Annotated in this window: 54 protein-coding genes and 1 riboswitch (1 of these 55 running past the window's edge); of the genes, 49 read left to right on the top strand and 5 right to left on the bottom strand. The window is 55.7% G+C overall.

From position 1 onward, the window contains the following. From BN3795_RS24570 to BN3795_RS24530, 9 genes are all read left to right on the top strand, one after another. Window positions 1-389, top strand: partial view of a sensor histidine kinase gene (locus tag BN3795_RS24570; protein ID WP_068787309.1) — the final stretch only. 1,366 nt of this gene lie to the left of the window's left edge; the window shows 389 of its 1,755 coding nt (coding positions 1,367-1,755); its start codon lies beyond the left edge, outside the window; the stop codon is at window positions 387-389. Then, on the top strand, window positions 386-1,882 hold the full coding sequence (locus tag BN3795_RS24565; protein WP_068787308.1) for a response regulator transcription factor: 1,497 nt from the start codon (window positions 386-388) through the stop codon (window positions 1,880-1,882). The genes BN3795_RS24570 and BN3795_RS24565 overlap by 4 nt, the downstream gene beginning before the upstream one ends. 97 nt (window positions 1,883-1,979) lie before the next feature. Next, the gene (locus tag BN3795_RS24560) at window positions 1,980-3,299 is read left to right on the top strand and encodes an extracellular solute-binding protein (protein WP_068787307.1); all 1,320 of its coding nucleotides are present in this window, start codon (window positions 1,980-1,982) and stop codon (window positions 3,297-3,299) included. 92 nt (window positions 3,300-3,391) lie between these two features. After that, complete coding sequence (locus BN3795_RS24555; RefSeq protein ID WP_068787306.1) at window positions 3,392-4,267, top strand: carbohydrate ABC transporter permease; 876 nt, start codon at window positions 3,392-3,394, stop codon at window positions 4,265-4,267. Between the two features lie 14 nt (window positions 4,268-4,281). Then, complete coding sequence (locus BN3795_RS24550) at window positions 4,282-5,175, top strand: carbohydrate ABC transporter permease (RefSeq protein ID WP_408635067.1); 894 nt, start codon at window positions 4,282-4,284, stop codon at window positions 5,173-5,175. Window positions 5,176-5,234: 59 nt separating this feature from the next. Continuing rightward, a complete protein-coding gene (locus BN3795_RS24545; protein WP_068787305.1) occupies window positions 5,235-8,339 on the top strand; it encodes a beta-galactosidase in 3,105 nt (1,034 codons plus the stop codon). A 17-nt stretch (window positions 8,340-8,356) separates the two neighbouring features. Further along, on the top strand, window positions 8,357-9,448 hold the full coding sequence (locus BN3795_RS24540; RefSeq protein WP_068787304.1) for an alanine racemase: 1,092 nt from the start codon (window positions 8,357-8,359) through the stop codon (window positions 9,446-9,448). A 21-nt stretch (window positions 9,449-9,469) separates the two neighbouring features. After that, window positions 9,470-10,687 (top strand): M20 family metallopeptidase, encoded by a 1,218-nt coding sequence (locus BN3795_RS24535; protein WP_232730038.1) that lies wholly within the window; start codon window positions 9,470-9,472, stop codon window positions 10,685-10,687. Window positions 10,688-10,727: 40 nt separating this feature from the next. After that, a complete protein-coding gene (locus BN3795_RS24530) occupies window positions 10,728-11,189 on the top strand; it encodes a RidA family protein (protein WP_068787303.1) in 462 nt (153 codons plus the stop codon). 47 nt (window positions 11,190-11,236) lie between these two features. Here BN3795_RS24530 and BN3795_RS24525 read toward each other — a convergent pair whose 3' ends face one another. Then, the gene (locus BN3795_RS24525; protein ID WP_068787302.1) at window positions 11,237-11,452 is read right to left on the bottom strand and encodes a hypothetical protein; all 216 of its coding nucleotides are present in this window, start codon (window positions 11,450-11,452) and stop codon (window positions 11,237-11,239) included. A 449-nt stretch (window positions 11,453-11,901) separates the two neighbouring features. Next, the gene (locus BN3795_RS24520; RefSeq protein WP_068787357.1) at window positions 11,902-12,906 is read right to left on the bottom strand and encodes a ketoacyl-ACP synthase III; all 1,005 of its coding nucleotides are present in this window, start codon (window positions 12,904-12,906) and stop codon (window positions 11,902-11,904) included. A gap of 262 nt (window positions 12,907-13,168) precedes the next feature. Between BN3795_RS24520 and BN3795_RS24515 the strand changes: the two genes are divergently transcribed. From BN3795_RS24515 to BN3795_RS24380, 29 genes are all read left to right on the top strand, one after another. Continuing rightward, window positions 13,169-15,301, top strand: a complete 2,133-nt coding sequence (locus tag BN3795_RS24515; RefSeq protein ID WP_068787301.1) for a DNA topoisomerase III — start codon at window positions 13,169-13,171, stop codon at window positions 15,299-15,301. Between the two features lie 88 nt (window positions 15,302-15,389). Further along, on the top strand, window positions 15,390-15,527 hold the full coding sequence (locus tag BN3795_RS25760; RefSeq protein ID WP_198524831.1) for a hypothetical protein: 138 nt from the start codon (window positions 15,390-15,392) through the stop codon (window positions 15,525-15,527). Between the two features lie 104 nt (window positions 15,528-15,631). Beyond that, window positions 15,632-15,949 carry a DUF1294 domain-containing protein gene (locus tag BN3795_RS24510; protein WP_110945378.1) on the top strand — a complete coding sequence of 106 codons (318 nt, stop codon included), beginning with the start codon at window positions 15,632-15,634 and terminating at the stop codon, window positions 15,947-15,949. Between the two features lie 31 nt (window positions 15,950-15,980). Then, on the top strand, window positions 15,981-16,415 hold the full coding sequence (locus BN3795_RS24505; protein WP_068787300.1) for a universal stress protein: 435 nt from the start codon (window positions 15,981-15,983) through the stop codon (window positions 16,413-16,415). A 1,083-nt stretch (window positions 16,416-17,498) separates the two neighbouring features. Then, a complete protein-coding gene (locus BN3795_RS24500; RefSeq protein WP_068787299.1) occupies window positions 17,499-18,227 on the top strand; it encodes an amino acid ABC transporter ATP-binding protein in 729 nt (242 codons plus the stop codon). A 31-nt stretch (window positions 18,228-18,258) separates the two neighbouring features. After that, window positions 18,259-19,119 (top strand): glutamate ABC transporter substrate-binding protein, encoded by an 861-nt coding sequence (locus tag BN3795_RS24495; RefSeq protein ID WP_068787298.1) that lies wholly within the window; start codon window positions 18,259-18,261, stop codon window positions 19,117-19,119. A gap of 144 nt (window positions 19,120-19,263) precedes the next feature. Beyond that, complete coding sequence (locus tag BN3795_RS24490) at window positions 19,264-19,914, top strand: amino acid ABC transporter permease (protein WP_068787297.1); 651 nt, start codon at window positions 19,264-19,266, stop codon at window positions 19,912-19,914. A gap of 36 nt (window positions 19,915-19,950) precedes the next feature. Continuing rightward, window positions 19,951-20,601 (top strand): amino acid ABC transporter permease, encoded by a 651-nt coding sequence (locus tag BN3795_RS24485; RefSeq protein ID WP_068787296.1) that lies wholly within the window; start codon window positions 19,951-19,953, stop codon window positions 20,599-20,601. A gap of 110 nt (window positions 20,602-20,711) precedes the next feature. Continuing rightward, a complete protein-coding gene (locus tag BN3795_RS24480) occupies window positions 20,712-22,049 on the top strand; it encodes a sensor histidine kinase (RefSeq protein ID WP_068787355.1) in 1,338 nt (445 codons plus the stop codon). Between the two features lie 34 nt (window positions 22,050-22,083). Next, window positions 22,084-22,995: a response regulator gene (locus BN3795_RS24475; protein WP_068787295.1), complete on the top strand. Its 912-nt coding sequence runs from the start codon at window positions 22,084-22,086 to the stop codon at window positions 22,993-22,995. Window positions 22,996-23,183: 188 nt separating this feature from the next. Then, a riboswitch (purine riboswitch) is annotated at window positions 23,184-23,285 on the top strand. Between the two features lie 231 nt (window positions 23,286-23,516). Further along, complete coding sequence (purE, locus tag BN3795_RS24470; RefSeq protein WP_068787294.1) at window positions 23,517-24,014, top strand: 5-(carboxyamino)imidazole ribonucleotide mutase; 498 nt, start codon at window positions 23,517-23,519, stop codon at window positions 24,012-24,014. Continuing rightward, complete coding sequence (purK, locus tag BN3795_RS24465; RefSeq protein ID WP_068787293.1) at window positions 24,011-25,225, top strand: 5-(carboxyamino)imidazole ribonucleotide synthase; 1,215 nt, start codon at window positions 24,011-24,013, stop codon at window positions 25,223-25,225. Before purE ends, purK begins: the two co-directional genes overlap by 4 nt. Next, window positions 25,222-26,520: an adenylosuccinate lyase gene (purB, locus tag BN3795_RS24460; protein ID WP_068787292.1), complete on the top strand. Its 1,299-nt coding sequence runs from the start codon at window positions 25,222-25,224 to the stop codon at window positions 26,518-26,520. Before purK ends, purB begins: the two co-directional genes overlap by 4 nt. Window positions 26,521-26,546: 26 nt before the next feature. Next, window positions 26,547-27,449, top strand: coding sequence for a phosphoribosylaminoimidazolesuccinocarboxamide synthase (locus tag BN3795_RS24455; RefSeq protein ID WP_068787291.1), 903 nt, complete (start codon window positions 26,547-26,549; stop codon window positions 27,447-27,449). Window positions 27,450-28,085: 636 nt separating this feature from the next. Beyond that, entirely contained in the window at window positions 28,086-28,331 is a 246-nt protein-coding gene (purS, locus tag BN3795_RS24450; protein ID WP_068787290.1) for a phosphoribosylformylglycinamidine synthase subunit PurS, read from the top strand. Window positions 28,332-28,333: 2 nt separating this feature from the next. Next, entirely contained in the window at window positions 28,334-29,023 is a 690-nt protein-coding gene (purQ, locus tag BN3795_RS24445) for a phosphoribosylformylglycinamidine synthase subunit PurQ (RefSeq protein WP_068787289.1), read from the top strand. Beyond that, entirely contained in the window at window positions 29,001-31,244 is a 2,244-nt protein-coding gene (gene purL / locus BN3795_RS24440) for a phosphoribosylformylglycinamidine synthase subunit PurL (RefSeq protein WP_068787288.1), read from the top strand. The genes purQ and purL overlap by 23 nt, the downstream gene beginning before the upstream one ends. Then, entirely contained in the window at window positions 31,229-32,710 is a 1,482-nt protein-coding gene (purF, locus tag BN3795_RS24435) for an amidophosphoribosyltransferase (RefSeq protein ID WP_068787287.1), read from the top strand. Before purL ends, purF begins: the two co-directional genes overlap by 16 nt. Before the next feature lie 278 nt (window positions 32,711-32,988). Further along, window positions 32,989-34,032: a phosphoribosylformylglycinamidine cyclo-ligase gene (gene purM / locus BN3795_RS24430; RefSeq protein WP_068787286.1), complete on the top strand. Its 1,044-nt coding sequence runs from the start codon at window positions 32,989-32,991 to the stop codon at window positions 34,030-34,032. After that, the gene (purN, locus tag BN3795_RS24425) at window positions 34,032-34,652 is read left to right on the top strand and encodes a phosphoribosylglycinamide formyltransferase (RefSeq protein WP_068787285.1); all 621 of its coding nucleotides are present in this window, start codon (window positions 34,032-34,034) and stop codon (window positions 34,650-34,652) included. Before purM ends, purN begins: the two co-directional genes overlap by 1 nt. Window positions 34,653-34,783: 131 nt before the next feature. Beyond that, window positions 34,784-36,331 (top strand): bifunctional phosphoribosylaminoimidazolecarboxamide formyltransferase/IMP cyclohydrolase, encoded by a 1,548-nt coding sequence (gene purH / locus BN3795_RS24420; RefSeq protein ID WP_068787284.1) that lies wholly within the window; start codon window positions 34,784-34,786, stop codon window positions 36,329-36,331. Between the two features lie 120 nt (window positions 36,332-36,451). Beyond that, a complete protein-coding gene (purD, locus tag BN3795_RS24415; RefSeq protein WP_068787283.1) occupies window positions 36,452-37,723 on the top strand; it encodes a phosphoribosylamine--glycine ligase in 1,272 nt (423 codons plus the stop codon). A gap of 117 nt (window positions 37,724-37,840) precedes the next feature. Then, window positions 37,841-38,059 (top strand): hypothetical protein, encoded by a 219-nt coding sequence (locus BN3795_RS24410; RefSeq protein ID WP_068787282.1) that lies wholly within the window; start codon window positions 37,841-37,843, stop codon window positions 38,057-38,059. Window positions 38,060-38,205: 146 nt separating this feature from the next. After that, on the top strand, window positions 38,206-39,468 hold the full coding sequence (gene ilvA, locus BN3795_RS24405; RefSeq protein ID WP_068787281.1) for a threonine ammonia-lyase IlvA: 1,263 nt from the start codon (window positions 38,206-38,208) through the stop codon (window positions 39,466-39,468). A gap of 796 nt (window positions 39,469-40,264) precedes the next feature. Then, window positions 40,265-41,254 carry an ABC transporter ATP-binding protein gene (locus tag BN3795_RS24400; protein WP_198524834.1) on the top strand — a complete coding sequence of 330 codons (990 nt, stop codon included), beginning with the start codon at window positions 40,265-40,267 and terminating at the stop codon, window positions 41,252-41,254. Next, window positions 41,247-42,005, top strand: a complete 759-nt coding sequence (locus BN3795_RS24395) for an ABC transporter permease (RefSeq protein ID WP_068787280.1) — start codon at window positions 41,247-41,249, stop codon at window positions 42,003-42,005. Before BN3795_RS24400 ends, BN3795_RS24395 begins: the two co-directional genes overlap by 8 nt. A gap of 48 nt (window positions 42,006-42,053) precedes the next feature. After that, on the top strand, window positions 42,054-42,428 hold the full coding sequence (locus tag BN3795_RS24390) for a GntR family transcriptional regulator (RefSeq protein WP_068787279.1): 375 nt from the start codon (window positions 42,054-42,056) through the stop codon (window positions 42,426-42,428). Window positions 42,429-42,445: 17 nt separating this feature from the next. Further along, complete coding sequence (locus tag BN3795_RS24385; protein ID WP_068787278.1) at window positions 42,446-43,144, top strand: ABC transporter ATP-binding protein; 699 nt, start codon at window positions 42,446-42,448, stop codon at window positions 43,142-43,144. Beyond that, window positions 43,141-43,899 carry a hypothetical protein gene (locus BN3795_RS24380; RefSeq protein WP_068787277.1) on the top strand — a complete coding sequence of 253 codons (759 nt, stop codon included), beginning with the start codon at window positions 43,141-43,143 and terminating at the stop codon, window positions 43,897-43,899. Before BN3795_RS24385 ends, BN3795_RS24380 begins: the two co-directional genes overlap by 4 nt. An 84-nt stretch (window positions 43,900-43,983) precedes the next feature. On the opposite strand, the gene BN3795_RS24375 is transcribed toward BN3795_RS24380, so the two are convergent. After that, the gene (locus tag BN3795_RS24375) at window positions 43,984-44,706 is read right to left on the bottom strand and encodes a DUF1129 family protein (RefSeq protein WP_068787276.1); all 723 of its coding nucleotides are present in this window, start codon (window positions 44,704-44,706) and stop codon (window positions 43,984-43,986) included. Between the two features lie 250 nt (window positions 44,707-44,956). Here BN3795_RS24375 and BN3795_RS25755 point away from each other — a divergent pair, with 250 nt between their 5' ends. The 3 genes from BN3795_RS25755 to BN3795_RS24360 all read left to right on the top strand — a co-directional run bounded on the left by BN3795_RS25755 (window position 44,957) and on the right by BN3795_RS24360 (window position 47,049). Then, a complete protein-coding gene (locus BN3795_RS25755) occupies window positions 44,957-45,178 on the top strand; it encodes a hypothetical protein (protein ID WP_068787275.1) in 222 nt (73 codons plus the stop codon). Window positions 45,179-45,326: 148 nt separating this feature from the next. Next, window positions 45,327-46,151, top strand: coding sequence for an alpha/beta hydrolase (locus BN3795_RS24365; protein ID WP_068787274.1), 825 nt, complete (start codon window positions 45,327-45,329; stop codon window positions 46,149-46,151). Window positions 46,152-46,263: 112 nt separating this feature from the next. Further along, window positions 46,264-47,049 carry a DODA-type extradiol aromatic ring-opening family dioxygenase gene (locus BN3795_RS24360; protein WP_068787273.1) on the top strand — a complete coding sequence of 262 codons (786 nt, stop codon included), beginning with the start codon at window positions 46,264-46,266 and terminating at the stop codon, window positions 47,047-47,049. Between the two features lie 827 nt (window positions 47,050-47,876). Here BN3795_RS24360 and BN3795_RS24350 read toward each other — a convergent pair. Continuing rightward, on the bottom strand, window positions 47,877-48,359 hold the full coding sequence (locus tag BN3795_RS24350; RefSeq protein WP_068787271.1) for a DoxX family protein: 483 nt from the start codon (window positions 48,357-48,359) through the stop codon (window positions 47,877-47,879). Window positions 48,360-48,570: 211 nt separating this feature from the next. Between BN3795_RS24350 and BN3795_RS24345 the strand changes: the two genes are divergently transcribed. The 4 genes from BN3795_RS24345 to corA all read left to right on the top strand — a co-directional run bounded on the left by BN3795_RS24345 (window position 48,571) and on the right by corA (window position 52,709). Further along, complete coding sequence (locus BN3795_RS24345) at window positions 48,571-49,644, top strand: DUF3048 domain-containing protein (protein ID WP_068787353.1); 1,074 nt, start codon at window positions 48,571-48,573, stop codon at window positions 49,642-49,644. Between the two features lie 184 nt (window positions 49,645-49,828). Beyond that, a complete protein-coding gene (locus BN3795_RS24340; RefSeq protein ID WP_068787270.1) occupies window positions 49,829-50,443 on the top strand; it encodes a DUF47 domain-containing protein in 615 nt (204 codons plus the stop codon). Between the two features lie 82 nt (window positions 50,444-50,525). Next, complete coding sequence (locus BN3795_RS24335) at window positions 50,526-51,515, top strand: inorganic phosphate transporter (RefSeq protein ID WP_068787352.1); 990 nt, start codon at window positions 50,526-50,528, stop codon at window positions 51,513-51,515. A 234-nt stretch (window positions 51,516-51,749) separates the two neighbouring features. After that, window positions 51,750-52,709 (top strand): magnesium/cobalt transporter CorA, encoded by a 960-nt coding sequence (corA, locus tag BN3795_RS24330; RefSeq protein WP_068787269.1) that lies wholly within the window; start codon window positions 51,750-51,752, stop codon window positions 52,707-52,709. A gap of 13 nt (window positions 52,710-52,722) precedes the next feature. Here corA and BN3795_RS24325 read toward each other — a convergent pair whose 3' ends face one another. Beyond that, window positions 52,723-53,232 (bottom strand): hypothetical protein, encoded by a 510-nt coding sequence (locus BN3795_RS24325; RefSeq protein WP_068787268.1) that lies wholly within the window; start codon window positions 53,230-53,232, stop codon window positions 52,723-52,725. Window positions 53,233-53,576: 344 nt separating this feature from the next. Here BN3795_RS24325 and BN3795_RS24320 point away from each other — a divergent pair, with 344 nt between their 5' ends. The 4 genes from BN3795_RS24320 to BN3795_RS24305 form a co-directional block, all read left to right on the top strand. Further along, window positions 53,577-53,867: a YerC/YecD family TrpR-related protein gene (locus BN3795_RS24320; protein WP_068787267.1), complete on the top strand. Its 291-nt coding sequence runs from the start codon at window positions 53,577-53,579 to the stop codon at window positions 53,865-53,867. Between the two features lie 34 nt (window positions 53,868-53,901). Then, entirely contained in the window at window positions 53,902-54,720 is an 819-nt protein-coding gene (locus BN3795_RS24315) for a sirohydrochlorin chelatase (RefSeq protein ID WP_110945381.1), read from the top strand. Between the two features lie 28 nt (window positions 54,721-54,748). Continuing rightward, a complete protein-coding gene (locus tag BN3795_RS24310; RefSeq protein ID WP_068787266.1) occupies window positions 54,749-55,630 on the top strand; it encodes a diacylglycerol kinase in 882 nt (293 codons plus the stop codon). 1,476 nt (window positions 55,631-57,106) lie between these two features. Next, the coding region (locus BN3795_RS24305) for a TRAM domain-containing protein (RefSeq protein ID WP_232730037.1) at window positions 57,107-57,671 on the top strand (565 nt) is incomplete at its 3' end.

Below are 57,671 nucleotides of genomic sequence, written 5' to 3'. Positions count from 1 at the left end.
TAGACCCGGTTTTAATGGATCAAACGATGCTTAAGTTACTGCTGCAACCATTGATTGAAAACGCCATATTGCATGGCGTGCTGAAGAAAGAAGGGCCGGGACGAATTGATGTTCAGGTCGAGAAATTCGAGACCGGCATCCGGTTTACGGTGTCCGACGACGGTGCCGGGATGGATGAAAGCAAACTATCCGAACTGAGGCGGCTGCTGTTGGAATCTAATTTGGAACGTGAGATTGTCATCAATCAGGGAAGCTATGGGCTGCGCAACGTCCACCAACGTTTAATGCTGCATTACGGAATCGGGTGCGGGTTGGAGCTAAACAGCCGCGCCGGTGTGGGGACAAAGGTATCCTTTGTCATCCCGAACCCAAAGGAGGCGGAATCATGAAAGTGCTAATCGTTGACGACGAATTGATCATCCGGGAGGGCATCAGATTAGCCGTCGATTGGCAGGACAAGGGTTTTGAGTTGCTGATGCCGGCAGAATCGGCAGAGGAAGCGCTGGGACGTATTCCGACGGAACGCCCGGACATTATTTTCACCGATATTCGGATGAACGGTAAAAGCGGGCTGGAGCTAGCCAAAGAAGCTAAAGCATCGTATCCGGAAATGCAGGTTGTCATATTGTCGGGTTACGACGAGTTTCAGTATGCCCAGCAAGCATTGCGGGACGGAGTGAGCGACTATTTGTTAAAGACATGCCAGCCGGAAGATATTCTCGAAGTGGCCAACCGAATGCGGCAGGTTATTTTGGACAAGCAGAATCGACGAGGGGCCTCCAAGCTGTTGGAGAAAGCCCTGCTGACCAGGGCGGTGCTTAAGCCGGAGGAAAAGAGGACCCTGCTGCAATGTTACCCTTTCTTGCAGGAAGTTGCCGCTGGAGGAGCCGCCTTGCGGGTATTGATCGTATCCGTAGACGATTCCTTCGAAATCAGCTCCGCCGAAATCGGTGAACGGCTCAAACACACCTTTGGAAATATAATGATCGAGGACGCGTATCAGTGGGTGATGGTTGTGCTGGCTTTGCCCGGAGAGGAACTTCCGGGAAGCAAGCTGGCCGAGCTGGAACGAGCGCTGCATGTCCGCTTGATTTCAGGTTCGGGCGGTGTCGCCTATGACCTGGAAGCCTTAAATCGCTCTTGGAGCGAAGCGGCCGCCGCTCTGGAGTTCAGATGGATTTTGAAAGGGGAACGACATATCGCTTTTGAACAAATCGAGGGGCGCAAGGGGGGCAGGACGCTTTGCAGCCAACAGGAAGAAGCCGGGCTCATCGCGGTGCTGAAAGGTAGAAACCCGCAGGAAGTTGGGCGATGGGCGAAAGAACTGTTGGAGAACCTTCGAAGCGATGCGCAGCTTACGCCCGCTTCGTTGCAAACCTATCTCCAATCGGTGGTCATTGCTGGTTACCGCTGGCTGGAACGGGTGGCCGATTCCTTGGGCAAGTCTGGACAGGTCGGTGTGAGCAAAGACGAGTCCGAAACGACAAACCGTCCATTTACGGGAGAGACCTTTACCGGACAATTAGTCCGGATTATGGAATTGTACATGGCGCTATTTTCCGGGAAAACCTCCCATATTCAAAAGGCGATCACGTACGTACGGGATCATTTGGATGGAAATCTTTCCCTTGGCGAAGTATCCGGTCATGTGCATATCCATCCCAACTATTTGAGTGAAATGTTCAAGCGGGAGACCGGCGAGAACTTTAGCGAATTCGTGGTCCGCGAGAGAATGGAAAAGGCCATGGCCATCCTTCGGGAAACTCCTGCCAAGATTGGCGATGTTGCTAATCAGGTCGGCTACAGCGATCTGAAACATTTCAAACGGCTGTTCAGGAGGCATACCGGACAAACACCGTCAGGTTTCCGGGAACAAAGCTGAAAGATGCCCCCCCTTGATCTTGACATCCGCCCCTTACCCTGGCTCTTTGCCCATCTTAAAATAATCATTGTAAAGACATTCAAAAGGAGGGCAAGAAATGAGAAAAACGATGTTCATTTGTCTGACCGCGATGATGGTTGTCTTATTGGCCGCTTGCGGAGGGAAGAACGCAGAGAATGGCTCAAGCAACTCCTCAGCTTCGGGCAGCGGCAACGAGCAAGTCTCTCTTTCCATCTGGCACAACTTTTCGGGCGACGACCAACGTGCTAAAACGATGAGAGGCTTGATTGATCAATACGTTGCGGCACATCCTGAAGTGAAGTTGGATATCCAGGCCATTCCAGCCGACGGCTACAAGCAAAGGCTGAAGACGGTAGCGGCGGCTGGGGAATTGCCAGACGTGTTCCTGACCAATCCCGGAAGCATGATTGCCGAGTTCTATAACGGTGGCTTGATTCAGCCGATTGACGATCTTTTCGCCGCGCATCAAGCGGAGTGGACCGACCATTTCCTTCCCGGCGCGTTCGACGCACTTACATTCGAAGGCAAAGCTTATGCTGCGCCGGTCAACTTGTCTCCTTCTTCCATTCTTTATTACAACATCGAGTTGTTCGAAAAGTATAACGTGAGGGTTCCTGAAACCTGGGATGAACTAATGGCGGCGATCCAAACGTTTAACGACAATGATATTATCCCGTTTGCGCTAGGCAACAAAGCGAATTGGGTGGCCAACTCCACGATCTTGTCGACCTTGGGCGACCGGGTGACCGGTTCGGAGTGGTTCCTGAACGCGGTTAAGGGGGAAGGAGCATCCTTTACGGATCCCGATTTCGTCCAAGCCCTGACGTATTTTAAACAGCTTGTGGATGCCGCTGCCTTCCAGGATGGAGCCAACTCCATCGATAACGCCCAAGCCGAGCAGTTGTTCTCGCAAGAGCAAGCGGCGATGACTATGGGCGGAAACTGGACATTGACGAACCTCGCTTCGACCGCTTCCGAATCGTTCCTGGATAAAATCGGCGTTACGGTATTCCCAGCCATTCCGAACGGCAAGGGCGAAGCGAAGTCGCTATCCGCATCGACGGGTACCGGTTTCGCCTTGAACAAAAACGTTGAAGGGGCAGCGCGGGATGCTGCGCTTGATTTGATCTACGCGATCAGTGGGCCTGAGGCGCAAAAAGCCATCGCCGAAAGCAACATTTTGGTTAACTATAAAGTGGATATCGACGCTTCCAAAGTAACGCCGTTGTTTACGAAAGCATATGACTTGGTTTCCAGTGTTCCGTTTAGTCCGGTATATGACGCCTACATGTCCTCCGCCACGACGGAAGCCCTGAACAACGGGTTGCAGGAGCTAATGATGGGGGGCGATCCGGCCGCGATTGCCGATAGTGTGCAGGATGCGCAAAAGTATTAAGCTGGGACTTTAGTTAATCTGTAAAACCGCAATGGAAGTTATGAAATTAGACTAGACTACCGTTTGTCCCAATATGTTAGAGGGGGATTCCCATGATATCGACCATGCATTTCAAACGCTTTGTGACCCTGGCGCTTCTCCCCTCCCTTCTTCTTTACGCTTTTTTCGTGATCATCCCCGTGTTTTGGTCCATGTACTACGGTTTCTTCGATTGGAGAGGGATTGGCCCGCTTAGTTATGTCGGGTTGGAAAATTACCGCGAGGCGTTAAGCGATCCCGTGTTTTGGAGAGCCCTTAAAAATAATCTGATCATCGTTGCGGCTTCCATTCTCGGCCAGGTGCCCATCGCGCTGGTACTGGCATTGCTTCTGCGCAAGAACACCACGCTCCACCGCTTCATCCGCAGCGCCGTATTTATGCCGATGGTGCTCTCCACTGTAGTTGTCGGTTTAATTTGGGGCTATATCTACCATCCGCAATTTGGACTGGTCAACACTGTATTGGAGAATATCGGGCTAGGTTCCTGGACGCGGCCTTGGTTGTCCGACCGGTCAGTGAACATGCTCGCCGTATCCGTTCCGATCATTTGGAACTTCATAGGTCCGTACCTCATTATGTTCATCGCCGCGATTCAGAATATTCCGTCCGAGATCGAGGATGCTTGCCAAATCGATGGCACGAAGCCGTACCAGAAGTTGTTCTATGTGACTTTGCCGATGATCCGCGGCACCGTCAACGTGGTGATCGTCATGTGCATCGCGGGCAGCCTAAAGGCGTTCGACCAAGTCTTTATCATGACCGGCGGCGGACCCGCCCAGTCTACGGAGTTACTTGCGACCTATATGTATAACAACACCTTTAACGTGTACCGGTATGGCTACGGTTCGGCAGTGTCCACCGCCATCGTGGTGATCAGCGGGGGCTTGATCGTCGTAAGCCAGTTGTTGTTCAGAAACAAGGAAGCTTAGAAAGGAGAAAGGGAATGCCGGATTCCATGTTGTCCGAACCCAAGCCAGGTCTGCTTGGACCCCGAAGCTTAGAGGAGAAGTCTTTCCTGGCTAAAGGATTGGAATACCTCATCAACCTGTTGATGGTCGCTTATGCGCTGGTCACGTTATATCCACTTTATTGGCTGTTTATCAGCGCGTTTAAGACGAATCAGGAATTTTATGAGCACCCATTTGCTCTGCCGAAGGCGATTAATTTCGAGAATTTTTCCCGGGCCTGGGAATTGGCCGGGATGGGAAGAGCCGCTATTAACTCGAGTATCGTAACGGTCTCGGCGATTCTGCTCACCCTGTTTTTGGGAGCTTTGACGGCTTTCGTCTTGTGCAGATTTTCGTTCCGCCTTCGAGGATTGATCAGCGGATTATTCGTGGTCGGAATGCTGATCCCGATACACAGCACCCTCGTTCCTTTGTTTATCATGATGAAAAACGTCGGGATTCTCAATACTTACTGGGCCTTGATTTTGCCTTATACCTGTTTTGAACTGCCGATCGCCATATTTGTCATTTCGGCTTATATGTCCACGATCCCGAAAGAAATTGAGGAAGCCGCCATCATGGATGGCGTCGGCTATTGGGGCATTTTCGTCCGCATGATGCTGCCTCTTACGCTTCCGGCTTTATCCACAGTGGCCATACTTGGATTTTTACGTTATTGGAACGACTTTGCTTTCGCTCTTGTGTTCATCAACAAGCAGTCCCTAAAAACGATTCCGCTCGGTTTGTCGATCTTTTCGGACGGATTCGGCACAGATTACGCCTTAACGATGGCGGCCATGGCCACTTCCGTGTTGCCGACGATCGTGGTTTTCCTGATTTTTCAGGAGCAAATCATGAAGGGCATGGTGGCTGGTGCCGTTAAGGGTTAGGCTTGGCCTGAACCCCATGATGGATGTAAGGCGGAAAAGCACAAATTTAAGGAGGACGCATGAAACACCTCATTTTTTATGATCCGCAATTTCCTTATCCCGGAGAACGCCCGCAGCCGGGAATCGTCCGCCAATGGTCCCAAGGAATGACGCCGGTGGATGCGGCGGGATTAAGCGAGGCGCTGGAGGATAAGCGGACGGCCAGCCTTGTTTATCTGCATGGCCCATATTTTCCGAAGGCGGCTTGGCCAGCGTTGCTTGGCTTTTTACGCAGAGGCGGCGGCCTGGTAAGCTTGGGCGGGGCTCCCTTTAAAAATCCGGTGGAGGACCGGGAAGGAAGTTGGACTGAACTCGGGGAGATGACGGCCTACCACCAGCAATTGCTGATCCACGAAGCGCTTGCTGTAGACTCCGCGCCGATTGATCGGCTGGTAGGGACGGAGGAACTGCCGCTGTTTGTCGGCAAAGAGCGACTTTTTAAAGTGTCGGCCACTTACGGCCTGGTCCTGCACGTCTCTAAGAGCCGAGACATCCCGGCGGAGAGTGGCTCCAACGGCCCGATGGACGCGCGCATTTACCCGCTACTGAAAGGGGTTTCCGCCGCAGATCGTGAGGTCGCGGCTCCCGCAGTTTTGCTGGAGCATACGAACGGCAACTTTGCCGGCGGCCGCTGGATCATGATCAATCAGCAGGTGGATGATGCTTTCTGGAAGGAAGAAGGCGTTGCGGCGCTCGGCGAATGGGCGGAGTTTTGCGCGGCGGGCGTGACCGAGATGTGGCTGAAACCGACCTATGCCTCCTATCAACCAGGGGAACGCGCCGGGTTGCGGCTGCAATTGCAGCGCATCCGGCAAAAGGGCTGGGAAGACGTCGACCGATCGGTCGCTTGGCGCTTCAGCATTGATCTGAAGAGAGAAGGCGATCATACGGCGGTGTGGTCCACAGAGCTGGTGTTAGAAGCCAATGTTGACGTATCTTTCAAGGTTTTGACACTTCCTTTCGACGTGGAGCCCGGAATGTATCGGATTACGACGGAGGCCGTTTCTTCCTGCGGCGAACGCCGCGTCTTGCGCCAGGGTTTTTGGGGCTGGGACGCGAAATTACTGCGGGAAGGTGCGCCGCTTGTCAGGGACAGAGATTATTTCCGAAAAAACGGCCGTCCATTTCCGGTGGTCGGGATGACGTATATGACTTCCGATGTTTCCCGTAAGTTTGTGTTTTTGCCGAATCCGGACGTTTGGCATCGGGACATGGCTGCCATGAAGCGGGCGGGCATCAACTGGATACGTACGGGGCTATGGACGGCTTGGCGCAACGTGATGTTTGCGGACGGGCATGTGTCCGAAGAGGTGCTGCGCGCAATCGATGCGTTTATTTTGACCGCCAAACGGTGGGATTTGGAAGTGACGTTTACGTTTTTCGCGTTTACGCCGGAGGCTTGGGAAGGCGAAAATCCATACCTCGATCCCCGCAGTATCGAAGCGCAAAAACGTTTTTTACTGACTATCGTATCCAGACACCGGTTAAGCACGAACGTCAATTGGGATCTCATCAATGAACCTTCTCTGTTTGATCCGCGTCGGATTTTTGCCGGGCCACGTCGCATCGGTGATCGGTTTGAACGTGCCGCCTTCCGGGAGTGGCTGGAACGCCGCCACGGCCGGATCGGGACGCTGCAAGATCGTTGGAATATGACGCCGGACGAACTGTCGGATTTTGCCGACGCTACGCTGCCGGAGCCGGAGGAAATCAGCTTCGATATCGAGAATATGCGTCTGCCGCGCAAAAACAACCGCTGGATCGACTACACGCTGTTTACGATGGAGATGCATAACCGCTGGATCAGGGAGTTGAAGCAGGCGCTTACCCGGGCGGTGCCGGGCCAACTAATCACGGTAGGCCAGGATGAAGCGCTCGGCCGGGGGCCTAGGCCTTCGCCGTTTTTCTATGCAGGGGAGACGGATTACACGACAGTACACACCTGGTGGCTGAACGATCAGCTCGTTTGGGACAGCGTTTTTGCCAAAGCTCCAGATCGACCGTTGCTGGTACAGGAGACCGGCATCATGTATTTGGAGATGCCGGACAACCGGGCGAAGCGGAGCGAAAGCGAGCTGAAAAGCATCCTGGAGCGTAAATACGCCTACGCTTTCGCCACCGGCGGAGCGGGGGCTGTGCAGTGGCTTTGGAATACCAATTATTTCATGAATAATGTGAACGAATCAAACATTGGCGCGTTGCGCGCAGACGGGACGGAAAAACCGGAAGCCGACGTATCCTATGATTTTGGAGCTTTCATGGACCGCATTTCCGGTGTTTTCGAGGATCGGCAAATGGAGGAGATCGCTGTCGTGTTTCCTTACAGCAACGATTTCTCTAATCGGCGTTTCGCCTGCGAAGCGACGGCAAAAACGGCCAGGGTTCTGGCTTACGAACTGAAGGTTCCGTTTAGGGGACTTGGCGAATACCAGTTGGATTCTCTGGACACCTTTGCCCCCAGACTGATCATCGTACCCAGCCCGCACAATTTTTGTGACGAGGCGTTGGAACGTTTGATCGCCCATATCGAATCCTATGGAGGAGTGCTTCTGTTTACGGGACCGCTGGGTTTGGATGCGTATTGGAAGCCGACAGACCGTCTGTCAAAGGTTACCGGACATCGCAGGCTTGTCAATGTTCAGCGCGAAGAAGAATTGCTTTTGCAAGGACAGACCTATCCGGTTTCGTTTGGGCAAAAGCGAATCGGGGAAGTGTCGGCGGAGGTTGCATTAGGCTGGGAAGGAGCAGCATCTGAAGCAGCGGTATTTGAGATCGGCAAGGGCAAATTGCTCTGGTGCCCGTTGCCGGTCGAACTAGGTGATCGTTCGGAACCAGTCGCAGCGTTATATGCCGAAGCTGTGGCTTTGGCAGGGGTGGCCGGCAATCTGCGTTGGCTCGAAGGTGGACAACTGCCAGGAGTTTACGGCTCATTGCAGAGGTTTGCCGAGGGTTACCTGTTTACGTTCGTGTCCGAATACGGGAGGGATGCCGCGGTTGAAGTAGAGAACCGAGTAAACGGGGTGCGTTACCGCTTCAACCTGGATCGGGGTCGATCTGTATTGTTCGCCACGGACGAAAAAGGGAACGTGACGGCTTCCTACCGTAACATACCGGTGGAAACCTGAAATAAGGAGAGGATCGTATGTACGAAGGTTGGATTACGCCTCAACCGATCATCGATTTGGATATCGTAGACCGCAATATTGCGGCGATGGCGAGACGCCTGAAAGAGCACGGCCTCAGACATCGTCCGCATATCAAATCATCAAAGTCGGTTTGGCTGGCCCGAAAGCAGATCGCTGCGGGTGCCATCGGCATCACGGCTGCCAAGCTTTCCGAGGCTGAAGTATTCGTGAACGCCGGCATCGGCAACATTCTGATCGCCTACTCCATTGTCGGCGAGGTGAACCTGAAGCGGTTCGCCAAACTGCATGCGCGGGCGGATCTTCTGACGACAGTCGACAGTCTGGCCGGAGCGGAAGGTCTGGCCAGTGTCGGGAGGGAGAGCGGCAAGCCGGTGCGCGTACTGGTGGAAGTGGACGGCGGTTTGCACCGCGGCGGACGGCAGCCGGGTGAAGACGCGGCATCGTTCGCCAAAGCGGTGCATGCCATGGATGGCCTCGTCGTGGAAGGCATCATGAACTATGCCGGGACGATTTACAAAAATACGAACCGGCAGGGGTTTATTGATGCGGTAACTGTCGAATCCGCATTGCTTAAGAAGACTGTGGAGCGGATGAAGGCCGATGGAGTCCCGATCGGCATCGTCAGTAGCGGCTCAACCCCATCGGCCCTGTTTTGCGATTACTTGCAGGACGTTACGGAAGTGCGTGCCGGCAATTATATTTTTTTCGATGCCAGTGGCGTCGGTATGGGGCTGGCTGCCGAAGAAGATTGTGCTCTGCGCATTCTGACCACGGTTATCAGTGTTCCCTTGCCCGGCATGGCCACAATCGATGCGGGTACCAAAACGCTGACCAGCGACAAAGCGCATGGCCGTCCGGGCTATGGTATTGTGGTCGGCAGGCCGGGCATCGAAGTTTCCGGGCTCAACGAGGAACATGGCTTTCTGACGTTTGATCCGGCGAAAGAACAGCTTGCCGTCGGCGACAGAATCGAAATTATTCCGAATCATTCTTGCGTGATTCCTAATCTGTATGACGAAATCCAGGGGGTAAGGCGAGGGGAGGCTGCCGAGCGGATTTCCATTGATGCCAGAGGTTGTAATTACTAGAGGAAACCGGAGGTAAGGAGAATGGATTCGTATTCGGCGTTATTGCGCCCTGGCCGGGTCTCGGAAGTGCTGCGGGAGCTGGTCCAAATCCCCAGTGTGAATCCGGGATTTCCCGGTGGGCACGGAGAAGGTGAAGCGGCGGCTTACGTAAAGCGTTTTTTGGAGACACTCGGCCTGGATAGCTTTTATCAGTCCGTGGAACAGGAGAGAAAAAATGTGCTCGGATTGCTGCCTGGAGAGGATGTCGGAAGACGGCTACTGCTGGAAGCTCATATGGACACGGTTCAGGTGGAAGGCATGATCATACCGCCGTTTGCGGGCGAAATCCGTGGTGAGAGGCTGTACGGACGGGGCGCCTGTGATACCAAAGCTTCGCTTGCGGCGATGCTGGTTGCGTTCGAAACGTTGAAGACCAATGGCCTGGTACCGCCGCTTTCCGTGTGCTTAGCCGCGGTGGTCGACGAAGAAATTCATTACCGGGGTGCGTCTGCGCTGGCCAAATTTGCTGCGGGCGAAGCCGTTCGCTACGAGGGGGCCGTCGTCGGGGAGCCGACCGGCCTCAATATCATTACGGCCCATAAAGGTTGTATAAGGTTTCATATCGACGTACACGGCAAGGCTGGGCATAGCTCGAATCCGGCACTTGCCGACAACGCTGTCGAACGTGCCTACCGGGTAATTGAGGAACTACAGGTTATGGAGCGGGAGGACTACCCCCGATCGGAGCACCGCCTTACCGGTCCGCCTACCCACTGCATCAGCATGATTCAGGGCGGCGTGGCGCCTAATACGGTGCCTGAACTATGCCGCCTAACATTGGACCGGCGGACGGTGCCGGGAGAGGAGCCGATGGAAGTGTTCGAGCATATCCGTTCACGGCTGCTCTTGCTTGCCGAACGGGAGCCGGGCTTGCGCCTTAGCGTGCGGGAGCCGTTTATCGTCGATTTTGCCCTTGAAACCCCGGAGGACTCTGCGTTCGTTCAATCGATGCTCTTCGCAGTGCGAGAGCATAGCTCCGGAGCAAGGGTTCTGGGAGCTCCCTACGGCAGCGACGCCAGCAAATTGGCGCGGGCTGGCATTCCCGCAATCGTATTTGGGCCGGGAAACATTGCACAGGCCCATACGGAGGATGAGTGGGTCGATTTGGGGGAAGTGGAGCAGGCTTGCAGAGCCTTGATCGATTTTTTAATGAGAGGGCCTGACGAAGGCCAGGCAAAGGGTGGCAAATATTCAAGTTGAACGAAGCCATCAATGAAATTTGAAGGGAGATATTACGCGTATGGGAAAAACAGAGCAAAGGCTGGAAAAACTGGGGATCACCCTGGAGAAAGTTCCTGTACCGGTGGCCCAGTACGTGCCGGCCAAGACCGCGGGCAAATTGGTATACACTTCGGGGTGCGACTGCCGCAAAGGCGGGGTGCTGAAATACAAAGGCAAGCTCGGTCGGGAATTGACGATCGAAGAGGGGGTTGACGCGGCGCGTCAGGTGATGATCAATATCCTCGCAGTGCTGAAGGAACATATCGGCGAACTGGATCGGGTGAAGCAGGTCGTGAAAATGCTGGCTTTCGTCAACTCGGCGGATGGGTTCGTGGAACAGCCGTATGTGATCAATGGGGCTTCGGAGCTGCTGGTGGAGGTGTTTGGAGAGAAGGGGAGGCATGCCCGGTCCGCGATTTCGGCCAATGAGCTGCCCTTTGACACACCGGTGGAAATCGAACTTATCGTGGAGTTGGAATAAATGGAAGCATGAGGCCTCTTAATTTTGAAAAAAGTTTCTCAAGGACGTTAGCTTCTCCGTAGCTCGAAAAATTGGCATTCCCGGCGCGGGTGGTAGGAGAGTTCGCTCACTCCAGCTTGGGTGATGATCGTGTCATCCGTGAAGCGGATGACGATGCTGCCGTTGTCGATCATGTGATCGTCACGGAATACACGGATGCGAAGCTTCCGGTCCAGCGCTTCCTGAAAATCCAAATCGGTAAACAGTTCTCTGAGGGTAGGCATATTGCTAAACTCCTTATAGGCTTAATAGGCTTAATAGGCTTAAGATGGGGGGCGCTTGCGGAAGTTTGACTCTAGTTATTGTAACCGGAACGCTGCGGGTTGAAAAGAGAACGGCCAGGCCAACCTGATTGCTTTTGCCCGACGCTTTGTACCATTATCCCGCTTAGTCAGGCGGCGGCAAAACAGGCACCCCCCGTGAACCCCTCGGGGAAAGATTGCCCGGGGTTTATAAACCGACGTAAACGACCCGACCCTATAACAGAAGGTACGCATTAATGCAGATCGGTCGGGGATCTAGGAGCCAAGCCAGCACCTGTTCCCTTATCAAAAGGGATAATCATGCAAAGAGCGGTGCAGACAGATGGGGCGCCAACCGGCCAACCGGTAATTTTTAAAAAGAGTCGATCAGGAGTTTGGGTTCCTGATCGACTCTTTTTATGATGGGGGAATTAGGACAAGTTCGGTACGCCCCAGCGCAGGATTAATCCGGCATGGGTTAAGCCGCTGCCAAAGCCGTACAGCAGCACGCGGTCGCCGAATTTCAAGCGGCCCGTGTCCACGCCGGCCTGCAACGCCAGCGGGATGGAGGCGGAGGAGGTATTGCCCATATCCTGAACGCTTTGCAGGGTTTTGGCGAGCGGGAAGTCCGCTTTCTCGCAAATCGACTCGATCATGCGCAGATTGGCGCTATGCGGTACGAGCCAATCGATGTCCTCCCGGGTGAGTTCGGCTTGCTCCAGCAACTGCTCGATTCCGGCAGTAACGGTGCGGACGGCCCACTTGAACACCTCGCGGCCGTTTTGTACAAGTTTGCCCTTCCCCTCGAGCGGTTGACCGTCCATCTGATCCGCCAGTCCGGAGCGGTACACATGGATGCCCCCAGCTCCATTGGTTCCGAGGATAAACGATTCGAACCCGGGCTCTTCGGGATCCAGCTCGACGAGCACAGCTCCGGCCCCGTCGCCGAAGAGGATGCAGGTGCTGCGGTCGGTGTAGTCGGTGATCTTGGACATCGTTTCCCCGGCAACCACCAGAATTTTGCGATGCAGGCCGGAGCTGATCATGCCGTTCGCTAAATGCAGGGCGTAGGCGAAGCCGGCGCAGGTCGCGTTCAAATCAATCGCGCCGGCCTGTTCCATGCCAAAGTGCTGCTGAACCCGGCAGGATACGGTTGGGAAGGAGAAATCCGGTGTCGTAGTCGCCGCAATGATGAAATCGACATCGTCCAGATTAACCCCGTACGTGTCGCGAAGCCGTTCCGCAGCCCGGATGCAGAGGTGCGAGGTGAATTCGTCCTCGGCGGCGATATGCCGCTCTCTGATCCCTGTGCGCTGCACGATCCATTCGTCGCTCGTATCCACAAGCTGCTCCAAATCTTCATTGGTCAGGATTCGTTCGGGGACATAGGTCCCCAGAGCGGTAATGCGGGCTTTCGAAAGGGATTTCGGTGTGATCAACCCTATCAGCTCCTTTGATTTGGTGTGGTTATATTTTTTATGATCAGGTGTTAGTACCAGGTGCTAATCAAGAGTATATCAGATTTAAAATAACTTTCAATAGCGGTATTGCAACGGTATCTGAAACGGGGATCGCCAGTTGAAGCGTAAATGAACGGCCAGGATGGATGCGTTCGGATGCCGTTAACGCGTTGGCTTCGCGCGACCGAGATGGTGGATGTTATAATAGTTCAGTGGAAAGGAGTGTTGGAACGAACTTATGAAGACATTGGTATTAGCGGAGAAGCCGTCGGTCGCCAGGGAAATCGCGCGTGTGATCGGCAGCCGGGATAAGCATAAAAGTCATTTTGAAGGGCCGAAGTACGTGGTGACCTGGGCGCTGGGCCATCTGGTCGGGCTGGCAGAACCGGAGGATTATGATGCGAAATACGCCACGTGGGCGTTGGAGGACTTGCCGATCTTGCCGGACCGCATGAAACTGAAGGTGCTGCGCGAAAGCAGTCATCAGTTCAAAGCCGTGCAGCAGCTAATGCGGCGCCAGGATATCAGCGAGCTGATCGTAGCGACCGATGCCGCCCGTGAGGGCGAGTTGCTTGCCCGCTGGATCATGGATATGGTCAAGTGGAACAAACCGTTCAAGCGGCTTTGGATCTCATCGCAAACCGATAAAGCGATCAAGGAAGGGTTCGCGGCGCTGAAGCCGGGCAGCCAGTATGAACGCTTGTACCAATCGGCGCGCTGCCGGGCGGAAGCCGACTGGATGGTGGGCCTGAATGTGACCCGGGCGCTCACCACCAAGTTTGGTGCGCCGCTTTCGGCCGGACGGGTGCAGACGCCGACGCTGGGCATGATCATGCAGCGCGAGAACGAAATTCTCCGCTTTCGCTCGGAGGAATACAACGTGCTGCGTGCCGACTTCGGCAAGTTTGAAGCGGTTTGGCGCGGCGGGAATGGCGATGCCCGGATTTTTGAGGCAGAGCGGCTGGATGCGCTGAAGCGGAAGCTTGAAGGAGCCTCCGGCAAAATCGTCAAGCTGGTCAAGCACGAAAAAACGGTGCCCCACCCGCTCGCTTACGATTTAACGGAGCTGCAGCGGGACGCAAACCGGCTGCTTGGTTTTTCGGCCAAACAGACTTCAAACGTGCTGCAGCGGCTCTATGAGCAACATAAGTTAGTCACCTATCCGCGGACGGATTCGCGTTACCTGACATCGGACATGACGGAGACGCTTAAGGAGCGGTTGACGAGCGTGGCCGTTGGCCCTTACGCGTCGCTGGCCCGACCGCTGCTTCGAGGTTCCTTGAAGTTGAGCAAGCGGATTGTCGACGACAGCAAGGTGACCGATCACCATGCGATCATCCCGACGGAGCAGACGGTGCTGTTGAACGCGCTGAGCGCGGAGGAACGCAAGCTGTATGATTTGATCGTGCGGCGGTTTATCAGTTTGTTTTATCCGCCGGCTAGGTTTGATCAGGTCAGCGTGACGGTGGAGATCGCCGGCGAGACGCTGCATGCGAAGGGGACGACGATCAAGGACGCCGGTTGGCGGGCCGTCTACGACGGGCAGGCGTTGGAGGACGAAGAAGGCGGCGAGGACGATACAGAGAGCGGTGCGGCGCTGCCGGAGCTGAGCCAAGGCGAAGCGGTGAAGGTACAGCGCTGCCGTGTGACACCGGGGCGGACCCAGCCGCCGAAGCGCTATACGGAAGCGGCTTTGCTGACCCAGATGGAGAAGCACGGGCTGGGCACGCCGGCAACGCGGGCGGATATCATCGAGAAGTTGGTCAGCTCGGATACGATCGAGCGGCAGGGGAACTACCTGCATCCGACCGGTAAAGGCAAGCAACTGATCGAGCTGGCGCCGGCCGACCTGCGAACGCCGGAGTTGACGGCCCGCTGGGAAGCCGAACTCGAGCGGATCGCCCGCGGACAAGGCCAGCCGGGTCCGTTCCTGGGCGGCATCCGCGAGATGGCGGTCAGCCTCGTGCAAGGCGTGAAACGCAGCGAGGCCACGTACAAGCCGCATAATGTCTCAAACAGCCATTGCCCGGAATGCGGAACGCGGCTGCTCGAGAAGAAAACCGGGCGCGGCCTGATGCTGATCTGTCCCAGCGAGGATTGCGGGTATCGCCGTTCCGGCGAGAAGCGCCTGTCCAACCGCCGCTGTCCGCAGTGCCACAAGAAGATGGAGCTCAAGGAAGGCAAGGCGGGGATGTACGTGCAATGCTTGTCCTGCGGCATTACCGAGGTGCTGGGAAAAGACAAGGATAAGCATATGAACAAACGCGAGCAGCAGCGGCTCGTCAAGCAGTATTCCCAGCAGCAGGAGTCTGGCGGGATCAATCTCGGCGAGCTGCTGAAGGCGGCGCTGGAGAAGAAAGGCGATCATTAACGGACCGCTGCGGCGGGCAGCAGGCAGCCCCACCGGGCCGCATAAATCGGCAGCCTTTACGGGACGCTAAGTACCGGAGGTGATGAGGGTGCCGCATCATAAAGCGCGGAAGACCGAAAACCAGCAGAACAAGTCGAGGCTGATGGAGCCAACCATGGCGGCCAAGCCGAAGAAGCAGGCCGATTTCCCGCCCAATTTGAACGAGATTCCGAAAAACGAAACTTGAGGTTTTTATGTTTTTGTTTGGCAGCTCCCCGTACGGGGGGCTTTTTTATATGGATGCGATGCGCGGTTGTCGAAAAGATGCTGTCGTTTCGCTGTTGAGGTATAATGGAGTTAGGAACGTCGACATTCGAACGCAGAGCTCGAAAGGGGGCGGCGAAGACGAGAACGGGATTGTTGGTATGGTTTATATTTATTAATGCGGTTGCCTATTTGGTGATGTCCGACGATAAAAGACGGGCCAGACAGAGGCGCGAGCGGGTCCCCGAGCGGACGCTGTTTCTGCTGGCAGCGCTGGGCGGTGCCCTAGGCGTACTGGTGGCCATGAATACGAAGCGCCATAAGACGAAGCATTTCAGCTTTCGGGTGGGGATTCCGCTGCTGCTTCTTTTCAACGCCGTGCTTTATGGGTATTTCTTAATATAAACAAACTCTTGGGACAAGTGAGGTGCTTTCCATGCTATTTAATAAAATCCTTACCGCTTACGACGGTTCGAAAGCAGCAAACAAAGCGCTGGACAAAGCCATCGAGCTGTGCAAATCGGCGCCCGGTGCCAAACTGGAGGTGCTGCATGTGTACGACTTCCCGCGGTTTTACGTGGCTGAGGGCTTTGCGCCGGTACCCTCTTCGATGAACAAGGATTTTTACGAGCTGGCGGAGAGAACGGCTGAGGAAGCCAAGAGTCGGCTGGCGGCCGCAGGGCTGGAGCCGAATGTGAAGATGGACCAAGGGGCGCCGGCGGAAACGATTCTGGAGTACGCTCAGACAACCGGGGCAGATCTGATCGTCATCGGCAGCCGCGGACTGGGCGGCATTCGCGAATTCGTGCTCGGCAGCGTCAGTCACAACGTCGTTCAGCATGCCCGAATCCCGGTGCTCGTTGTAAAATAAGAAAAAAGAGCTTGGTTGGATAAGCCTGGTCGTAACGTAATGTTGCGGCCGGGCTTTTTTGCGTGCGCTGGATTTGCTCGGCTTGGAGGGGCGAAGAGGTGCGGTAGGTGGGGGAGTAGAGTACGGGAGTGGTTTAGTCTGATGGTGTGGTGTGGTGAGATACGGTAAGGCATGGTAAGGCATGGAGCGTCGCGGTGTCGGGCTAGTGAGTCCGGTAAGATCGGGAAGGTTAAGTACCTCGGGGGTGAGGCGGTACGTTATAGTGCGGGACTGGTTTGGTCGGACGGTATGGTGTGACTTGGTTCGGCGCAGTTCAGTTCAGTCGGTTCGATGCGCAGCAGTGCAATGTGATAGGATCTGATGGGGCCCGGACTTGTCTAACGCTTGCCACAATGCTTATTTGGTCAAAAAGCCGAGAATTTAAATTCTAACGCTGATCAGCGTTCTTATTTGGGCGAGAACTGCCCTTTTTGGGGTGAAATTCGGGCAATAAGCTCTCTCATAAGCGTTACAGTTTAAAAGCCCTGATTTTGGAGCGAATAGCGTGTGCTACAAGCGTTAGAGAAATGCAGAGTTTAGAGCATCGCAGCAGTCAGCGCATTGCAGCGGTTGCGGCTAGAGCATCGCAGCAGTCAGTGCATCGCAGCAGTCAGTGCATCACAGCGGTCAGTACATCGCAGCAGTCAGTGCATCACAGCAGTCAGTATATCACAGCGGCTAGAGCCTTGCATCACTTCCGGTTCGAGCATCCTAGCGGCCAGCGTTACTCAAATCTAGGGGAGATCGCTGTGAGAAAAACTAACGCTTGTCCGTTAGGATTGGCAGAGAGGCGAATAAATTTTGGGCTATTTTCGAGTTGTTGCGTAGGAAAATGTAGTTTTTTATAGTCGACGAAGTAAGGTTATGTTCAAATGTTACGATTACTCACATTGTCCCGAGGCTGGAGCGGTTGAGGGACACATCCGAGAGAGGCGCCCGCGAGAGACAACGGAGGGACACATCCGAAGGGAGCCCCCGCGCCCGTGGCGGACAGCCGAGGGGACGTCCGATGGAGACATCCGAACGCAGAAAGGAGGGCTGCCGTTGATCCGCTTTCACCAGGTGGAAAAGCATTTTGGTCAGTTTCATGTGCTGAAGCGAATTGATCTTCAGGTTGAGGAGGGGGAAGTCGTGGTGGTCGTTGGCCCGTCCGGTTCGGGGAAAAGCACGATGTTGCGCTGTATTAACCGGCTGGAGACGATCACAAGCGGAGAGCTGACGGTAGGCGGTCTCCCGGTCCACGATCGCAAGACGGACATCAACAAGTTGCGGCGGGACATCGGGATGGTTTTCCAGCATTTTAATTTGTATCCGCACAAAAAGGTCATCGACAATATCACGCTGGCGCCGATCAAGGTGCTGGGGATATCCAAGGCCGAGGCCGAGCAGACGGCGATGTTCTACCTGGAGAAGGTGGGCATTGCCGACAAGGCATCGGCGTATCCGTCCCAGCTGTCCGGCGGCCAGCAGCAGCGGGTGGCGATCGCCCGCGGGCTGGCGATGAAGCCGAAGATTATGCTGTTCGACGAACCGACCTCGGCCCTCGATCCCGAGATGGTCGGAGAAGTGCTGGACGTCATGCGAACGCTCGCCCGGGAAGGCATGACGATGGTGGTGGTCACGCACGAGATGGGGTTTGCCCGGGAGGTGGCGGACCGGATCATTTTCATGGATCAGGGGCAGATCGTAGAGGAGGCCGGGCCGGAGGAATTCTTCGCCAACCCTCGGGAAGAGCGGACGCGTACGTTCCTCAGCCGTTTGTTGAGCCACTGAAAATTTCGGAAACCAAGGGGAGGAAAAGAAGATGAAGGTGAAGAAACGTTGGAGGTTCATCGGTATTGCAGCGGTATGCGCGTTGGCGGTATTGGCGGGTTGTGCCAGTAACGGGGGAGGCAGCAATGCGGCCGGCGACGGCGGAAATGCCGCTCCGGCGGCCGGGGAGAGTGCGACCGGTGCCTTGGGGAAAATCAAGGAGCGCGGCAAGCTGGTGGTCGGTGTGAAATACGATACGAAGCTGTTTGGCCTGAAGGATCCGGCCAGCGGCAACGTTGAAGGCTTCGATATCGATATCTCCCAAGCGATTGCGAAGCATATTCTCGGCGACGAAAACGCGCTGGAATTAAAGGAGGTCACCTCCAAAACGCGGATTCCGATGCTGAACAACGGCGAGATCGATATGATCGTGGCCACGATGACGATTACCGAGGAGCGCAAGAAGGAAGTCGACTTCTCCGACGTCTATTTCCAGGCGGGACAATCGCTTCTGGTGAAGAAGGGCAGCGCGATCACGGGTATCGAGAGCTTGACCGCCGATTCGACGGTGCTGGGCAGTAAGGGCTCGACTTCGGTGAAAAATATCCGTGAGAAAGTAGACGGCATCAAGGTGTTGGAGTTCGACAACTATCAGGATGCGTTTAACGCCCTGAAGGCCGGGCAAGGCGACGCGCTGACAACGGACGATTCGATCCTGTACGGCATGGCGGCCCAGGATCCGGGGTTCGAAGTGGTTGGCAAGCCGTTCACCGACGAACCTTACGGCATTGCCGTGCAAAAGGGCAATTCGGATATCGTGCAGGCCATTAACGACACCTTGAAGGAACTTCATGACAGCGGAGAGTACGACAAGATCTACGAGAAATGGATTGGCAAGAAACCGGGTGAATAATTCGTTCCTTGAACAAGCGAAAGGATGGAACAGGCGGTCCGCCTTGCCATCCTTTTGTGCTTACGGAGCGGTGGCGAGGCGGCAGCACGGATCTGTCCGCTCAGCAGAAGCTCCGGTTCTGGAGGAAGGAAGGGGGGATCCCAAATGGATATTTCGATTTTGACCGACTATTTCGACGTTTACCTGGAAGGATTCCGCGGCACAGTGCTGTCCAGCCTGCTGGCGTTGGTCGGCAGCTTCGTGCTGGGGGCACTGATCGCGGTGTTCCGCATCGCTCCCGTCCAGCCCCTGCGGTGGTTCGGAACGGGTTATGTGGAATTTCTCCGCAATATTCCGCTGCTGTTGGTCGTATACATCTTTTATTATGGACCGTCGGCTCTGGGTTGGCCGCTTGACGGGTTTACGTCAGGGACGATTGGGCTGGCCGTGTATACCTCTTCATTTATCGCCGAAGCGATCCGCGCCGGAATCCTGGCGATCCCGAAAGGGCAAACGGAGGCGGCGCGCTCGTCCGGGTTAAGTTACGCGCAGACGATGCTCCATATTATCCTGCCGCAGGCGATCAAGCTGGTCATTCCGCCGCTCGGGAATCAGTTTATCAACTTAATCAAAAATTCGTCAGTCTTGACGATTGTTGCAGGGCTTGACCTGATGTATTTTGCCGACATCGTGAATGCAGAAACGTACCGGACGTTTGATACTTATATTTTTGTCGCGTTGTTCTACTTGGTGTTGACCTTGCCCTTGAGTTACGGGGTGAGGGTATGGGAGCGCAGGCTCGAAAGAAAATACTGAGTGTTAATGGATCGTTGGAAAGAAAGGAGGGGTTCGATGGATTTTGCCGGAGCGTACAGTGCGGAGAATTTGAGTTTTTTGGCGGAGGGGCTTTACGTGACGCTGATCGTCGCGGGGGCGTCTATCGTGCTAAGCTTCCTGTTCGGCTGCATCGTAGGCGTGATTCGGTATACGAAGCTTCCCGTATTGTCGCCGATCCTGCTCGTGGGAGTCGAACTGATCCGCAATTTACCGCTGCTCTTGATCATCTTCTTCATGCGGTTCGCATTGCCGGAGGTCGGGATCAAGCTGGGGCTTGTGGCCGCGACAGTGACCGGATTAACCATCTTCGAGGCGGCGATGATCGCGGAAATCGTGCGCGGCGGACTCGCCTCCATCGATAAGGGACAAATTGAAGCAGCCCGGTCGTCGGGGTTGAGCACTATGCAAACCCTATGGCATATCGTTCTGCCCCAAGGGCTGCGGCGGATGGTGCCGCCGCTGGTCAGCCAGTTCATCTCGCTGCTCAAGGACACTTCGCTGGCGGTCGTCATCTCCCTGCCGGAGCTGATGCATCACGCCGGGATCGTGATCGGTCACGGCTACACCTACACAATTCCGATTCTGCTGCTGGTGGCATTGATCTATTTCTCCGTCAACTTTGTGTTGTCGATCATTTCCAGGCGATTGGAAGCCCGGCATGCTTAGGCATCAGCTGACATAACCCTTACATATAATGGAATATAAGGTATGGGCATCCTTCCCTTATTATGGTACGATAAGGGGCAAAATAACTCACGGGAGCCGGGTGAGTGGGGATGGGGAGCGTGCTTTTCAAGGCCTTATATAGATCCGTTTACGTTCAGGTCGGGGTTGTAGCCATCGGGACGGCATTGGCCGGGGAGCTGAAGATTAACCCGTTTGACGGCGATATTTTTCGAATAGGACTGGGGAGCAGTGCGTTTTTGCTCTTCTTGCTGCTGCTGCGACGATTGCCGTATCTCGTTACAGGCGTCATCGCTGGAGCGGTGGTGTTGCTGTTTCGTACCGGGCTGGATCAGGCGCTTGGCAACGGCTTGACCTTGGCCGAGAGCGTGACGAGGCATTGTTCGGCGGCGGTGTATTACATCGTGTTCGCGTTAGGGATGAGCTTGATCAAACGGCGGTTGGACCGCTTCTATCCCTTGGCGCTGGGGGCGGTGACTGCAGTGGTCGACCTGCTGTCGAATGAAGCGGAGCTGTTAACTCGGCTGCTCGTGACCGGCACGGCCACGTTTAAGCTCAATGAGTGGGCGTTCTTGATGGCGATTGCCATGCTGCGTACGTATTTCGTCACCGGGATTTACAGCAGCATATCGATCAGCCGGATGCGGATCGTGCAGAAGGAGCAGAACCGGAGAATCGAGCAAATGCTCAGTTTTAGCTCCGGACTGTACGGGGAAGTATTTTACCTGAAAAAATCGATCGCCACGCTGGAAAATCTGACCTTGCGCAGTTATGAGCTGTACCGCAGGTTATCGGAGGAGAGGCAGGAGGAGCACAAGCATCATGTTCTGGGGATGACGCAGCAAATCCATGAAGTGAAGAAGGACTCGCAGCGGATTCTGGCCGGGCTCATCAAGCTTACGGACCGCGAGATTCCAGGGGATATGCCGTTGTCGGGCTTGCTCCAATTCACCGTGAACAGCAATCAGCAGTATGCCGAAATGTTGGGGAAAAGCATTGTTTTCACGCAGAAAATCACTTCCGATTATACCACCGCCAACTACATTCCACTCCTTACGCTGCTGGGCAACCTGACGGCTAATGCAGTGGAAGCGATCCAAGGCCGGGGGCAAATTCATCTGGAGCTCCGCGAGCAAGCGGGATGGACCTTGATGACGGTGAGCGACAGCGGGAGCGGCTTCCCGCAAGACGACCAGGAGATCGTGTTCGAACCGGGATTCACGACGAAATTCGATGAGGAAGGCGTTGCAGCGACGGGGATCGGTTTATCCCATGTGCTAGACATCGTGTCCCGGCTTGGCGGGGAAATCCTGCTTGGGACGGCACCCGGACTCGGCGGAGCGCTGGTCCATATTCGCATTCCGACGCAGACGCTGAAGAACCCGGGGGGATCCAACACAGCGTTAGAGTGGCTTCAGAGTTCCGGGTAAAGTGCTACTAACCAAACGTTGAGGAGGGTGTACGATGCCGCTCTCTTTTTGTATCGTAGACGATGATGCCAGTGCGCGAAAAATGCTGCAGCATATTATCGAGGACAGCGGCCTGGGGGAAGTCGCGGGGACGGCCGGCGGCGGGGCGGAAGGCGTGCGGCTCATTTTGGGGGAATCGCCGGACATCGTGCTGATGGATCTGCTGATGCCCGACCAGGACGGGATCGAGGTGATCGATGCACTGCGTGTCCAGGGCTGTCGCTCGCGGTTCGTGATGATATCGCAGATCGAAAACCAGGATATGGTCGGGCGAGCCTACCGGAGTGGAATTGAATTCTTCATCCGCAAGCCGATCAATCGGATCGAAGTGGAGACGGTGCTCAGGAAAGTAAATGAGCGGTATGCGATGAGCCACTATTTGGATGAGATCAAATCGAGCCTAAAGAAGCTGGAGGGCTTGCGCAGCGCGCCGTTGGCTGCGCCGGGCAAGCGGACGGTCCGCGAGGCGATTCAGCCGATTCTGATGAATCTGGGGCTGATCGGGGAGAGCGGCAGCCGCGACATGATTGCGATCATGGAGCTGCTCTTGGAGCGGGAAGCCGAAGCCGGAGGGAATTTGCCGCCCTTGAAGGAGCTGTATCGCCGGACTGCGGCGACCTACAGGACGAGGCCCGAGGATATCGTCAAGGAAGTCAAGGCGATCGAGCAGCGGCTGCGGCGCGCGTTGACGGCGGGATTAACGAACCTGGCTTCCCTCGGCCTGACGGATTACGGCAACCCTCGGTTTGAGTATTATGCCCCGCTTTATTTTGACTTTGAAGATGTGCGGCTCAAGATGAAGGAGATTGAGGAAGGACGGGAGCCGGGCAACAGCAGAGGGAAAGTGAACATTAAGAAGTTTCTGCAGGTGTTGTACATCGAATTGCAGGAGCAGTTGGGCGGATGAGGAAGCAATCCGGGATTTTCATGAACCTGGTCGATTTTTGCGACTAGGTTTTTTTGTTGCCGCGGAAGTTCATATATTTCAGAGACATTGTTCAAAAACGAACATTCGGTTTTTACATTCACTTAATGTTCGGATTTGAGTTGACATGTCGTGTCCGCCATTGGTAAACTAGGAGAGGAAAGGCGGCTCGCCGCCGAACCTCATAATCTCGTATAATGCCGGGGATAGGGCCCGGAAGTTTCTACCCGAGAACCGTAAATTTTCGGACTACGAGCGAATACGTGATGAAGGTAAGGCTACTCCGCACGGAAGGCCTTCTTTTTATGAGCCTGGGCTTGCAAGCACCGGGCTTTGCGTTGCCGTCGGCGCGGCCTTTGGCTGCCCGTATGCAGGTTTCGTATTCCTCAGGGTCCGCGAATTTCGGGAAATCTTCGTAATTTTCCAGGAAGTTCGGGGCCCTTTTCCGTATTCGGCCATCTATAAATTACCAGGTTCAAAAAGTTAAGTATGGAGGTTGAGGCATGACAGCACAAGTCGCCGTAATTATGGGCAGCACATCGGATTGGGAGACGATGTCTCACGCCTGTGCCGTTTTGGAAGAACTGCAGATTCCTTACGAAAAAAAGGTCGTATCCGCGCACCGCACCCCGGATTTGATGTTTGAGTTCGCGGAGCAGGCTGCAGACCGCGGACTCAAGGTCATCATCGCGGGAGCGGGAGGAGCGGCTCACCTGCCGGGCATGGTCGCGGCAAAAACGACGCTGCCGGTCATCGGCGTGCCGGTCAAGTCGGCTGCGCTGAACGGGCTCGACTCGCTGCTGTCGATCGTGCAGATGCCGGGCGGCATCCCGGTGGCGACGGTGGCCATCGGCAAGGCCGGAGCGATCAACGCCGGGCTGCTTGCGGCGCAAATCCTGGGCGCATTTGCCCCTGAGGTGATGCGCCGGGTGCAGGAACGCCGTGACCGGATTCAAGCCGAGGTGCTGGAGAGCGGCTCGGAGTTAGGAGCGGCCGAATGAGCGGCAGAACATTGGGCGAAGCGAGCGGCGCTAGCGGCGGTCCGGTGATCGAGCCGGGCGCGACGATCGGCGTGTTGGGCGGCGGACAGCTGGGCCGAATGATGGCGCTCGCCGGGAGCAACCTCGGCTACCGGTTCGTGGCGATGGACCCGACGCCGGATGCGCCTTGCGGCCAGGTTGCGGGGCAGATCGTGGCCCGCTATGACGACCAGGCCGCGGCGCGTGAACTCGCGGAGCGGGCCGATGTGATCACGTACGAGTTCGAAAACGTAGACGCGGGCGTCGCCGCGCTGCTGGAGGAATCGTCGTACGTGCCTCAAGGCAGCCGATTGCTGTACACGACCCAGCATCGGCTGCGCGAGAAGCGGGCCATCGAAGCGGCCGGCGTCAAGGTTGCGCCGTACGCGGAGATCGGCAGCGAAGAGGAACTGCGTACGGCCGTGGCCCGGCTGGGTCTTCCGGCCGTGCTGAAGACGGCCACCGGCGGGTATGACGGCAAAGGCCAATGGGTGATCCGCAGCGAAGGCGAAATAACGACGGCGTATGCGGAACTGAGCCAGGCCGGGACGGAGCTCGTGTTGGAGCAATTCGTCCCGTTCGTCAAGGAGCTGTCGGTCATCGCGGCGCGCAGCCCGCGCGGAGAGATTAAAACGTTCCCGGTGGCGGAGAATATCCATGTGAACAATATTTTGCATGTGTCGATCGTTCCGGCCCGCGTGGCGGAGCAAGTCCAGCGGGAGGCCGAACGGCTTGCAGCCCGGATCGCCGAAGGCCTGGAGGCTGTTGGCCTGCTGGCGGTGGAGATGTTCCTAACCGCAGAGGGCGAGCTGTTCGTCAATGAATTGGCACCGCGGCCGCACAATTCCGGCCACTATACAATGGAGGCTTGCACGACCTCGCAATTCGAGCAGCATGTCCGGGCGATTTGCAATTTGCCGCTCGGTCCGGTGGAGCTGTTGACACCGGTTGTGATGGTGAACGTGCTGGGCGAACATCTGGAAGATGTCCGCAATGCGGTGGCAACGGGCCGCTGGTTTGACGAGGGCGAGGGGACAACTGGATTCGCGGCGATCCCCAAAGTACACTTATATGGTAAACACGAAGCTGCTCCGAAGCGGAAAATGGGGCATATCAACCTGCTCTGCCGCAATGTGGAGGACGGGCTTCGCTGGATAGAGCAAACCAACATTTGGAGGAATGAACGCAAATGATCGAACGCTACAGCAGACCGGAAATGAGAGCGATCTGGACGGAGGAGAACAAATTCAAGGCCTGGCTGGAAGTGGAGCTGTGCGCCTGCGAGGCTTGGGCCGAACTCGGCGTGATCCCGAAGGAAGACGCGGCGCTGCTGCGGAAGAATGCTTCGTTCGACATCGACCGGATTTATGAAATCGAACAGGAGACACGTCACGACGTCATCGCGTTTACCCGCGCTGTCTCGGAAAGCCTGGGCCCGGAACGGAAATGGGTGCACTACGGCCTGACTTCCACGGATGTGGTCGACACGGCTTTGGGTTATTTGCTGAAGCAGGCGAACGCGATTTTGGAACGGGATATCGTGAATTTTATTGAGATTTTAAAGGATAAGGCTCTGGCCTACAAAGATACGCCAATGATGGGGCGTACGCACGGGGTGCATGCCGAACCGACCACTTTCGGTCTGAAAATGGCGCTTTGGCATGAGGAAATGAAGCGGAATCTGGAGCGTTTCCGCCGCGCGGCGGATAACGTCCAGTTCGGCAAAATCTCCGGCGCGGTGGGTACCTACGCGAACATCGATCCGTTCGTGGAAGAATTCGTTTGCCGCAAGCTGGGCACAAGCCCTGCGCCGATTTCGACGCAGACGCTGCAACGCGATCGTCACGCGGAGTATATGGCGACGCTGGCCTTGGTCGCGACATCGCTCGACAAGTTCGCTACGGAAATCCGCGCCTTGCAGAAGAGCGAGTTCCGCGAGGTGGAGGAGGCCTTCGCCAAGGGGCAAAAAGGCTCTTCGGCGATGCCTCATAAACGCAACCCGATTGGCTGCGAGAACATCTCCGGCTTGTCCCGCGTGATCCGCGGCCATATGATCTCGGCTTACGAAAATGTCACGTTGTGGCACGAACGCGACATCTCCCACTCTTCGGTGGAACGGGTGATTTTGCCGGATGCTACGATGCTGCTGAACTATATGCTGAACCGTTTCGGCAATATCGTGAAGAACCTGACGGTATTCCCGGAGAATATGAAGCGCAACATGGGCCGCACGTACGGCGTACCGTTCTCCGGCCGCGTGCTGACGAAGCTGATCGACAAGGGCCTCAGCCGCGAGCAGGCTTACGATACCGTGCAGCCGCGCGCCATGCAGGCTTGGGAGACACAGCGCCAGTTCCGCGACATTATTGAGGAAACGCCGGAAATTACCGCGGTTTTGAGCAAGGAAGAAATCGACGATGCGTTTGATCCGTCCTGGCATCTGAAGCATGTGGATACGATTTTCCGGAAGCTGGGATTGATCGAGTAGAGTTTGTATTGGGGGAGGAGAGCTTTATGGCGGTACCGGCAATATCCACGGCGGCGGATTTGGTGAACGCCCCGCTGCTGTACAAAGGCAAGGTCCGGGAGCTGTACGATCTCGGCGAATATTTCCTGATCGTCGTGACCGACCGGATCTCCGCGTTCGACTACGTGTTGGAGCCGGCGGTGCCGGATAAGGGCAATGTGCTGAACCGGCTGAGCGCGTTTTGGTTCGACAAGACGAGGCATCTGCTGGAAAACCACGTGATCCACACGGACGTAGATCGACTGATCGGAGACGTGATTCCGGCAGAACACCGGGAGGCGCTGCGGAACCGGATCATGGTGACCCGCAAGGCCGAACGCATCGACATCGAATGCGTGGTGCGCGGTTATGTTACCGGCGGCGGCTGGCGGCAGTATGAGCAGAGCGGCGCGATCAACGGCATTCCGTTGCCGGAGGGGCTGCGCAAGAACGCGAAGCTGGCGGAGCCGATCTTTACGCCGGCGGCGAAGAACGACGTCGGCCACGACGAGGACATCTCGTTCGCAGAGATGGCGGACAAAGTCGGCCGCGAGTTGGCCGAACAACTGCGGGATCGCAGCCTGGAGATGTACGCCTTCGCCCGCGATTACTGCGAGGAACGCGGGATTCTCCTCGCCGATTGCAAGCTGGAATTCGGGCTGGTGGACGGCAAGCTGATTTTGATCGACGAGATGTTTACGCCGGATGCTTCGCGGTTTTGGGCCAAGGAGAACTACGCGCTGGACATCGAGATCGACAGCATGGATAAAGAGCCGGTGCGCACGTATTTGGCCGGTTCCGACTGGGCCAAAAACAGCCGGCGCGATCCGCTCCCAGCCCATGTCGTCGAAGAGACGACAAGACGTTATCGCGACATCTACCGGCGGTTGACCGGAGCGGAGTTGGAGTAGGAAGCACAGTAGAAGAGAAGTTGGAGTAGAAGTAGAAGTTGGAGTAGAAGTTGGAGTAGGAGTAGGTAGTAGGGTAAGAAGCAGAAAGCGGGAAGTAGGAAGTAGGAAGTAGGAGTTGGACAGGTTGGCCATGTTGAGTGAAACTACGTTTGATGCTGTGCGTTTAGCTTGACTTCGGCACTCTAACGGAACCTAGAGCCGCTATTGTATCGATTAGGTGTTGTCCCCTTTTCTAACGGAACCAGGAGACCTTATTTAGGGGAGGCGAGGCTAAACTTCGACGATTTAAGCCGAATAAGGTCTATGGGTTCCATTACAGCGGGAAATGGTCGGGAAATGAGTGAATAAGGTCGCTACGTTCCGTTAGGAGTTTGAGGGACCAGGCAAGAACCTGCCCTTTTGGCGGCCTTTTGAGGAGTATCCCTTTCGGTCAGGAGAGGGGCAGTAATCAGATTCAAGCAGATTCAGACGCATTATGGAGAGATCAGAAATCCAGCGAGATTCAGACGCATTTATGGAGGGATCCAGCCAGGTCCTGCAGATCCAGGCGGCCGGGCCTGGAGGGATCCAGCCAGGTTCAGCAGATCCAGGCGGCCGGGCCGCATAAGTCCAAAACTTAGGAGGAACACGAGGAACATGATGAAAGCGAGCGTTTATGTCACGATCAAGCAAAGCGTACTTGACCCGCAGGGGGTTGCCGTCCAGGGGGCGCTTCATTCCATGGGATTCAGAGAAGTGGACAGTGTCCGCATCGGCAAATATATGGAGCTGACGCTCGACACGAACGATCGCTTCGAGGCGGAAGCCCGGGTGAAAGCGATGTGCGAGAAGCTGTTGGCCAATACGGTGGTAGAAGACTACCGCTTCGAATTGGAGGACTAACCATGAAATTCGCGGTACTCGTATTCCCCGGTTCCAACTGTGATATCGACTGTTACAAAGCGGTGGAAGAGACGCTGGGCGAGCCGGTTGATTATGTGTGGCACACGGCCACCGATTTGTCCGCCTACGACTGCATCCTGGTTCCCGGCGGGTTCTCCTACGGCGACTATCTGCGGTGCGGGGCGATTTCCCGCTTTGCGCCGGTGATGGCGGAAGTGGCCAAGGCCGCGGAGGAAGGCAAATACGTGCTGGGCATCTGCAACGGATTCCAGATCCTGACGGAAGCCGGACTGCTGCCAGGCACGCTGCGCCGCAACGCATCGTTGAAGTTCCGTTGCCATGACACGGAGCTGCGCGTGGAGAACAACGACAACCCGTTTACGTCGCAGTATGCGCCGGGCGAAGTCATCACGATCCCGATTGCGCACGGCGAAGGCAACTATTATTGCGACGAAGCTACACTGGAGCAGCTTAAGAAGAACAATCAGATTATTTTCCGGTACGTTCAAAATCCGAACGGCTCGGTGGACGATATCGCCGGCATTTCCAACGAACGCGGGAACGTCGTCGGCATGATGCCGCACCCGGAGCGGGCAGTCAGCTCCCTGCTTGGTTCGGAGGACGGCAAGAAGATGTTTACATCCATTTTGAAGGCTTGGAGGGATCGGCATGAGTCAGCAAGTGTCCGCTAAGGAACCGAATGCAGAACAAATTGCGGAGCAGAAAATTTACAAACAGATGGGCGTTTCCGACAGCGAATACGAACTGATTTGCGGATTCCTTGGGCGCAAGCCGAATTATACGGAAATCGGCGTGTTCAGCGTCATGTGGTCCGAGCATTGCGCCTACAAAAACTCGAAGCCGCTCTTGCGGCGGTTTCCGACCAGCGGCCCGCGCGTACTGATGGGGCCGGGCGAAGGCGCCGGGATCGTCGATATCGGCGACAACCAAGCGGTTGTTTTTAAAATCGAAAGCCATAATCACCCCTCGGCTGTGGAACCGTACCAAGGTGCGGCGACAGGTGTGGGCGGGATTATTCGCGATATTTTTTCCATGGGGGCCCGACCTGTGGCACTGCTGAACTCCTTGCGATTCGGCAAGCTGGAAAGCGAACGCGTGAAATATTTGTTCGAGCACGTCGTGTCCGGGATTGCGGGATACGGCAACTGCATCGGCATTCCGACAGTCGGCGGGGAGGTCGTGTTCGACGAGAGCTACGAAGGCAATCCGTTGGTGAACGCGATGTGCGTGGGATTGATCGATCATGACAAAATCCAGCGCGGCGTCGCCAAGGGCGTTGGCAACCCGGTGTTTTACGTGGGACCGCCAACGGGCCGGGACGGCATCCACGGTGCGACGTTCGCCTCGGAGGAGCTGACGGAGGAATCCGAAGCCAAGCGGACGGCGGTGCAGGTGGGCGACCCGTTCATGGAAAAGCTCGTAATGGAAGCTTGCCTCGAATTGATCGACACCGGCATCGTACTGGGGATCCAGGACATGGGCGCGGCGGGCTTGACCTGCTCCAGTGCGGAAATGGCCAGCAAGGCCGGCAACGGTCTTGAGCTGTATCTCGACCAGGTGCCGCAGCGCGAGGAAGGCATGACTGCCTACGAGATGATGCTGTCGGAGTCGCAGGAACGGATGCTGTTTGTCGTCGAGCCGAAGGATGAGGCGCAGGCACGGGAGATTTTTGAGCGTTGGGGCGTCATCTGCGCGAAAGTCGGTAAAGTGACGGACGACGGCCGTCTGAAGCTGTTCCATCACGGGGAACTGGTCGGCGACATGCCGGTCACAGCGCTGGTGGACGAATGCCCGATTTACGACAAGCCTTCCGAAGTACCGGCTTATTTTGAGCAGAATGCATCGGTGGATACAACCCGTTACGAAGAGGTGCGCGATTTGGGCGCGGCGCTGGAACAAGTGCTGGCCTCGCCTTCCGTCGCGAGCAAAGCGTGGGTATACAACCAATACGATTACATGGTGCGTACGAGCACGGCCGTTCGTCCGGGTTCGGACGCTGCGGTGGTAACGGTTCAAGGCACGCGCAAGGCGCTGGCGATGACGACCGACTGCAACGGGCGGTTCGTGTACCTGGATCCGGAAATCGGCGGGCGGATCGCGGTCAGCGAAGCGGCGCGCAATATCGTCTGCTCCGGCGCGGAGCCGCTGGCGATCACCGACAACCTGAATTTCGGCAGCCCGGAGAAGCCGGATATTTTCTGGCAGATGGAACGGGCGGTCGACGGGATGGCGGAAGCTTGCCGCGTGCTGGATACGCCGGTCATCGGCGGGAACGTCAGCTTGTACAATGAGAACGCGAAAGGCGCGATTTATCCGACGCCGGTCGTGGGCATGGTTGGTCTGGTGCATGACACCGACCATATTACAACGCAAGGCTTCAAGTCGGCGGGGGACATTGTGTTCCTCTTGGGCGAAACGAAAGCGGAGCTGGGCGGCAGCGAGCTGCAGGCTGTCGTGCATGGCGTCGTGGAAGGACGTCCGCCGCAACTGGATTTGGACGTGGAGAAAAAATTGCTTGGCGCGGTGCTGGAAGCGATCCAAGGCGGTCTGGTGCGTTCGGCGCACGACTTGTCCGAAGGCGGTCTGGCCGTCGCCTTGGCTGAATCATGCATCAGCGGCGGGCTTGGCGCCAAGGTAGATGTCGCAAGCAATCTGCGTCCCGACTTTGCGTTGTTCAGCGAATCGCAGTCGCGGATTCTGCTGTCGGTGTCGCCGGAGAAGGCGGAGGCGCTGGAGAAGCTGCTCGCGGAGCGAGGCGTCCCTGCGGCGCGGATCGGGGTCGTGGAAGGTTCGGAACTGAACGTTGCCGTAAACGGAACGGGGGTTCTGAGCAAACCGGTAGAGCAGTTGACACGCGTCTGGGAGGATGTCATTCCATGTCTGATGCAATAATGCCAGCGCAGAGACTTTGGACCGGAGACTACTACAACGAAGGGGCGGGGCACGCGGATCCGTTCGATACGTTGCGCGAGGAATGCGGCGTGTTTGGCGTATTCGGCCACGCCGAAGCGGCATCCCTCTCCTACTATGGACTGCACGCCTTGCAGCACCGGGGGGAAGAAAGCGCGGGGATCTGTACGACCGACGGTGCGGACTTCAATTATCACCGCGGCATGGGATTGGTCAAGGAAGTGTTCGACCGCGACAAGCTGTCCTCGCTGCAAGGCGACCGCTCGATCGGCCATGTCCGCTATTCGACGAGCGGAGACAGCAAGCTGACGAATGCGCAGCCGCTGATTTTTAAATACCGCGACGGCGATTTGGCGGTGGCGACCAACGGCAACATCGTGAACGCCCCGAAAATCCGCCGCCAGCTGGAGCAAAGCGGCTCGATCTTCCAAACGACCAGCGATACGGAGGTCATCGCCCATCTGATCGCCCGCTCGCCGAAGGATTTCGTCGAGGCGGCGAAAGAGGCGCTCGGGCAACTGGTCGGAGGCTTCGCCTTCCTGCTGCTGACGAACGACAAGCTGATCGCCGCCAGCGATCCGAACGGCTTGCGCCCGCTGGTCATGGGCCGGCTCGGCGACGCGTACCTGTTCTCGTCCGAGACATGCGCGTTCGAGGTCGTTGGCGCGGAGACGGTTCGCGAAATCCAGCCCGGCGAAATGCTGGTGCTGGACCGGGACGGTCTCCGCGAGGAGCGTTACGCCGAGCCGGAACGCAAGGCGCTGTGCGCGATGGAGTATATTTACTTCGCGCGTCCCGACAGCGACATGAACGGCTCGAACCTGCATGCCAGCCGCAAGCGGATGGGGCAGGTGATGGCGCAGGAGTCGTTCGTCGATGCGGACGTGGTCACCGGCGTTCCGGACTCCAGCATTTCCGCCGCCATCGGCTATGCGGAGCAGACCGGCATCCCTTACGAGCTGGGCTTGATCAAAAATAAATACACCGGCCGCACGTTCATTCAGCCAAGCCAGGAGCTGCGCGAGCAGGGCGTGAAGATGAAGCTGAGCGCCGTGCGCCGCGTCGTGGAAGGCAAACGCGTCGTGATGATCGACGACTCGATCGTACGCGGCACGACCTCGCGGCGGATCGTCAATCTGCTGCGCGAGGCCGGCGCGACAGAGGTGCATGTCCGCATCACCTCGCCGCCGTTCAAGAACCCTTGCTTCTACGGCATCGATACGCCGGATCGCGGCGAGCTAATCGCCTCGTACAAATCGGTGGAAGAGATTTGCCGGGAAATCCATGCGGATTCGCTGGAGTTTCTGAGCCCGCAGGGGCTGATCCAGGCGGTTGGCGGGGAGAATGCCAAGGACTATAAAGGCGGGCTGTGCATGGCTTGCTTTGACAACGATTATCCGACCCGGACGGATTTTGACGGGGAAGAGAAGTTTGGCTGTACGTGCTAGCCGACAGCACCGAGCTAGTAACGAGTAACGGAACTACACGCTCCTATTTGGTGTGAAAAGCCGTGTTTGCCTCGCTAACGGAACCAGAAGCTCTTATTGGCTCCAAACGAACCGAAAACGTGGATTAAGAAGCCCAATAAAGGCTCTGAGTTCCGTTAAAACTGGGAATAACCTGATTTGTCGTCAATAGCGGCGCTCAGTTCCGTTAAGTATGAACGAATCAACTGTTTCATCCTATTAATTATTCTGGAGTATTCCTGAAGGAGTGGGTCCCTCTCGTGTCTGAAGCATACAAGAAAGCCGGCGTCGATATCGCGGCCGGGAATGAAGCGGTTGAGCGCATGAAAAAACACGTCAAACGGACGTTCCGCCCGGAAGTGATGACCGATTTGGGCGGCTTTGGCGCTTTGTTCGGTTTGAACAAGGACAAATACGCGGAGCCCGTGCTTGTGTCGGGAACGGATGGCGTGGGCACGAAGCTGAAAATCGCCTTTGCCATGGATAAGCACGATACGATCGGGATCGACGCGGTGGCGATGTGCGTGAACGATATCGTTGTGCAGGGGGCGGAGCCGCTCTTCTTCCTCGATTACCTGGCGTGCGACAAGGTTGTGCCGGAGAAAATCGAAGCGATCGTCGCCGGCATCGCCGAAGGCTGCAGCCAATCGGGCTGCGCGCTGATCGGCGGAGAGACCGCCGAGATGCCGGGCATGTACAGCGAAGGCGAATACGACATCGCCGGCTTTACGGTCGGCGTCGTCGACAAGAGCAAAATCGTAAACGGCAGCCGCATCGCTCCCGGCGACACGGTGATTGGACTTGCGTCCAGCGGCGTGCACAGCAACGGGTTTTCGCTCGTTCGCAAGCTGCTGCTGGAAGATGCGGGTTACGCCTTGACCGACAAGCTCCCTGAGCTGAACGGCGAGGTGTTGGGCGACGTGCTGCTGACGCCAACCAAGCTGTATGTGAAGCCGGTGTTGTCCTTGCTGGAGCAAGTAGACGTGAAGGGAATGGCCCATATTACGGGCGGCGGGTTCATCGAGAATATCCCGCGCGTGCTGCCGGAAGGCGTTAACGTCGAAATTGCGTACGGCTCTTGGCCGATTTTGCCGATATTCGATTTGCTCCAGAAGCGGGGGGACGTCAGTCCTCGGGATATGTTCACGACGTTCAACATGGGCATCGGGTTGGTGATCGTTGTGGCGGCGGATCAGGCGAAGGCGGCGGTTGCCGCTTTGGAACAGGCGGGCGAAACGCCTTATGTCATCGGTAAAGTCACCGAAGGACAACGGGCGGTGACCTTTACGGGGGCGGACGTCTAATGGGCGCTGCGAAATACCGGATCGCCGTGTTCGCTTCGGGGCAGGGCAGCAATTTTCAAAATTTGCTGGACGCTTCGCGGGCGGGCGAGCTGGGTGCCGAAATTGTGCTGCTCGTTTGCGACAAGCCGCAAGCCTTCGTCGTCGAACGGGCTCGCCGGGCCGGCGTCGAATGTTATCTGTTTGACCCGAAGGCCTACGCGCGCCGGGAAGACTATGAGGCGGAAATCGCCGCCGAGCTGGAGAAGCGTAGCGTCGATTTGGTGGTGCTGGCCGGTTACATGCGGCTGCTGACCGCGACCTTGGTAGAGCCGTACGCCGGGCGTATGATCAATATTCATCCTTCGTTGTTGCCGGCTTTTCCGGGCAAAAATGCGATTGGCCAGGCCTGGGACTACGGCGTAAAGGTAACGGGGGTCACGGTGCATTTGGTCGACGGCGGGATGGATACCGGGGCGGTCGTTGCACAGGAAGCGGTGGAGATTGCGCCGAACGATACGCTGGAATCGCTGGAAGGCAAAATCCATGCCGCGGAACAGCGTTTATATCCGCAGGTCGTGTCGTGGTTCGCTAAAAACCGGGTGCGCGTCGAAGGCAGAAAAGTTACCATTCTGTCGGAATAGGAAGCGCTGCAAGGCGCTTGATTGCGGGATTTTCGCAGAGAATGGATCGGATGAGGAAGACGTGCAGGGGTTTCGATATTTCCCGAGAAATATCGGGGGCATGATTCGCCAAAATAAAGGAGGAGCCGATTGTGAGTATAAAAAGAGCGCTCGTAAGCGTGTCGGATAAAACGGGCATCGTGGATTTTTGCCGCGAGCTGTCGCAGCTGGGTGTGGAAATCATTTCGACAGGGGGCACGAAAAACCTGCTGGCGAAGGAAGGCGTACCGGTCATCGGGATTTCCGAGGTTACCGGGTTCCCGGAAATCCTCGACGGACGCGTCAAAACGCTGCATCCTGCGGTACACAGCGGGCTGCTGGCGGTGCGCGACAGCGAGGAGCACCAAGCGCAGATGAAGGAGCTGGGACTGGATTATATCGACCTAGTGGTCGTGAATTTGTATCCGTTCCAGGAGACCATCGCCAAGCCGGACGTCACGTATGAGGATGCGATCGAAAATATCGACATCGGCGGACCTACGATGCTTCGCTCAGCCGCCAAAAACCATGCGTTCGTCAGCGTCGTTGTCGACGCCGCCGACTATGGGACGGTGCTGGACGAGGTGCGTGCGGGCGGCGATACGACGCTTGCGACGCGCAAACGGCTTGCGGCCAAAGTTTTCCGCCATACGGCGGCTTATGATGCCCTGATTTCCGATTATTTGTCGAAGGTGACCGGCGATCCGCTGCCGGAGCGTTATACGGTAACTTACGAGAAGATCCAGGATTTGCGTTACGGCGAAAATCCGCACCAAAAAGCGGCATTTTACCGCAAACCGCTGGCGGCTGCCGACACATTAACCGGCGCGGAGCAATTGCACGGGAAAGAGCTCTCCTACAATAACATCAACGATGCCAACGCGGCGCTGCAAATCGTCAAGGAATTCGACGAGCCGGCGGTCGTGGCGGTCAAGCATATGAACCCTTGCGGCGTTGGAGTTGGCGCGAGCGTGCTCGAAGCCTACCAAAAAGCGTACGAAGCCGACCCCGTGTCGATCTTCGGCGGGATCGTGGCGGCCAACCGCATCATTGACGCCGATACGGCGATGTTGCTGAAGGAGATTTTTCTGGAGATTATTTTGGCACCGGGCTTTACGGATGAAGCGCTGGAGATCCTCACGAAGAAGAAAAATATCCGCCTATTGAAGCTTGGCGGCCTGGAGCTGGGCGCAAGCCGCAGCAGCCAGTTCGTCGTTACTTCGATCGACGGCGGTATGGTGGTGCAGGAGAGCGACGTGCATTCGCTGAAGGAATCCGACTTGACGGTCGTGACCGATCGCAAGCCAACCGAAGCGGAGTTGAAGCAGTTGTTGTTCGGCTGGAAAGTCGTTAAGCATGTGAAGTCTAACGCGATCGTGCTGGCGAAGGACGATATGACCATCGGCGTTGGCGCGGGGCAAATGAACCGCGTGGGCGCAGCCAAGATCGCCATCGAACAGGCGGGCGAGAAAGCGAAGGGCAGCGTTCTGGCGTCGGACGCGTTCTTCCCGATGGGCGATACGGTCGAGGCGGCCGCCAAGGCCGGCGTTACCGCGATCATCCAGCCGGGCGGCTCCGTGAAGGACGAGGAATCGATCAAGGCTGCGAACGAATACGGGATCGCCATGGTGTTCACCGGCGTGCGGCATTTCAAGCACTAGGCCAAGGCCTTACGGCAGGATCGCTGCGGCGGCCCTGCCGTTTTTTCGCGGGATTGCGGCGGAGTGTTGCAATGGTGGGCTGACAGGTGATTTGAGTTCCCTGAAACGAAGGAGGAGACGATGGATATTTTGGTGATTGGCGCCGGAGGGCGCGAGCACGCGATTTGCTGGAGCCTGGCGAGAAGCCCCAAGGCCGGGACGATTTACTGCGCTCCGGGGAATGCGGGGATTGGAGAGATTGCCGAGCTGGTGCCGATTCAGGTCAATGAATTCGCCAAGCTGGCGGCTTTTGCAGAAGAGAAGCAGGTTGGGCTGGTTGTGGTGGGTCCGGATGATCCGCTTCCAGACGGGATTGTGGATGTGTTTGAGGCGAAGGGGATTCCGGTCTTTGGTCCGCGTAAAAATGCCGCCCAGATCGAAGGCAGCAAGACGTTTATGAAGGATCTGTTGAAAAAATACAACATCCCTACCGCAGCATACGAGAAATTCGACAAGTACGAGCAGGCGCTGACGTATCTCCAAAGCCGTCCGGTGCCGATCGTCATCAAGGCGGACGGCCTTGCCGCAGGCAAAGGGGTAACGGTCGCCTTCACCCGTGAAGAGGCGGAAGCGGCGCTGAAGAGCATTATGGTCGACAAGGTGTTCGGCGACTCCGGCAGTCAGGTCGTAATTGAGGAGTTTCTCGAAGGGCAGGAAATGTCGATTTTGTCGTTCGTCGACGGGGAAACCGTGCGCCCGATGGCGGCGGCCCAAGACCACAAGCAGGTGTATGACGGAGACAAAGGCCCGAACACCGGGGGGATGGGGACGTATTCCCCGCTGCCGCATATCGCGGATTCGATCATTGACGAAGCGATCGAGACGATCATCAAGCCGACCGCCCGAGCGATGGTCGCCGAAGGCCGGCCGTTCCGCGGCGTGTTGTTCGCCGGGTTGATGATCACGCCGGACGGCAAGCCGAAGACGATCGAATTTAACGCTCGCTTTGGCGATCCGGAAACCCAGGTCGTTTTGCCGCGGCTGCGGAGCGATCTGCTCGATATTTTCCTGGCAGCGGTAAACGGGACACTGGATCAAGCGGAGATCGAATGGAGCGAGGAGGCGGCGGTATGCGTCGTGTTGGCGTCCGGCGGTTACCCGGTCTCGTATCCGAAAGGCTTGCCGGTTCACGGGCTGGATGAAGCTCAAGCTGCCGGTGCACTGGTATTCCACGCTGGCACGGCCACGGGCTCCAACGGAGAACTGGTGACGAACGGCGGCCGGGTCCTCGGCGTGGTGGGTTTGGGCCAATCGATTGCCGAAGCCAGGGACAAAGCTTATGAGGCAGCGGAACGCATCCGGTTTGACGGTAAGCACCAGCGTACGGATATTGCGGCGAAGGCGCTCGTATAAGTTTGCAGGGATGCCGGCGGTTAAGGATAAACCGCTTCCGATTCGCGCATGTTAAGGGATATTGGGGAGATGGCATTTCGGATTCCCCGCAATTCTCTATCGGGAGGCGGCATCATCATGAGCGACAAAATGAAGGAAATGCTTCCGGTCTCGCGCGAAGAGGTGGAAGTCGAAGGCGTATACCGGGACGAGCTGGGACGGGAAGTGTATTTGCAGAAAGGCGAGGAATTCCCTTCCGATCCGGTCTACGGCACGATGGAATGGGAACTCAGCGAGCTGTCCCAAGAGAAAAATTCCAAAGGCCATACCGACGACCGTCTCATACCGAAGAAATAAAGGTTGATCCAGCGCCCTTCCATAGGAGTTCCCCTCCGATGGAGGGGCGTTTTGGCTTGTGGCATGCAAAAGAACTTGAACCGGAGGCGGTTTCAGGTGTACCTTTATTAGAATGAGAGAATAAGAGCTAAAGCGAGGAGAAATAGATGAACCAGGCGGAACGACAAACGGTTGGCATGGAAGACATCGTCAAAGCGCATCACGTCCTGAAGGAAGTGGTGATCCGAACACCGTTGCAGTTGGATGCGACGTTATCGGCCAGATATGAATGCAGCGTTTATTTAAAAAGAGAGGATCTGCAGGTCGTGCGTTCCTTTAAAATCCGCGGGGCGTACAACATGATTCGCAGCCTGCAACCCGAGGATTTGGAGCGGGGCATCGTGTGCGCGAGCGCCGGTAACCATGCGCAGGGCGTGGCCTTCTCTTGTAATGCGTTGGGGATTCAGGGGAAGATCTACATGCCAAGCACGACGCCAAATCAGAAGATCAAGCAGGTCAAAAGATTCGGCGGGGAGCATGTAGAGGTTGTTCTGACCGGTGACACCTACGATGACGCATACGCAGAGGCCATGAAAGCCTGCCGGGAGGACGGCATGACCTTTATTCATCCGTTCGACGATCCGAAGATCGTCGCCGGCAACGGGACGATCGGCATGGAGATTATGGAGAGCCTGACTGCACCGGCTGACTATGTGTTTGTAACGATCGGCGGCGGCGGCCTGGTGTCGGGCGTAGGGACTTACTTCAAGACGGTAAGCCCGGAGACGAAGCTCATCGGCGTAGAGCCGTCCGGTGCGGCTTCCATGACGGAAGCGTTAAAGCGAAAGCAGGTCGTGACGCTGGAATCGATCGATAAATTTGTCGACGGGGCGGCGGTGAAGCGAGTGGGCGACTTGAATTACGAGATTTGCGCGAAGGTGCTGAACGACATCGTTCAGGTCCCGGAAGGCAAGGCCTGCACCACGATATTGGAGCTGTATAATGACAGCGCCATCGTGGTTGAGCCGGCAGGAGCACTGCCCGTATCGGCATTGGACATGTACCGCGACCAGATTCGCGGGAAGACGGTCGTCTGCGTGATCAGCGGCGGCAATAACGACATCGACCGGATGCAGGAGATGAAAGAGCGTTCGCTCATTTACGAAGGGTTGAAGCACTACTTCCTGATCAACTTCCCGCAGCGTGCCGGCGCGCTTCGCGAATTCCTGGAAGAGGTGCTGGGACCGAACGACGACATCGCGCGGTTCGAGTACACCAAGAAGCATAATAAGGAGAACGGCCCGGCCCTGGTTGGCATCGAGCTGAGCGACAAAGCGGATTATGAACCGTTGATCAGCCGCATGTCCGCTAAAGGGATCGTCTATACCGAGCTGAACCGGGATTTGAATTTGTTTAACTTGCTGATCTAATAAGGATACCGGGAAATACAGCGATTCATGAGCTGGCAGCCCTCTTCGATTTCGGTCGAAGAGGGCTTTTTTGCGTGATGTGCGTTTTGAGTTGGGGATCGGGGCGGAAGCGGGGGGGTGACGGCCGGAATTGTCAGTTGCCGATAGGTGGCTAACGGAACGTACCGACCTTATTTGCCGAGACTGTACACTCGCCGGATGCTAACGGAACATAGAGGCGTTATTTGCTCCAAAACCACAGGGTTACGCCGGTTTTTCTGCCAATAAGGTTATCTCCTTCCGTTAGCCTGGGAAATCACGCGGGAAATTACGAATAACGTCGCTACGTTCCGCTAGAGTTGATTGAGTTGATTGACGAACAGACTAAGGTGGTTTCGAGCGGCGATAGGGGGGAGCGTGGAGATACGAGGCTATAGTTGGCAAATTAGGCGATAGTGTGTGGAGATGCGGGAGCTGTGAGCAGCAATGGGAATGGAAGGGGTGGGAGTGGCGGGGGTTGCCGCGAGCGGCGACGATAGGTGATGAGCGCTAGGGCCTAGGGGCGGCGACGGCGCACGGGGAAAGAACTGGGGACTCGCTCTAAACACTTGTTGAAAACGTGCTTTACAATATCAATATACTAGTGTACTATTTAACTATTACACTGATACATTGAAGGGGACGCAAGGCGATGTATGTAACACCCGTCCATTGAACGCGAACCCAATGCAATGCAACCTAACCTAACTGCCAGTGTATTGAACATGACACAGATCTATTGAAGGAGTGAATCGAAGTGAACGTGCAACTTGAGCATATGGAAAGCGGAGCGGCGGAAGCGGCCGCGGCTGCGGGTGTGGCTAATGCGGCAGGGCGGGAGCCGGTCGTATTGTCGGTTCAACAGGTGACGAAGCGCATCGGCAGCAAGCGGATCGTCGATACGTTGTCTTTTGATATCCGGCGCGGGGAAATCGTGGGGCTGCTGGGACCAAACGGCGCAGGGAAAACAACCACGATCCGCATGATCGTCGGCCTGATCGGTATGACGGAGGGCGATGTCCTGGTGAAGGGGACCAGCGTCCGGGCACATTTCTCCCAAGCGATCGCCCACGTGGGTGCAATCATTGAGAATCCCGAGTTCTACCCGTATATGACCGGATATGACAATCTGAAGCAATATCAGCGGATGAGCGAGGGGATCACGGAGGAGCGGATTCGGGAGGTAACCCGGCTGGTCGGGCTGGAGAAGGCGATGGATAAGCGCGTGAAGGCTTACTCGCTGGGGATGCGCCAGCGGCTTGGGATCGCGCAGGCCTTGTTGCATCGCCCGTCGATCCTGATTCTCGATGAGCCGACGAACGGGCTCGATCCCGCAGGAATTCGGGAGATGCGCGACTACCTCAAGCGGATTGCGGCGGAAGAAGGCATCGCCGTACTCGTGTCCAGCCACTTGCTGGCCGAGATGGAGCTGATGTGCAGCCGCGTGGTTGTCATTCAGGAAGGGAAGCTCGTGACGGAACGCGTCCTGGGAGCCGCCGCTGAGAAAGCCGAGGAGCGGGTGAATGTGACGTTCCGGGTCGGCGATGCGGAAGCGGCGAAAGCCCGGCTCATTCGGATGGAGGAGATCCGCATTCTGGGGGTGTCTCCGGAGCGGGGAGAAGTGACGGTTTCCGTGCGCGACAGCTATATTCCGCGCGTCGTCGGCGCGCTGGGCGGCGAAGGCATCGCCATATACCGGATTGAAGAAGTTAAGGCGTCGCTGGAAGATGAATTCTTGAAATGGACAGGAGGAAACCAAATTGCGTAGTTTTACCAGGCTTGTCGGGAATGAATGGCTGAAGATGTCCAAGAAACGCAGCTTTTTCGTCCCTTACGCGCTGATCGCCGCAGCTATCACCGGGATGATTTACATGATATATACCTTCTCGGAGCAGTCCCCCGCGTTTCTCGAGTTCGCCATGATGGCGATGTCCAGGAACGGCTTAGGTCAAATGACGACCTTGCTGGTCATTATTTGCACGGCAGGCATTGTAGCGAAGGAGCACAGCCTCGGCACGATCAAGCTGCTGCTGATCCGTTCGCAAAGCCGCAGCCGCATTCTGGCCTCCAAATACGCGGCGGTGCTGTTGTTCACCTTGTCCATCTTCGCCTTTGCTCTGGCGTTGGCTCTGCTCGGCGGCGGACTGGTCTTCGGATTCAGCGGCGCGCCGGGAACAGGCTGGGGCGATGTCCTGTACAGCGCTTTATATCAACTTATCTACACCCTCGTTTATGTTACGATCACATTCCTTGCCGGCATTCTAACGCGCTCAACAGGCGCAACGATCGGCATCGGCATGTTCCTCGTCGTGCTGGAAGAACTGGTAGTGGTTCTGCTCTCGAGATATGCTTTTGCGAAGTATCTTATTTTTGCCAACGCCGACTTATCGGTCTACCTGAACGGGAATCCGCCGTTCCCCGGCATGACGTTAACCTTCTCCGCCGTGGTGATTGCCGCCTATTTGGCCTTGTTTCTCGCAGTTAGCTTTGTTACGTTTAAAAAACGGGATGTCGCTTGACCGATTTAATCTAGACCTGCGACATACGGCGGAAAGGAGCCATGGGATGTGACCATCGAATTCGACAATAATCTGCCGATCTATTTGCAAATCATGAACTATTTAAAACGGGAAATCGTGACCGGCAGACTTAAGGCTGGCGATAAAATTCCGTCGGTGCGCGAGCTCGCGGCCGAACTGCAAATTAACCCGAATACTGTACAGCGGACTTTTCAGGAATTGGAGCGTGAAGCCATCGTGGAAACGAAACGCGGACTCGGAAGATACGTGACCAGCGAGGAGTCGAAAATTATGACCATCAAAAAAGAAATGGCCGGCGAGCTGCTTGACCGCTTTATCGGCGGGATGCAGGAGCTGGGCTTCAGCAGTCAGGACATTGCGGCATTGGTTGCCGACGCCATAAATATGGACGATCAACACTAGAGAGGGGGCAGCCATCAATGGAACAGTTACTGGAAGTAAAGGGCGTATCGAAATCGTACGGCAGCAAGAAGGCATTACAGGGGGTGTCCCTCGAAATTGGCAAAGGGAAAATCGTCGGCCTGTTGGGGACGAACGGCAGCGGGAAGAGCACGCTGATGAAAATCGCTGCCGGCCTGATCCATCCTTCCGGCGGCAATGTGACAGTGAACGGAATGCCGGTGGGGTTGGCCACAAGATCGGCGGTTTCCTTCATGCCCGACCGTCCCCTGACGGAATCCTGGATGAAGGTCCGGGACGCAGTAGGATTTTATCGCGATTTCTACCCGGACTTCGATGAGCAGAAAGCCCGCATGATGCTGGAATTTATGAATCTGCATGAAAAAGAGAAGGTCAGCGCCTTGTCCAGGGGGATGAACGAGCGGCTTCAACTGACGCTAACTTTGTCGCGTAATGCCAAGCTGTATTTGCTTGACGAGCCGATCGGCGGGGTGGACCCGGTGGCCCGGACCAAAATTTTGGATGCGATCGTGGAGTTTTACAATGAGGAGAGCAGTCTCGTGATCTCCACCCATCTGGTGCGGGATATCGAGCGGATTTTCGATGAGGTCATCTTCATCCGCGGCGGCGAGATCGTGATGCAGGAAGAAGTGGAGAACCTGAGGATGCGGTATGGCAAAAGCGTCGATGACATGTTCAGAGAGGTGTTTGCGGAATGATGAAACTACTGAAGTACGATATCAAACAAAACGCCAATACCGTGCTGGGTTTGATCGCTGTCCTGGTGATCGTGCAAGGCTTGCTGTCGATGGCGGGTCGTCTTCGCCAATGGGATACGGGGGCGATTCTCGTCTTAACGATCGTGCTTTATCTAGCGGCTGCGATCATCCTGCTCGTGCAGGTATGCAAAACGTTCGCCTACAACATCAAGGCCTACCACCGCCGTTTGCTCCCGCTGCATCCGGTATGGACTATCGCGTCCTCGCTGCTGTTCAGCTGGCTGGTTGCATTGGTGATGGCCATCCTCATCAGCGTACATGCGGCATTGTACGTTCGGACCGGCCAGATGCCGTTCGATTTGATTCAAATCAGGGTGTCCGGCATCAAGGATATCGCGTTGATTGCCTTCAGCCTCCTCTGGATATACACGCTGCTGGTGCTGACGATCTTCCTGTCTATTGCAATCGGGGCGAGCGTCAGCATCCGGGGCAAAGCCGGGACCTGGGTCGGCATCGTGACCTTCTTCGTGATTCAGAACGGATTGTCCTGGCTGGAGGACCTGCTCTTTGGAGAAAGCGACACCGCGATATTGAAATTTGGCACTCTTCATGTCGGGAGCTCCGAGGAGATCAGTTCAGGGACGGCGAAGGCCGTCCAGTTGATCCCGCTGGGACCGTTTCTCCTTGAAGCGGCGGTTGCAGCCTTGATGGTATACGCCACCACGTATTTGCTGAAGAAACGAATTGAGATCTAAGCCCATCCGTGAAACCGCAGAAGCCGGCGCCTGTTCTCATAGGAAGGCTGCCGGCTTCTCGCGGATTTCTTCATAATTACGACATTACGACTTCGAGCGACGTCCAAAGAAGAAGATTTGCCCGGCCAGACCTACAGCAAAGAGGATCAGGCTGTCCCAGGGCGATACGGTGAAGGCGGGCATGATCCGGTTGAGCAGGGTGCCCACGATGATTAGCACGGCGGCCACGGCGATATAGGTACCGAAGGCCCGCAGGTTAAACCCGCGGGAACCGGAGGCAGAGCCGGCTCCCGGTGATTCGGACTCCTCCTTGCCTTCACCGGCTTTGGAGCTGTTGTCGAGGAAGCGGGTGACCAGCTCGATTAGCACGATGGACAGGCCTGCGATGATCAGCAGGGAGGAACTGCTGATCTGCGTATATTCCAGCTCCCCGCCAAACCACTTGCTGAAAAAGCCGGTGATCATATAAATAAAGAAGACCCAGGTCAGGGCTACCCAGGGGATCATCGTATAATATTTGACTTTGTCTTTCAGCGTCCGGGGCTTTCGCGTCTGTACGTCCTCCGCCAGCTCCGCACAATAGGCCTTCGGATCGGCTCCGAACTGTTCTGCGGCCGAGATGCCCTTGGCCTGATTCTTGACGATTTGCCGGGCCAGATCCAGCAGGATCTCTTCTCCCTTGGCTTCACTTAGCGAGCTTGCGCCGGAACGGAAGTACAAGACCATTTCCCCGAAATACGCTTCGTTATCCGGCGTCATTTGCTGCCGCAGCCGTTTGGTTTCGCCGATCATTTCGTGGATGTACATGGTAGTATCTCTCCCCCCAGTTTCTTCCGTAGTATACTGCATAGGTTGTCCGATTCGCAAGGGACCATAGCCGGGCTTAACCCGCAGCCGAACGGAACTCCAGGATTATGAACATTCCTTGAACAAGGAATAAAAAGCGTCCCTTGCTCCCAAAACTACAGCATAAGCAAAAACGGCAGCGCCGGCGGTAGGCTGCATCCGTTGCCGATCAGCGGCCTGTACATGATAACAGTTGCGGGAGGCAAAGCCAGTGGGAAAATATGAATCGGAGCTGACCCGGAGGTACTTGCTGAACAGCAACTCCCGGGGCAGCCTGGAAGAAGTCGTCATGAATGATACCGCCGAGGATGGCGGCATGTTGTGCGGAGATGATGAGGCCTGCGACGAAGGTCATATGGGCAATCACCAGTTTATGAAAGAGTGGGAAGGCCGGGTTACCACCCACGCCTATTTCCGTCAATCCTACGAATAGGAAGGAGCCGAAGGCTTCCCCGAAGCTGTCCGAGATCCGATTGACACCCCGGTACCGGTAATGATAAGATGAGTTTAAATCACATTAAACTTATCGGATTTAAATGGTATATAGATTCGTTACCGGAGTACGGGGAGGAGACGGGGATATGGAAAGACAGATTGTGATCCATCATGGGGAAGAACAACTTGCGGCCAGTATACATTACCCGGCCGAGAACAAATCTGGGGGGCGCTGCAATCGCGCTCCCCTGGTCGTGATCTGCCACGGATTTGTGGGCAGCCGCATCGGCGTCGACCGTCTATTCGTCAAGACCGCGAGGGAGCTCGCTGCGGACGGGTTCCTCGTGCTCCGCTTCGACTACCTCGGCTGTGGAGAGAGCACCGGCAATTATGGGGAGCACGGCGTCGAGTCGATGGTCGCTCAAACGCGGTCGGTGCTGGACTATGGCTTAAGCGCCTTTGACGTTGATCCCACGCGGGTATCCCTGATCGGGCATAGCCTAGGCGGGATGGTTGCCCTCCTGACCGCGAACCGGGACCGGCGTGTGAAGAACCTGGTCCTGTGGTCGGCCGTGGGGTATCCGTTCAGCGATATCGTCAAAATTACCGGACGCGATATATACGACCGAGCGGTGAAGCACGGTACGGCGGATTATCTCGGTTTTGGGCTGACGCCGAAGTTCTTCGATTCGCTTGGCGAATTTCAACCGTTCCAGGAAGCCGTCAAATTTACCGGCGATGTGTTTGTGGTCCACGGGACCTCGGACGATACCATACCGGCGGATTACGCCTTCTTGTATCAGAAGGTGTTCTGGATGCGTTCGGAGGGGCGTTGCGATAAGGAGATTATTTTTCAGGGAAGTCACACCTTCTCTTCCGGCGAGCATCAGCAACAGGTTATCCATAAGACAAAGGAATGGCTTGGAGGGCTGGAGGCCAAGCACACCGAATGGCAGCATTGGATGATTTGACGCCCTGAGGAAAGCGGCTCACGAACAGGATACACAAAAACTGGTAAAATCCTTCTTGGATGGATACAATGAAGGTGTAACCATTTTTTGGCGTAGGGAGGTTTGGGAGCTGATGTCTCAGCCTGCATTGTTTATTGCACACGGATCGCCTACTTTGGCCATCGAGCAAAACGCCTATACGGAGTTTCTTCGCCAACTGGGCCAGGAAACGTTAGAGCCCCCCAAAGCTGTCGTGATCTTCTCGGCTCACTGGGAGGCGCCGGTCCAATGGATCACAACGGATATGAAGCATGCGACAATGCATGATTTCTACGGGTTTCCCGAGGAGATGTACGCCATTGAATATCCGGCTCCAGGCAGTCCCGAGCTCAGCGGTGAGATCGAGGCGATCTTCCGTGCGCACAATCTGCCTTACAAGACATCGGCAGGCAGAGGACTCGATCACGGGGCTTGGGTTGTGCTCAAGCAATTATATCCTTCCGCCGATATCCCGGTCGTCGCCTTATCCGTGGATGCCAAGCGCGAACCTGAAGAGCAGTATGCCATCGGCAAGATGCTTGCGGAACTGCGGCACCAGAATATTCTGGTTATCGGCAGCGGCGGCCTGGTTCATAATCTTCGCCTGCTGGATGGGGAAGCGCGTGAGCCGGCTTCATGGGCGGTCGAGTTCGACGATTGGATCGGGCAGCAACTGCAAAGTTGGGATTTGCGGCAGCTGTTTGACTATGATCGCAAAGCCCCGCATGTACGGATGGCCATCCCTTCCTATGGACGGGAACACTTCGCGCCGCTCCTGTATGCCATGGGAGCCGCCGATGATGATCGGCGCGCGGTGAGACTCTTTCAGGATTATCAGTTTGGCAGCCTTAGCTTAAACTGCTGGAAATTCGGCGGCTGATGACGGCGAGAATTTCCTTCCCGTGCGTTGAACGGCCGGTCAACATAAATCAAGCGCAGCACCCATAAATGGGGACTGCGCTTTCGTTATTATTGGGCTAACCCTATTAGGCTAACCTCGCTCCGGTTTCGTCTTGTTTGCATATACTCGATTTTTCACATATAAATTGCCGCTTATGGGCCAATTTGCGAATTCTATTCGGTTTTTCATATAGATTCAGGACATTTGCGCCCGATTGGGGCGAATAAGCATGAAATTTCATATATATGGGGTCCAAGTGCCCCGACATGGGTGAAATGTATTCGAATTTTCGCATACATCTGGCAGAAAGTACCGGCAGCGAGCAAATTGCATTCGACCAAGCTGAACATGAGGGCTATAAGGGGATCGGGTGTGTCCGGCTTATGAGGGAGGTTCTGCAACAAATCCTCAGCAGCAACACCGTCACCGTAGAAAATCATCCGGGAAGCCGCCGACTCTTCACGTGGGAGAGGTGTGGATTCCCGCTCCGGTTCAACTTGTTTGCATATACTCGATTTTTCGCATATAAATTGCCGCTTATGGCCCAGGCTGCCGAATTCTATTCGGTTTTTCATATAGATTCAGGGCATTTGCGTCCGATTGGGGCGAATAAGCATGAAATTTCATATATATGGGGTCCAAGTGACCCGACATGGGTGAAATGTATTCAAATTTTCGCATACATACGGCAGAAAGTACCGGCAGCGAGCAAATTGCATTCGACCAAGCTGAACATGAGGGCCCTACAAAGTCTAAAATACCATATTTATCCGCAAACATCCGCGTCAACGGAGGCTTCTAACGAATTAACGCCGCCGCCCGGAATTTCTGCGGAAGTACGGCTGGAGGAAATAGTCTAAACCAATCCGGCCCGCATTCGTACCGGCAACGACGATAAAAATTTGGAGCAGCAGCAAGAGCGGGTTGGTGCTTACGGTCCCTGAGAACAGGAAGGCGAAGTTCATGACCATGCCAAAGAAGGCGGCCAGCCATGTAAAGGTCCCAAGGATGAGGCCAAGTCCGACGAGCACCTCGCCATAAGGTACCAGGATATTAAACAAACCGACATTGGGGACGGCAAAATGCTCCAGGAACGCGGCCCACCAACTCGACACGGCCGGATGCTCGCCGCCGCTCTTCGCCAAGGCTCCCGTCAGAAATCCAGCGGCATCAAAACCGCCGGTCACTTTACTCCATCCGGAGGTCAGCCATTCGTACCCCACATACAGTCTGAGCAGTAAGAGCAGCCAGGAGGCAATCGCGCTCTCCCTTAACCATGTTACGATCATTTTTCCATCTCCTTTCCGCTGATGCGGTGACAAGATTCGGTTTTTCTCGAGGAAAATTTCTCTTTGCTTAGTATTCATATTAGGGACAAAATTTAAAACATTCAATTTTTATTTAAATTGAATCTTCATTTGATCAGCGTGAGATTCCGGCTTCCCCCGAATCGGGAATTCAACGTATAATGTAGAAAACCCAGGAATTATGACGGAGGATATGCCTTTGAAATCATCGAAATTGAGTTGGTTGTTGCTCGTATCATTGCTTATCGTTGTGCTCTCCGCTTGCGGCAAGGATCAAGAGGCGGCCCCGCCTGCGGACGGCATTGCACCGCCGCAGTCGGTCGTCCCGGAGGAGCCGGCACCGCCCGAACCGTCGACGCCCGCCTATACGGCCCCGCTGACAGGATTGCCGCTGGAGGAGCCGCTGACCGGCAGACCGCTCGCCATCATGATCAACAATGCGCCGGCGGCTCGTCCGCAATCGGGATTAATTGATGCGGATGTTGTCTACGAAGTGTTGGCTGAGGGCGGAGTCACGCGCTTGGTGTCGATCTTCCACAGTCAGGCGGAAAATGCCAAAATCGGCCCGATTCGCAGCATTCGCCCGTACATGATCGATTTGGGCGAAAGTTATCATGGTGTACTGGTGCATGCCGGAGCGAGCAATGACGCTTATGCGATTTTGCAAAGACAGCATAAGGAGGATTTGGACGAGATTACGAACGCCGGTTCTTTCTTCTGGCGGGACAAGTCCCGGAAAGCGCCGCACAATTTGTATTCCAACGTGGAGAAGCTCATGGAAGGGGCCGTCAAGCGAGGATACGCCACGGAGGATGAGACGGTGCCCGCGTACGTTTTTTATAAGGAAAACGAACATCCCGATTCGCTGGAGACGGCCAATCATGTGGAGATCAAGTTCCAACTGGACAATTACAAGGTTAGTTACGATTACGATGCCGCCGCCGGACTGTACAAGCGCTCCGTGAATGGCAAGCCCCACACCGATCTGGAAACCGGTGATCCCTTAACCGCGGCGAACGTTGTCGTCATGGGGGCGGATCATCGGGTGCTCGACGACGTTGGCCGTCTGGATGTGGGGCTGTCGCTGGGAGGCGAGGCCGTCTTGTTCCAGCAGGGCAAAGTGATTCGGGCCGATTGGATCCGCAAGGACGGCGATATCATCCGGTTTATTAAAGACAACGTAGAGCTGCCGATGGTGCCGGGCCAAACCTTTATTCACGTCGTCCCCAATTCTCCAGATTTCGCCAGCCATGTGAAGGCAGAGTAAAGGCAGATCCTGTATTTTTATGGCGACGAGAGGATAACTCTGGGAGATTCAGGGGAAATATAAGCCCAAGATCGTGAAATGTTTGCGACATTATTTCCTATCTGTTAAGCAGTTGTGATAAGATATTCACGGTTGTGTAAAACCGACCGGAAGAATTACCTTATGGAGAGAAAAGGGGATACTGATGCGAGTGAAGAAGAAAGATATCTTTTTCCAGACGTTAGAGGAGATGGCGGATACGATCGTGCATTCGGCGGACTATTTCGCCCAGCAGGTTGCGGAATTCAAGGATGTTGAGGCCTTCGCCAAGAAAATGAAGGAATTCGAATCCAAATGTGATGAATACACGCATCGAATCATCGTGGAGCTGAACAAAACGTTCATTACCCCAATCGAACGAGACGACATAATGCATCTGATCACGGCGTTGGACGATGTGATTGACGGATTGGAAGCTTCGACTTCCCGATTCTTCATGTATCATTTGACCGAACCTGACGAATATATCGCCCGTTTCGCGGAAATTCTGCGCAATTCGGCTTACGAAATCCAAAAGGCGGTTCACTTGCTATCCCAGAAAAAACTGCTTGCGATCCGCGAATATACGATCCGTCTGAACGATCTGGAGAATCAAGGGGATGAATTGCTTCGGATTTGCATTAAGGAGCTGTTCGTCAAGGTAACCGACCCGATCGAACTGATCAAGAAGAAGGAGATTTACGAACGCTTGGAGACGACAACCGACGCCTGCGAGAAGGTCGCCAATATGCTGGAATCCATCATCATGCGTAATTCTTAAGAACTTCACTCTATATTTGATATTCGGGAGGTTGGAATTGCGCGGATTTACATAGAGAACACCATCTGTGCAAAAAGAAGCTATGGATACGAGTTTACTGATTATACTTATCGTTATCGCACTGGCGTTGGCGTTCGACTTCATTAACGGGTTTCATGATACGGCGAATGCGATTGCGACTTCGGTATCAACGCGCGCGCTGAAGCCGCGCACGGCGATCATGATGGCGGCCGTGATGAACTTCCTGGGCGCGATCATGTTTACCGGCGTTGCCAAGACGATCGGGGGCAGCGTGGCCGATCCGGCGAAGCTGGACAACGGTCTGGAAGTGCTGATCGCAACGTTGCTGGCCGCCATCATCTGGAACCTCATTACGTGGTGGTTCGGAATTCCGTCGTCTTCTTCCCATGCGCTGATCGGCTCGTTGGCAGGGGCCGTTTATGTTGGCGCAGGACCGGACAAGCTGAACTGGAGCGGGTTTACGACAATCGTCGAAGGTCTGGTTTTCTCTCCGGTGATCGCTTTCGTGATCGGTTATATCGTCATGTTTATTTTAAAATGGATCTTCGCCAGACGCAGTCCGCATACCGTGAATAAGGGCTTCCGTTCAATGCAGATTGTTACCGCCGCGCTGCAAAGCTTCACGCACGGCACCAATGATGCGCAGAAAGCCATGGGGATTATCACGTTCGCCCTGGTCACGGCCGACTTCCAGGATCACATGGAAGTGCCGCTCTGGGTGAAGCTTGCCGCGGCAACGGCGATGGCGCTCGGAACGTCGATCGGCGGCTGGAAAATCATCAAAACGATGGGGACGAAAATTTTCAAAATCGAGCCGATCAACGGCTTCGCTGCGGATATTTCCGCCGCATCGGTCATTTTCGGGGCAACGCTGATCCATTTGCCGGTCAGTACGACGCATGCCATTACCTCGTCCATCCTTGGCGTAGGTTCGGCGAAACGGTTCTCCGCCGTTCGCTGGTCGATGGCCGGGCGTATTGTCGTTGCCTGGGTGATTACGATTCCGATCGTGTTCGTCATGGCCGGAGCCATCTACAAGCTCCTCTTCTAGAGGCAGTTCAAACAGTCGTCTTTTGATCACGAAGTAAAAGCAAGAAGTTTATTCGGCATCGAATCTTGAATTCAGCCGGGCCAAGTCTATGGTTCCGATGCATGTTTCCTTCGGAAACATTTGAGTTGCTCACCTATTTGAACCTTTATTTTAAGGAAGTTTAACCGCGATTTTAAGGAATATCGACGAAAGCCAATCTGCTGAGGATTGGCTTTTTTTGAGGAGGTGGGGTAGATGATCAGGATCATGGGGATGACCCGGGACCATCAGGTCTTGACCAACCTTCCGCTGGAGCGGGTCAAGGACGGATCGTTCGTATGGACCTGGGTGGATCTGAACGCTCCTACGCCAGAGGAGACCGAGGTGCTGGCGAGCTTCTTCCATTTCCATCCGCTGGCGATCGAGGATTGCCTGCATGTCCTGCAGCGGCCCAAAATGGACTATTATGATGACTTTCAATTTCTGGTGCTGCATGCGATTAACGAAAATACCTTGGATACCGTGGAAGTGGATCTGTTTATCGGAGACGATTGTCTCGTTTCGTTCCACCAGCAGCGGCTGGACGAGATGGATGAGGCGTGGGACAGCATGCTGAAGCGAGCCCATGACCGCAAGGTGTGGGTGCACGGGCCGTATTCGGCGGCTTACATGGTGATCGACAGCTTGGTGGATCATTATTTTCCATGCGTGTATGCCATTGAGGATGAACTCGATGCATTGGAAAGTAAAGGAAGCCGCGAGTCGGTTGAGCAGCTGATGAACCAGGTCTTCGACCTGCGCAGCCGGCTGCTCAAGCTGCGGCGGACGATCGTGCCGATGCGCGACCTCATGTACCGCATCCTGAATTCGCAGCATGTCCAAGGCGACAAGGAGCCGCGCGCCTATTACTCGGACATCTATGACCATCTGCTTAAGCTGTCGGAGATGATCGACGTCGACCGGGAAATGACCGCGGATTTGCGCGATTCCTACATTTCGCTGAACTCCAATCGGATGAACGGGATCATGAAGACGCTGACGGTGATTACCACGGTCTTCATGCCGCTGACGCTGATCGCCGGGATTTACGGGATGAACTTCGTTCATATGCCGGAGCTCCACTGGAAATACGGATATTTTGCCGTCATCGGCCTGATGGCCGCACTTGGCGGCTGGATGATCCTCTGGTTCAGTAAACGGGGCTGGTTCAAGTAAAGCCGCCGCCGGTTTAGCGGCGGCGTTTACCTGATTTACCTGATTTGCCGGTCGATGACCGCTTCCCGCTGCGGTTGGAGCCGGTGCGGCTGCCGCTTTTCTTGCGGGTGGATTTCCGCCGGCGGGGACGATATTCCTCCATCCGTCCGGCGCGGCCGCCAGCCGCAGATTTGCCTTTCCCCCCGGGCAGGAGCGTGGTGAACAGCTTCGCCATTGGCGCGAATTGCTGCACGGTTTGCATCACTTTCTGCACCTGGCCCATCGTGGACAAGATCCCATCGATCCCGCCCATCCGATCGACGATGCCTTTCAGGTCGCCTAGGCTCGGCAGCGATAAGCCGCCGCCGGACTTCGGTGTGGCGGAAGGTGTCGTCGTCTGGATTGGCGTGGGGGTCGGCGGGGAGTAAGGGACCAGGGAGGAAGCTTCCGCTTTGATCTCGTACGGATTTACCCCCGGGTAGTAATGGGTGTACGGATAGAACGGGGGCACCGGACCTTGGCGTGAATCATTGTTTTGGGGCATGGTATCACGTTCCTTTACGGATATTTTGTCGGGCAGGCGGATCGGAAGGCCCGTTTCCTTCTTGTCCGCCCATCCGAGACAAGACCTAGGTGTGGATTGGATACGCCGCAACATGGGACCCGCGCGAGTGGTGTCGGCGTGATTTTCCCTGGCTAGGCGTTTGTATTACTATACTGTATGTGCCCGCCCTGTCTTGTGTATGGACGAATGTCCCGGTTCTGGTGGGCGTTCGCGGAATTTAGGCGTTCTTTCTGTGATGCGTGAAACCGTTAATGCTTGAAAAGGAGTACACCACTCAGGTACAATGAGGGTGTGGTACAGTAACGGTAGGGGATGATAATTCAGTGCAGCTGAAGAAATTAAACGACAAAACGATCGATCAATTATTCGAAGCCATCTTAACGTTAAAAGACATCGAGGAATGTTACGTTTTTTTTGATGACCTGTGCACCGTAAATGAAGTTCAGTCTATGTCGCAACGGCTGGAAGTTGCCCGAATGTTGGGCAAAGGCAACACATACAACCAGATTGAAGCGGAGACCGGCGCCAGCACGGCGACGATTTCGCGGGTAAAGCGCTGCCTGAATTACGGTAACGACGGCTACAAAATGGCGTTGGATCGTTTAGGGCGTTAAGCCTATGACGGAGGAAATACAAGCGCAGTCGATGATGACGGATCTCGGGAGAGGGACTTGCCCGACGGGGGACTTGCGGAATCCGGGAGTACTGGTGATCAGTCACGGTTCCCCGGACGAGCATTGGGTTGCTCTCGTGGAGGCGGCGGTCGCGGAAGCGGCGGGGGACTTGCCCGCCGGGCTTCCGCTGGCCTGCGCTTTTCTCGAAACCGTGGAAGGCCGCCTGATCCAAGACGGCATCGATCGGCTGGAATCCCAGGGAGTGACGGACATGATCGTCATTCCCTTGTTCGTGTCCTCGGGGAGTACACATATCGATGAGATCGCCTATGCGCTGGGCGTGAAGGAGGCGCCGGAGAAGGAAACCGACCTGGAACGTTTTCGGGTTTCCGCTCGGGTGTTTTTTGGCGATCCTATCGATGACGGTCCGCTGGTCGCCGAGATGGTGTGGGAGAAGGTGAAGGGGCTGTCGGTTCGGCCGGAGCGCGAGGTGCTGCTTCTGGTCGGGCACGGCAGCCGGCATCCCGGCTTCCTGCAGCGGTGGGAACGCGGGATTTCCTCGCTGGCGGCCCAATGCGGAGAGCTCGCCGGATTAGCGGGCGGGGCCGATTACGCCTTGCTGAATCCGGACAGCGTTCGTTCGAAGGTCCAGTATTGGACGGAGGGGCGGGGGATGGATGTGATTGTGGCGCCGCTTTTTTTGAGCGCAGGGTATTTCACCAAGGTTACGATCCCGTCGCGGCTGGAGGGGTTGCCGCATCGCTATTCGGGTGAGGCGCTGCTGCCCCATCCTTTGGCCTCTCGCTGGATGTCACGGCAAATATTGAATATAATGGGATCATTGACATGTTGACATTTTGAGATCGGGTGGCGTTTGTAGAATGAAAAGAGCTAGGTTGATTTATAATCCAACCTCGGGGAGAGAAGAGATGCGGCGCCTTCTGCCGGACGTGCTGGAGCGTCTGGATCAGGGCGGCATCGAAACGTCGTGCCATGCGACAACCGGGGAAGGCGATGCGACGCGCGAGGCCGCTCTGGCGGTAGAACGCGGATATGATATCATTATCGCGGCCGGGGGAGACGGGACGCTGAACGAGGTCGTGAACGGCATGGCCGGGAAGAGCAAATTGCCACCTCTGGGGGTGTTCCCGTTGGGCACAACCAACGATTTTGCTCGCGCGATGGGAATCCCCCGGCGCTGGGAGGATTATTGCGACCTGGTCATCGAGAATCAAACGAGACCGATTGATATCGGCCAGGTAAACGGCCGCCATTTCATCAACATCGCCGGCGGCGGCACGTTGACCGAGCTGACGTACGAGGTGCCGAGCCGGCTCAAGACGATGATCGGACAACTGGCCTACTACATGAAGGGCATCGAGAAGATGGCCAGCCTATCGCCGACCAAGCTGATCATTCATGCGGAAGGCTACGAGGTGATGGAAGGCGAATTCATGCTGTTCCTGATTGCCAACAGCAACTCGGTTGGCGGCTTCGAGAAGCTGGCGCCGGATGCACGGATCGACGACGGATTGTTCGACGTGATCGCCGTCAAGAAGTGCAACCTGGCGGAATTCATCCGCCTGGTCACGATGGCGCTGCGCGGCGATCACTTGGGCGACTCGCATGTCGTCCACTTCAAGACGCGGCGCATGGAAGTCACCTCGCCCGGCCGCGTGCTGCTGAATCTCGACGGCGAGCTCGGCGGCGAGTTGCCCGGCGTGTTCGAGATTTTGCCGCAGCATTTGCGGATTTTTGCTTAGGCGGGGATTGAGGGTTGAAAGTAAAGATTAAAGATTAAAGATTAAAGATTAAAGATTAAAGATTAAAGAGGCTGGTTGAGACGGTCCCCCGCCGGGTTGGCGGGGGATTTGGCTTGGTTGGGGCATGTGAGGGGACGTTGCTGGTAATCGAAATTTCATACATATTAGGGGGGTGAACGGGCGACGGACGGGATTATGTATGAAAAACCGAATAGATTACTGTACTTTGGGTCCTTCGCGCCACATTGTATCTGAAAAATCGAATACATTCGAGCGGATTCAGCTGCTTTGGCGGAATGTAGTCGAAATTTCATACATATTAGGGGTGTGAACGGGCGACGGACGGGATTATGTATGAAAAACCGAATAGATTACCGCACTATGGGTCCTTCGCGGCACATTGTATGTGAAAAATCGAATACATTCGAGCGGATTCAGCCGCTTTGGCGGAATGTAGTCGATATTTCATACATATTAGGGGTGTGAACGGGCGACGGACGGGATTATGTATGAAAAACCGAATAGATTACCGCACTATGGGTCCTTCGCGGCACATTGTATCTGAAAAATCGAATACATTTCGGGTGGGTTCAGCCGCTTTGGAGGAATGTAATCGAAATTTCATACATATTAGGGGTGTGAACGGGCGATGGACGGGATTATGTATGAAAAACCGAATAGATTACCGTAATTTGGGGTCTTCGCGGCACTTTGTATCTGAAAAATCGAATACATTCGGGCGGGTTTAGCCGCTTTGGAGGAATGTAATCGAAATTTCATACATATTAGGGGTGTGAACGGGCGACGGACGGGATTATGTATGAAAAACCGAATAGATTACCGTACTATGGGTCCTTCGAGGCACATTGTATCTGAAAAATCGAATACATTCGAGCGGATTCGGCCGCTTTGGCGGAATGTAGTCGAAATTTCATACATATTAGGGGTGTGAACGGGCAACGGACGGGATTATGTATGAAAAACCGAATAGATTACCGTACTATGGGTTCTTCGCGGCACATTGTATCTGAAAAATCGAATACATTTCGGGTGGGTTCAGCTGCTTTGGCGGAATGTAGTCGAAATTTCATACAGATTAGGGGTGTGAACGGGCAACGGGAGGCATTATGTATGAAAAACCGAATAGATTACCGTACTATGGGTCCTTCGCGGCACATTGTATCTGAAAAATCGAATACATTTCGGGTGGGTTCAGCCACTTTGGCGGAATGTGTATAGTTCACTTCATGCGTGCAGGGAAACTGGGTTAAATGGGGCGAAGTAGCTGTAGGATTTTCAGTTCATTTTGCGAAATCGGGCCAAACGGGGTAAATTAAAGATAGCGTGGATGGAACCGCAATAACGAATGTGTAGCCTTTCTTTGATAGGGAAGGATTATCAGGATATAAGCAAGACCGCGTTGGATGGAAGCATTGTTGGAGTAACCGGTTCAGTTGAGCCTAGAAGGAGAAAGAGATGAAGAAACAACGGAGTAACACGGGCCGTCCCGGCGGCGGACGGATGAGCGGAGCCCGGCGGCAAGGACAACAAACGGCCAGCGGTTCGGAAAGCAGCCGTGGTGGGCGAGGAGATGCTGCCGGATCGCAGGGACGTACAGCTGTGGCGGAAGCGGCGATTGCTGGTCTTCCCGTGGCGAAAAACGATGAGGTCATCGTCGACATCATCGGGATGAACCACGACGGGGAAGGCGTGGGCCGGGCCGAAGGCTACACGCTGTTCGTGGCAGGCGCCTTGCCGGGCGAGAAAGCCCGGGTCAAGGTGCTGAAGACAAAGAAGCAGTATGGCTATGCCAAACTGCTGGACGTGGTTGAGGCAAGTCCGGACAGGGTGGCCCCGCCCTGTCCGATCTTCGACAAGTGCGGCGGCTGCCAGCTGCAGCACATGAGCTACGACGCGCAGCTCGCATGGAAGCGGCAGCACGTCGTAGACGCGCTGGAGCGAATCGGCAAGCTGCGCGTGGCGGGGGGCGCGCCGGGAGCGGGCGCGCCGGAGGGCGCCAGCGGCGAAGCAGGCGCTGCCG

The sequence above is a fragment of the Paenibacillus phocaeensis genome, assembly GCF_900021165.1.
GTDB lineage: Bacteria > Bacillota > Bacilli > Paenibacillales > Paenibacillaceae > Fontibacillus > Fontibacillus phocaensis.
This window is presented reverse-complemented; position numbering and strand designations above follow the sequence as displayed.

Excerpts from the sequence above, each read along its gene's own strand:
- BN3795_RS24565 (WP_068787308.1), top strand. The coding sequence starts at position 386 with ATGAAAGTGCTAATCGTTGACGACGAATTGATCATCCGGGAGGGCATC.
- BN3795_RS24560 (WP_068787307.1), top strand. The coding sequence starts at position 1,980 with ATGAGAAAAACGATGTTCATTTGTCTGACCGCGATGATGGTTGTCTTA.
- BN3795_RS24555 (WP_068787306.1), top strand. The coding sequence starts at position 3,392 with ATGATATCGACCATGCATTTCAAACGCTTTGTGACCCTGGCGCTTCTC.
- BN3795_RS24550 (WP_408635067.1), top strand. The coding sequence starts at position 4,282 with ATGCCGGATTCCATGTTGTCCGAACCCAAGCCAGGTCTGCTTGGACCC.
- BN3795_RS24545 (WP_068787305.1), top strand. The coding sequence starts at position 5,235 with ATGAAACACCTCATTTTTTATGATCCGCAATTTCCTTATCCCGGAGAA.
- BN3795_RS24540 (WP_068787304.1), top strand. The coding sequence starts at position 8,357 with ATGTACGAAGGTTGGATTACGCCTCAACCGATCATCGATTTGGATATC.
- BN3795_RS24535 (WP_232730038.1), top strand. The coding sequence starts at position 9,470 with ATGGATTCGTATTCGGCGTTATTGCGCCCTGGCCGGGTCTCGGAAGTG.
- BN3795_RS24530 (WP_068787303.1), top strand. The coding sequence starts at position 10,728 with ATGGGAAAAACAGAGCAAAGGCTGGAAAAACTGGGGATCACCCTGGAG.
- BN3795_RS24525 (WP_068787302.1), bottom strand. The coding sequence starts at position 11,452 with ATGCCTACCCTCAGAGAACTGTTTACCGATTTGGATTTTCAGGAAGCG.
- BN3795_RS24515 (WP_068787301.1), top strand. The coding sequence starts at position 13,169 with ATGAAGACATTGGTATTAGCGGAGAAGCCGTCGGTCGCCAGGGAAATC.
- BN3795_RS24510 (WP_110945378.1), top strand. The coding sequence starts at position 15,632 with ATGGAGTTAGGAACGTCGACATTCGAACGCAGAGCTCGAAAGGGGGCG.
- BN3795_RS24505 (WP_068787300.1), top strand. The coding sequence starts at position 15,981 with ATGCTATTTAATAAAATCCTTACCGCTTACGACGGTTCGAAAGCAGCA.
- BN3795_RS24495 (WP_068787298.1), top strand. The coding sequence starts at position 18,259 with ATGAAGGTGAAGAAACGTTGGAGGTTCATCGGTATTGCAGCGGTATGC.
- BN3795_RS24490 (WP_068787297.1), top strand. The coding sequence starts at position 19,264 with ATGGATATTTCGATTTTGACCGACTATTTCGACGTTTACCTGGAAGGA.
- BN3795_RS24485 (WP_068787296.1), top strand. The coding sequence starts at position 19,951 with ATGGATTTTGCCGGAGCGTACAGTGCGGAGAATTTGAGTTTTTTGGCG.
- BN3795_RS24480 (WP_068787355.1), top strand. The coding sequence starts at position 20,712 with ATGGGGAGCGTGCTTTTCAAGGCCTTATATAGATCCGTTTACGTTCAG.
- BN3795_RS24475 (WP_068787295.1), top strand. The coding sequence starts at position 22,084 with ATGCCGCTCTCTTTTTGTATCGTAGACGATGATGCCAGTGCGCGAAAA.
- purE (WP_068787294.1), top strand. The coding sequence starts at position 23,517 with ATGACAGCACAAGTCGCCGTAATTATGGGCAGCACATCGGATTGGGAG.
- purK (WP_068787293.1), top strand. The coding sequence starts at position 24,011 with ATGAGCGGCAGAACATTGGGCGAAGCGAGCGGCGCTAGCGGCGGTCCG.
- purB (WP_068787292.1), top strand. The coding sequence starts at position 25,222 with ATGATCGAACGCTACAGCAGACCGGAAATGAGAGCGATCTGGACGGAG.
- BN3795_RS24455 (WP_068787291.1), top strand. The coding sequence starts at position 26,547 with ATGGCGGTACCGGCAATATCCACGGCGGCGGATTTGGTGAACGCCCCG.
- purS (WP_068787290.1), top strand. The coding sequence starts at position 28,086 with ATGATGAAAGCGAGCGTTTATGTCACGATCAAGCAAAGCGTACTTGAC.
- purQ (WP_068787289.1), top strand. The coding sequence starts at position 28,334 with ATGAAATTCGCGGTACTCGTATTCCCCGGTTCCAACTGTGATATCGAC.
- purL (WP_068787288.1), top strand. The coding sequence starts at position 29,001 with ATGAGTCAGCAAGTGTCCGCTAAGGAACCGAATGCAGAACAAATTGCG.
- purF (WP_068787287.1), top strand. The coding sequence starts at position 31,229 with ATGTCTGATGCAATAATGCCAGCGCAGAGACTTTGGACCGGAGACTAC.
- purN (WP_068787285.1), top strand. The coding sequence starts at position 34,032 with ATGGGCGCTGCGAAATACCGGATCGCCGTGTTCGCTTCGGGGCAGGGC.
- purD (WP_068787283.1), top strand. The coding sequence starts at position 36,452 with ATGGATATTTTGGTGATTGGCGCCGGAGGGCGCGAGCACGCGATTTGC.
- BN3795_RS24410 (WP_068787282.1), top strand. The coding sequence starts at position 37,841 with ATGAGCGACAAAATGAAGGAAATGCTTCCGGTCTCGCGCGAAGAGGTG.
- ilvA (WP_068787281.1), top strand. The coding sequence starts at position 38,206 with ATGAACCAGGCGGAACGACAAACGGTTGGCATGGAAGACATCGTCAAA.
- BN3795_RS24400 (WP_198524834.1), top strand. The coding sequence starts at position 40,265 with ATGGAAAGCGGAGCGGCGGAAGCGGCCGCGGCTGCGGGTGTGGCTAAT.
- BN3795_RS24385 (WP_068787278.1), top strand. The coding sequence starts at position 42,446 with ATGGAACAGTTACTGGAAGTAAAGGGCGTATCGAAATCGTACGGCAGC.
- BN3795_RS24380 (WP_068787277.1), top strand. The coding sequence starts at position 43,141 with ATGATGAAACTACTGAAGTACGATATCAAACAAAACGCCAATACCGTG.
- BN3795_RS24375 (WP_068787276.1), bottom strand. The coding sequence starts at position 44,706 with ATGTACATCCACGAAATGATCGGCGAAACCAAACGGCTGCGGCAGCAA.
- BN3795_RS24365 (WP_068787274.1), top strand. The coding sequence starts at position 45,327 with ATGGAAAGACAGATTGTGATCCATCATGGGGAAGAACAACTTGCGGCC.
- BN3795_RS24360 (WP_068787273.1), top strand. The coding sequence starts at position 46,264 with ATGTCTCAGCCTGCATTGTTTATTGCACACGGATCGCCTACTTTGGCC.
- BN3795_RS24350 (WP_068787271.1), bottom strand. The coding sequence starts at position 48,359 with ATGATCGTAACATGGTTAAGGGAGAGCGCGATTGCCTCCTGGCTGCTC.
- BN3795_RS24345 (WP_068787353.1), top strand. The coding sequence starts at position 48,571 with ATGCCTTTGAAATCATCGAAATTGAGTTGGTTGTTGCTCGTATCATTG.
- BN3795_RS24340 (WP_068787270.1), top strand. The coding sequence starts at position 49,829 with ATGCGAGTGAAGAAGAAAGATATCTTTTTCCAGACGTTAGAGGAGATG.
- BN3795_RS24335 (WP_068787352.1), top strand. The coding sequence starts at position 50,526 with ATGGATACGAGTTTACTGATTATACTTATCGTTATCGCACTGGCGTTG.
- corA (WP_068787269.1), top strand. The coding sequence starts at position 51,750 with ATGATCAGGATCATGGGGATGACCCGGGACCATCAGGTCTTGACCAAC.
- BN3795_RS24325 (WP_068787268.1), bottom strand. The coding sequence starts at position 53,232 with ATGCCCCAAAACAATGATTCACGCCAAGGTCCGGTGCCCCCGTTCTAT.
- BN3795_RS24315 (WP_110945381.1), top strand. The coding sequence starts at position 53,902 with ATGACGGATCTCGGGAGAGGGACTTGCCCGACGGGGGACTTGCGGAAT.
- BN3795_RS24310 (WP_068787266.1), top strand. The coding sequence starts at position 54,749 with ATGAAAAGAGCTAGGTTGATTTATAATCCAACCTCGGGGAGAGAAGAG.